Raw genomic sequence first — 42771 nt, forward strand, 5'->3', positions numbered from 1 at the left:
TCTTCGTCTGGATAGACCTGTCCGCATGGCTTGCAGAAAACACCGATGAAGGCCAAAAGACCCTTTGGATGGACATTTATCAATCTACCGGGGTTCTCCTGACGCCAGGTGAAGGCTTTGGGCACCTCCAAAAGGGACATTTCAGATTGGTCATCTCCTCCCACACCAAAGCAGCCCTACAGGTAGCCATCCAACGACTGGAAGACTATCTTCAGCAAAATTAAGTGAGGTCAGGCCGAGCGGACCTGTCTATCCCCCCATAGCCGTCAGGCTAATGAATGTACGTTGTTGAAAACCTATATCCTTTATTGGTGTCTGTATTATTCACAAATGGCCTAGGGGGATTACAAATCCCCATTATCTCGGTTCGAGATTACAAATCTCGAACAGCTAAGTTCGTGTATTTGGGGCAGTTGGTGTGCTGATAGCAGCTTAAACCCGGAATATGCATTAGCCCTATCTGTTGCGACATGAAACTGCTTCAAAATCAGCCGTTTCACTTTAGTTTTCAGCATAACCGTAGCGGTGCTACGCTAATACCTCCAAACTAACTGATTTTCTTGCAATTTCAGCTCTCACTACGATTCCTAACGCATAATCTGGGTTAAACTGGCGGCTATGGTCTATCCTCCAGGTAGAGCCGAGGGTCTCCACTACCCTTCGACTCCGCTCAGGGTGACAAGCGTGTTGTACTTCCCCTAACTTATGAGCATTGCCCCCCTAAGGGGACTTTCTGATTATTCCTCCAGAGGATGGGATAATTTTAGAAAACCGAAATATGAGGTTACTAGGGATTGATCCAAATATCTTCATTGGTGACTGGCTTTATTTCTCCTGAAGCATCGAGAAAAACCTTTCTGGAAAGAGTTAGCTCTTTCACCAAGTCTCCATTTAGCTTTAAGCCCTTCTCATCCGCAGAAGACCATTGACTCAGGTGCCGTTTCAGTCCAGGACTGCCCCATCCTTCCGCAAAATAATGCAGTGTCGGTTCTTTCAGGCCTAGTTGGTCGACCCAGCGATAGAGCGCATTCATGGCGGCATTGTCACGCTTGCTTTTTGCTGCTTGCTTGAACTGATCGAAGAGATATGGCTCAGAGCGCAGGTACCGTTGCTTTTTTTCTTGGTACCGCTTGATCAGACGAGGCACCCATTTCACCAAAAAATAAAGCAATACGGCCACCAAGACAATCATGGCCGCCAGCTTCTCTGGGCTTAGCCCTAGGAAGGTCAACGGGGCTTTTTCTTCTGCCACAGCGGCTTCGGCTTTTTGGACAGTAAGCAATGAATCCTTTAAGGTCTCCAACATCCCCAAGTCGGGATTGGGCTTTACTTCGACTTTTACACTTGGGAGTGTGCGTTTATAGAGTTGCTGTTGATGGGGATTCCACCAAGTAAACACCATCTCGGGGATCTCCACCTCTCCTTCTTTTTCGAAAAGGTAGCGCGTCACCTCTGTCCGTACTGCACCGATGGCCGTTTTGGTACGGATATTCTGAATATCACTCCGACCGGGGTACTGGCTGACACCGGGAAGGCTGTCCCACGCTACAGGAGGGATCAGCTGTGGCACGGTGTTGTCCGCATTCCTGATGATCTTCCGCTGGATGACATCACCGACCTTGACATCTTTTAAGCTGCCGCTCCATTCCTGCCGCACACTCAAGCTACTGGAAACCAACCAACTGTTGATATTGAATCCGGGAGGAATCGGTCGGACCTTGATCACCCGTGCCTTGGTCGTTATGGTATGGGGCTTCCCCTTGTAGTCTCCATCTTTCGGAGATTCCACTTCTATTTCTACGGCGGGAAATTGCACATCCTTATTGGCAAAGGGAAAAACATTATAGATCATTTCTACCCCCGGGTAGGTTTTCCCATTTTTGGAAGTACTGGTGCTGACATTACGAAAGAAAACGGTATAGGCTCCGTTTACTTTTATATTGCCCGGATCCACGCCTTTGGTAAACCAGGTGGACGTGTAGACGCGAACAGTAACCTGTACGGGCTCTCCCACATATGCTGTGCTCTTATTCAGCTGCACTTCACTCCAAAGGGTCTGTCCTGAAACAGGAAGCACCAAACAACAAAATGCCAGCACACACAAGCATCTTGCACGCCAAGAGTTATCGGTCTGCCTCTCGTGTCTCTCCCAGCCAAGGAACTTTGTAAGCCTCCCCAAGCCACTCTTACGGATTGCGTTCATATATAGGCTACCAGCTTTTCTCATTGGGATCAGGTTTCATTTTTTTGCGCTTCACCTCGAATTCAAATTTCTTTTGTAAAAACCGAGCTGGATCATCGTCGATTTTACGGAGCAGGACTTCTTGGTTATCATCGGACTTGCCGGCCATCTTCAGGTCATCAGGCACTTCGTCCAGCTCCTTGGCGGTTCTGGTACCCGTGGTGGCGGTCTCCGACAAGCGTTCTTTCTCCATGTCTTTTTTGGTTGCTTCCTGTCCTCCTCCACTGAGGTCCTCCATGCTTTTGTTTTGTTTGGTTTTGGCAGGGCCATTTTCCGCCTGTTCCTCTGCTTGGGAAGGATCGATTTTGCCACCGCCAGACAGCACCTTGTCCAGTTGCATTTTGCTGTCTTGGGCCACTTTTAACCCAGGATCTTGGGACGCTGCCATCCCGAATGCCATCTGTGCCGCAGCATAATCCCCGTTTTTGAAATAGGCCAATCCCAAGTTATAGGCACCTATGGCACTGGTATCTTGGCTGAAGGCCTGAATCGCTTCCTCATAATCTCCTGCTTTGTAAAAGGCCACGCCTTGGCGGAGGGGATTGTCATATAGTTTTGCCGCTACTTCAAAATCTCCCGCATTGCTTTTTTTCTGAGCCTGGTAATCCCTCGTGTACCATAGATCGGCAAAGTGCTCCACGGGCTGTTTTTGACCACAGGAGCTGAGCATTATCACCAAGCAAAACACTACCCATCCCCTACGAAACCACATCAACAAAATGAGCGCCGCCGGAATGACCAACAATAAGCCTGCATCCCTCCACTCGTCTTTCTTTTCTTCTGGCTGTTCGGTGAATTTCAGGTTTTCACGGACATCTTTGGCGATCAATTCCACGTCACTGTTGTCCAAGGTCAGGGCATGCACAGCACTGTTTTCGAGGGAATTGATCTGTCCAAGTACTGCGGAATTTAATGAAGAATGCACGGGATTGCCGTCGGCCTTTAGCACACCTTTTCCTGAAAATGCGGGCACATCACTTCCCGAAGGAGTATTCACCGGCATGATTTCCAGTTTACGGTTTCCGGCACCTACAAATTCCTGCACCAGGTCAAAATCTCCCCCTACAAAATCATCCGAAAACAACAGCACTGTACCCGGAGCCGAGGTCACACTCATAAGACTATCGGCCAAGACCAATGCGCTAGAGAGATCGGATCCCCTGAAAGGCATCACCTTGGGAGATAATGTTTCGATATGGCTTTTGATGATTTTGTAATCCCGGGTCAGTGGCACTATGGTGTGCGCCGTTCCTGCATAGCCCACCAGTGCCACACGTGCTCCAGGCCCTGCATCCAAGAAATCGGTTATTTTAAATTTTGCCCGCTCTAGACGGCTGGGCTGAATGTCATCGGCCATCATGCTTTGGGACAGGTCGAGCAGGATCACCATGGGCGTTTCGAGCACTTGACCGGGCAGCTCTACTTTTTTCCAAGTCGGCCCGGCCAACCCTAGGACGCCTAAGCCCAGCACCGTCATCAACAACAGGTGCATCAACAGCTTCACCCGACCGCTGCCTTTACTGATCATATAAGGGCGAAGATGAGGGGCAATGTGCTTTTTCCAGCTACTTTGCTCACGCAAATTGGCCAGGCCTAGCAAAAGCAAGGCCACCACTCCGGCAAAACCCCAAAGCAGCTGTGGCCTCAAGAAGTGAAAGGCTCCCCAATCTATCGGAAACAAGTCATCAAACATCCCCATCTTTATTCATTCCATTTTTTATTACACTCACCAGGTTATTCAGCAAACTGCCCATGAATATCAACATCATAGCTACCGCCAAAGGATACATGTACAGCAAGGTCACGGGGCGATGTTCCTCTTCTTCGTACTCGATCGGCTCCAGCGTATCCACTACTTGGTAGATTTTTTGTAACTGCTCCGCGTCTTTGGCGAGAAAATACCTTCCGCCCGTCATTTCCGCTATTTGCTGCAAGGTCTTCTCATCTAGGTCCGATCCGGAATCGCCGGGATTACCGATGCCAATGGTATAGATGATCACCGAGTCCTGTTTGGCCATGTCTGCCCCATCCAGTGGCAGCACATCCGTCCCTGCATCCACACCGTCTGTCAGCAATAACATCACCTTGGTCTTGATCGTATCCTGATCAAACATATCAATGCCTTTCGTGATGGCCTTTCCGATATGGGTCATCTGTCCCGCCATGCCCACATCAGCTTCCTCCAGCATCTGATCCACCGTGCCCAGATCAGGAGTAAAGGGCGCTTGGACATAGGCATTGGTCGCAAAAAAAACCAAGCCCATTCGGTCCCCTTTTCGTTTTTCAATAAAATCATGCATTAGGGACTTTACCGCATCCCATCTTCTTACTTTTTCACCTTTTACCTCCCAGTCCTTTTGGGCCATACTGAATGAAATATCTGCGGTGATCAGAAAATTCCTCGACGTTTTCACTTTCATTTGGGGCTCTCCCACGAGCTGGGGCGAAGAAAGGGTCATCACCACCAGTACCCATCCCAAAATCAATATCAGCCAATTGAAAAAATTACGTCTTTTGACCAATGCCGACCGCCGTGGCTTGTCTCCCGTATAATCCAAGGCCTTTTCAAACCCGGGATATTGCAGCGATGGGCTTTTTATCCGCAGTGGAGGCAGGATAAAAAACAGCAGTATGGGCAATGGCAACAGCCAAAACATCCAAGGATAGCCGATTTCGAAATTAGCGGGTAACATGATCCTTGATCCATTTTTTAGTGTTGGTAATAATGGCCGTCTTTACTTGCTCTTCAGGCAGTTCATCTTGGTAAATCAGCCGATCGATCCGCTCCTGTAGCGCCACGAAGCCGACCCCTCGGGCTTTCTTGTCCAAAAAGGTGTACCAAGACTTTCCGTACATTTGTCCTACCCTGTCTCGTCCGTAAGCATGCATGGCTGTGCGCTTCAGCAACACGAAACTGTACAATAGGGGACGCTTTCCACTGGCCACATTTTCCAGTTCTGCCAGGGCTTCCCGGCGGTACCGGTTTTTATGATAGACCCGCACCTGCAAAACCACCAACACCACACCCCCAACAACACCAACCCACCTAAAATAGGCCAGCCAATGGTCTCAAAAGTAAAGGGCACCGCCTCCGGTTCCTGCAGAGGCCCCAGCTTAAGCCCAGCAGCGATTTGTGCCAATGAATCGGTGGCCAACGTATCTTGTCTTACCATCATCTTCATCGCTTTCCTCTTTTAAAATACGCTTTGATTTGGCTTTCGATTGGTGCTACCGTATCCACACTGAAGACAGGTATCTTATGTTTTTTTAAAGTCGCCTCAAAAGCCGTTAGATCCGTATCAAAACCTTCTTCAAATTGCTTTTGTAAATGCTTTTTACGGCCATCGATGCTCACTTGGTACTGCTGGTCTCCTGCGACAAATTTTGATTTGGGAATCTCCCGCTCCATGGGGTCAAACACCTTGGCCACTACCACATCATTGTGCTGGGCGATTTGTTTGAGGTACTTGATAGTCTGGGGAGAATAGCGGTGAAAATCACCAATAAAGAACACTAAAAAATCGTGGGTAACGATATTCCTGATACGAGCAACGACCTCCTTGAGCGCCATATCAAAATCAATCGCCTGGGAAGTAGCCAACTCATGGTTTCTAGAAACAATTTTCTCCAATAAACGAAGAATATTTTTACGATCTCGCTTAGGAAAAACAATGTCTATTCCCTCATCTGCAAAGACCACTCCGCCCACGCGATCACCTTCCTTGAGTACCCGGAAGGCTAGCATTGCGGCAAGTTCAGCAGCCACCACCGCCTTGGTACGCTTTTGGGAACCAAAAAACATGGATTTTGACTGGTCCACCACTATTAATGCCGGTTTTTCTTTTTCTTCGGTAAAGACCCGCGTGTGCGTTTGCTGTGTTCGAGCAGTGACTTTCCAATCGATATTGCGAATATCATCTCCCTTTACATAATTCCTTACCTCCTCAAAATCCAATCCCCTGCCCCTGAGCTTGGAGGCATGTTTGCCTGCCAAAATGGTGTTTACTTTCTGCTTTCTGGCCTGAAGGCTAAAATGATGCGCCAGGTACTCCATCCTCACCAACTCTTCCAGGGAGGTGAATACATCTTTGGGGTATTTCTGTTGACTACTGGCCATAAGGACGTTTTATGCTACCACGGCGACTTTACCGATCAATTCCTCCAACACCTTGTCCGCTGTCACGCCTTCTGCATTGGCTTCATAGCTTAGGATCAAGCGATGGCGCAAGCAGTCGTACACCACTGCACGGATATCCTCGGGGGTGACATGGTCCCGTCCTTCCATCCAAGCATGGGTCCTAGAAGCCCTGTCTATGGCGATGCTTCCTCTTGGGCTGGCACCAAACTCAATCCAGCTATCCAATTCTTCGCTGTATTTTTTCGGGTACCGACTGGCGGAGATAATATCCACAATGTACTTTTCCATGGCTTCTGAAATCTTCACTGTGGCGATTTCCTGCCTTGCCGTAAAAATCACCTCAGGGCTCAGCCGTTCCTTTTCTTCCCCAGTGGTCTTTTTCTGCTCCTCCCTATTGAGCCGGAGAATGGCCAGCTCGGCAGCATCATCTGGATAGTCAATGATCACGTGCATCAGAAAACGGTCCATCTGGGCTTCGGGAAGTGGGTAAGTTCCTTCCTGCTCCACGGGGTTTTGGGTGGCCATGACCATAAACAGCGGATCCATGGCATAGGTCTTCCCAGCTACCGACACCTGTCGCTCTTCCATGGCTTCGAGCAAGGCCGACTGCACCTTGGCAGGGGCACGGTTGATCTCATCGGCCAAGATCAGGTTATTGAAAATCGGGCCTTGTTGGAAAACAAATTTCTCCTTTAGCTCAGGTTGGTAAATCTCCGTCCCGGTAATATCAGAAGGCAACAAGTCCGGTGTAAACTGTATTCTGCTCAGTCCACAGTCAAGTTCTTTGGAAAGGGTCTTGATCGCCCGTGTTTTGGCCAAGCCCGGCAAGCCTTCCAAAAGCATATTGCCATCGGCCAACAACACCAAAATGATCCTATCGATCAGCGTATCCTGCCCGATAATGGAAGCTGACATCCGTGTCTTAAGTTCCTTTATTGATTCATTTGCTGTCATGTAGTGCGTACTGGTTATTGGTGATTGAGTGATTGGTGATTGGATAGGCGCTCCACGGCCCATAAACTTCCGTGGCCTTACTGCTCCCTCATGTTTCTTGGACAGTAAAGCTATCGGCATTCGCTATTCACCAAAGGTAAAATGGGGCAGCTACATAGGAACTGCCCCATTAAAAAAAGGTTGTATTTGAATCGGCAGCTCCCTAGTTTCTAGGAGGCGTTGCCATTTGCTGTACTACTTTATCTATGGACAGAGAAGACCCTGTCTGAGGAGGAAACTCCTTAAACGTAGATAAAAACTCCGCAGCGTAGCGCTGTGCCGGCACAAAGAGCCACATATTCTCTCCATACCACTTCACATACATTCTAGAATCGGGAGAGACCTCATAAGGATCTGCTCTTAAATTCACAATAAGTGGCCAACTAGGCGATTTTCTATAAGCTTGTGAAATATCACCTTCCATGATGGTAAAATGAACCTTCCACATGCCATAACGAATGGCATTCAAGTTAGCACCTGCGTCAAAATAAAAGATTTCCTTTCTAGGAGACTCTTCTACTTCACCTTTGAAAAACGGCATCATATTGTAGCCATCCAAGTGTTGCTTAAAGGTCTTTCCATTGGCTTGGTAGCCGTTCTTTACTTTTTCTTTGATATCCGGCTCACCGGCAGCTGCCAAAATAGTTGGCATCATGTCCTCATGACTAAAGATATCATTATAAACCGTACCCGGCTCGATCACTCCTGGCCAGCGGATTGCGGTAGGAACACGGAAGCCACCTTCCCAAGTGGTTCCTTTTTCACCTCTAAAAGGAGAGCTGCCACCATCAGGCCACGTAACTTTCTCTGCACCGTTATCCGTAGAATACATCACGATGGTATTATCAGTAATGCCCAACTCGTCCAGTTTGTCGAGAATTCTCCCTACAGCCTTGTCATGCTCTACCATACCGTCAGGGTATATCCCAATTCCAGTCACGCCATCACTTTCCTCTTTCAGGTGCGTCCAAATATGCATACGCGTAGCACTCAACCAAACAAAGAAAGGCTTGCCATCGGCATGGGCTTTTTCGATAAATTCGATCGCAGCGTCTTCAAACTCTTCATCGACCGTTTCCATTCGCTCTTTGGTCAATGGGCCCGTATCTTCGATGCTGCCGTCAGCAGTACTGTGGATCACTCCCCTTGGACCAAACTTCTTCCTGAATTCTGGATCTTTGGGGTAATAATATCCTTCCGGCTCCTCTTCAGCGTTCAGGTGGTACAGGTTACCAAAAAACTCATCAAAACCGTGGTTGGTCGGCAAGTGTTCATCTTGATCGCCTAGGTGATTTTTACCAAATTGGCCCGTAGCATAGCCCTGTGGCTTGAGGAGATCGGCAATAGTAGGCTGGGATTCTTGGATCCCGTGGCTATCTCCAGGCATTCCGATTGTGAGTAACCCTGTTCTGAATGGGTGCTGACCAAGGATAAACGCCGCTCTTCCCGCAGTACAGGATTGCTGGCCGTACCAGTCCGTAAATACAGCTCCTTCATTGGCTATTCGGTCGATGTTAGGTGTCTTGTACCCCATCATGCCATTATTATTAAAGCCCACATTGGACCAACCAATGTCATCACCCCAGATCACCAGGACATTGGGCTTCTCCTGCGCTTCTGCTATTTGCCAGCTACTGGCCGCCAAAAAGCAAGTCACTAAAATTTTCTTAAACATACATCATAGAATTAATTGTAAATAAATAAGGGTTCAGCTTTACATGTTGATTGAGATGAGAAGTTAACCATTATCAATTCTACGATTGCGAGAAATCACCAATCGACTGCCAATATTTACCAATTTTGGCAAAAATCAGCTATATGGAATTATTACCAAAACAATTAAAAAATCAATATCAAAATTGTGCAACAGTACTTTATAACCTGAGTTCGGCTTATTGTAAGTAGTAAAAACGTCATAGCGGACGCAGTAAAAAATGCCGTTATTCCGACAGCTATGCTGCAGAACCACTAGCATTGAGTTTGTAACTCAATAGGGGGCATAGGAAGCCTGTTGAGCTTCATCGAATGCCCTATTTTTATTTGTTGTTCTTTTTTTACGGTTTTGTAACTGGATTGAAGAAACACCCGATCCTATAATACTCCGGGGATCAAACTTCCCAAATGGGAGCCAAATGCCAAGATCAAACAAGAGATCACCGCCCCTATGCTAATGGCAATAAAAGAAGACGCTCGTGGCAACTTAAAAATATAGGCCGCAATGGTCCCCATGTATACCCCCGTAAAAGGCAGCGGTATCATCACAAACATCATCAAACCCCAAAACCCATATTTTTGGATTTTGTCGCCTACACCACTCTTGGCTCGGCGCATCAGTTTTACTGACTGGCTTTTATACATGCGGTACTTCCATAGTCGGTTATTAAAATTATCAATCAAAAACATCATGATCGGAAATACCAGCAAATTCGCAATAAGCCCTACTCCAAGGGCCGTCAGGGGATGGAGGCCATTGAGCACTCCGTATGGTATCCCTACCCTGGATTCCCCAAAAGGAGAAATGCTCAATAAAAAGGTATGTATTATTATATTAATCATTATTGTCGTTTAAATATATAGTAAGAAATCACTTCCTGTCCGTACCCTATCGTTCGCTACCTTATCAATAGGGTATACACTAAAACCAAATTGTAAATTACAGGAAGTCCGTCAAGAAATTAGATGGACATAATATGGTGGAGCCCGTCCAGAAAAATGAGGCACTACGCCTGATCTCAAAGATACTTTTCTTACTGGCTTATAGGCACTAAAAAAAGTCTGGTACCCTATGTTAAAATCTACTGACTGTAGGAAAAATGTTTTGCCGGGATGCTGTTCGTTATCCCCCAAACAACTCGCCGCCCTGGCAGACCTTGCCTGAACATAGCTCCCTGCAATGGCGGTATTATCACCATTGGCCCTTAGTACTGTTTTCTCCACCGCTTTTGCCACAGAAGCCGCTTCCATTTCCCCCATGAAAATGGTAAAGGCCACTAGGCAAAATAAAAAGAAAACAATCTTGGAGCATTTATTCATTGGTGCGAATGTAGATACATTTATTAGATTTTGGTACAAAAACCAAAACTCTTATACGGGAAAGTTGATTTCAAGTTTGGTGCCAAAAGTAAAAATCATGACACCATGGCCATTTTTATAAGCAATAATCCTTTTATGTCAGTCTCTGTAACATCAAAGAAAGAAGCCAAGCCCATCGGTCCAGCTATTTTGGAATGTCGACGGGCTTGGCCTCCTTGGGATGCTATCTCTTTTAGGACAATGCCTCTTTCCGTACTTTTTCTACCTCATCTGGCGCAATCGGCAGCGGAGTACCCAATAGATCAGCACCTGAATCCGTAATGACAAAATCCTCCTCTACCCGGATTCCTCCAAAGTCACGGTAAGTATCCAGCTTATTGTAATCGATAAAATCCTTGAATTTGCCTTCGGCCTTATACATATCGATCAATTCAGGGATAATATAAATCCCCGGCTCCACTGTAATGACATTATTTGACTCCAGTGCTTTGCCCAGCCGAAGTGACTTCAGGCCAAACTCGGAGGATTTTTTTAGCTCGGGCGTATAGCCTACATATTGCTCACCGAGGTTTTCCATATCGTGCACATCCAGCCCCATCATGTGCCCAAGTCCGCACTGAAAAAACATGGTATGCGCTCCTGCTGCCACCGCTTCTTTGGCATCGCCTTTCATCAGTCCTACTCCTTTCAACCCTTCTACCAAAGTCTCTGCCGCCAATAGATGGACATCCAAGAAACGTTTACCCGGGCGAAGGGATTCCACTGCCGCCCGATGAGCATTATAGACGATTTCGTATAGCTCCCTTTGCCGTGCATCAAACTTGCCGCTAACAGGGAAGGTCCTCGTCATATCGCCTGCATAAAACTCCGTGGATTCTGCTCCTGAGTCAAACAACATGATATCTCCCTCCTTCAGCGTATTGCCATAATAATGATTGTGCAAAGTCTGCCCATTGATCGTAGCTATCGGGGGAAAAGACAGGGAGGCATTATACGACCTGGCCACGCTCGTAGCCACGGCTACCAACTCATATTCCTTCATTCCAGCTCTGGCCGCTTTCATCACTGCTAGGTGAACGGCAGAAGTCCTGCTCACTGCTTCATCCATTTCGGCCAGCTCCTCGGACGATTTAATATTACGCTGCTTGGCCACTGCCTGAATCAACTTCACTGAAGGCATGCTTTCCACCTCCTCTATAGATTTGCCCAACAATTCACGAAGCTTCAGCACATGCTCTCCCCTGTAAGGAGGAAGGATATGACAGTCTGCTTTGATAAAATCAGCCAACTTTCTCAGTGGCGCCGTGTTCACCACACCGACTTGCTCACCAAGCTCGGCGATAGTTGGCTGTGGCCCGGTCCATACGATATCGTCTATTTCATAATCGTCTCCGAAAATATAATCCTTGTCCGCATCACAGTCGATCACTCCTACCAATCCTGGCAGAGAAATCCCAAAGTAATATAAAAAGGTACTGTCCTGTCTGAAGGGATACCAGTTATGGTCAAAATTGATGCTTGCTTCATCGTTTCCTAAAAAAAGCAATTGGCCCTTGCCCATTTCAGCTCTGAGTTTGGCCCTTCTTTCTTGATAAATCTCTTTCTTGAACATTATATGTGGGTAGGTTAAATTTGATATCCTACAAATGTCCGAAAGTATTTGGACAAACAAAAAAAGAAGGCTGTTATTGGTTATCGGGTTACTGGTGTGTTGGGTTATAGAGTTACTAGGTTATTGGGAATCTACAGTCTATTTTCATAGATCGGAGTTTAAACCCGGGTTCAATGCCGTTTAGTTAAGGGTATTCCCTTCTTTTCATGTACCTAAAAGTCCTTTTTTTTGATTGACTTTGGCTGGGGAAACCTGATCATCTTGGTGGATTTTATCCTTTTCCTTTTTTCCCCCGAAAGCCTTCGGGGCAGGCTATTGATGAAAAAAGAAAGAAAAAAATCTAGGCCGGTGGTCTGCCTTTTAAAATGGAACATGGATTTACCCTGCGACCGAGATCCGTCACCCATTTTAATTTCCACCCGATGGCTACGACCTAAAAGTGAGTGGGGCTCGCTGTTCCACGACGCGAGCCAACTCCCTTTCTTAACGGCCTCCACCATCGGCTGGAAAACAGGCATACCAAGGGCCGTCATAAGGAAGCGATACCTTTTTTGGCTCAGGCGGGCTTATAGTTCTCGCTCAACTTGGTTTCTTAAGAAAATATACCACTACATGGAATAATGATGATAATTTATCCATAAGAAACTTATTAATCGGATCCGCCTTGCAGGTATTGGGCGTTAAGAAATTAAAAAGCGGGTGGGCAAAAAGGCAGGCTTGTTTGACGAAATATTAGCCAAAAAGAATGTTGGCAGCTAAAGAAGGTACCTGGCTTTAGATAGGCCTGCTTGGCTTTAGACAGGAGGAGTTTGCCTGCATGAGGGAAGGTTTTAATTTTAGGCCAATAGATGCACAGCGGCGGGTTTTTTTGGTTACTTTTTTGACCTGAAGCAAAAAAGTAACAAAGGTAAAGGGATGAAAACCACCTAGGAATTTAGCTAGAAAAAATAACTGACCAAGGAAAAAATATAGAACCCATATTTTCCAGATACACACTAACTAAACGGCATTGAACCCGGGTTAAAAAGAAAAATCGTACTGCACCCTGACGCGCCAGTCATTGGCTTCTAGGTTCAGGGACATATCATCGAAATCAAACAAGGTCACATCAGCAGTAAGTTTATTCAGGTGACCGTTAAAAAAGCAATTCACTGCTAACGTATATTCCTCTTCACTATTATCGGGAAGACTAAGCTCCGGCTGGTAATAAGCATAGCGTCCGGCCACTTCCAAAAGCGGTTTTCTTGTTCCTACTGCGCCGTTATTGACGACATAACCACCCTGCAAATAGAAACCTGCCAAGTGACCGGTATCTTCACTCAACCTGTCATTGATCCGCTTTCGATGGTATTCACTTTGCCAGCTGAAGGCCTTGTATTTGAGGGCTGTTTCCAACACCCATTGGTCTACATTGTACTGTCCAGGCTCACCACCTTCATACCCAAGTAATTCCCCTCCTCCGCTAGATGAAAAACGGGTGTATGGGCTGGTATTGGTCGCACCTGCCAGGGCAATAGACGCTTGTGGTTTTTCGTGATAGCTGAGATCAGTTCCTGAGATCGAAGGACCATCTCCCAAGAAGTTCCAAAACACTTTACCTACATACATGAGTTTTTTATCATCATTCTCTCTTGCTCCACGCCCCATCCCGGTCAAGGCTGCCAAGTGATAGTTGAAATCCACCAGACCACCTTCGTCTATCCTGCCATATATGGAAGCTCCCTGCTGACGGTCGATGGTAAATGGCCTGTTGATCAAAGAGCGCTCCAGCATCTGCTGCTTTCCACTGGAGATGGATCGCTCCCTGGTATATTCCATCTTCCACTGCCCAACCTTAAAGCTCAGCCAAGGCCATTTTTCCACCATCACACGAAAGTCCAACAACCTGCTTGCTCCCAGTTCATATTCAAAATAATATTTTAACCAAGGCTGATAGGCATGCCCTCCCACCTTAAGACGTGCCCGGTTGATCTTGAACACGTGTTGGTTAGGGGCACTGTAATCGTCAAAGGTCAACGGATCCTGATCAGACGAAAAGGCATACCTAAACTGTAACCTTCCGGCTATCTGCAACTGGAATTTATTATCTGGAGTAGTAAATTGGAATCCTTTGGATGTATGTTTGATATCCACCCCAACCGAATCTGATGTCGTCGTCTGTGCAGAAATGGGTACAGCAAACCCTAGCCATACACAGACAGCAACACACAGTTTGCCCATGTCCATAAAGCGATTTTCTTTTTTTCTAAATTTAATCATTCGGAACATTTAATCGACCCGGCTCCTTGCATTTCCAGATCAATTAAATGTTAATTTGTGATAGGCCTATCACAAAATAATTGGCCGCAAAAGTACCTCATTCCTTTCTAACTGGTCATACGTCAAAGTTAACTTTTTGTTAACAATCACAACGCAAGGTAACAATTGGTTAATCTTTATTCAAAAAACCTTTTTCTTAAAAATCTATTCATGGCGCTATTACTGCTGAGTTCCACCTTTTTTTTTATCTTTGTCCAGTGAAAACCAAAACTATTTCCTTAACAAAATCTACACAACATGCCCGAGGTTAAACTCTTTGCCGGAACCAACACAAAAAAACTGGCAGACTCCATTGCAGGAAATTACGGACAAGAATTGGGAGCGATGACGCTTTCTAAGTTTAGCGATGGGGAAATGTCACCCAGCTTTGATGAATCCGTCAGGGGATGTCACGTGTTTTTGATCCAATCTACCAACCCCAATGCGGACAACCTATTGGAGCTTTGCCTAATGATAGATGCCGCTAAACGAGCAAGTGCCTATAAGGTCTGCGCAGTGGTACCTTATTACGGATATGCGCGTCAGGACCGAAAAGACCGTCCACGTGTATCCATCGCGGCCAAGCTAATTGCCAATATGATCATGTCCGCAGGTGCTGACAGGATCATGACCTGTGACCTTCATGCAGGACAAATCCAAGGATTTTTCGACATTCCTTTGGATCATTTGAATGGATCAGCTATTTTTGTGCCCTATTTGAAAAGCTTGGACTTGGGCGACAACCTGATCTTCGCTTCCCCTGATGTGGGAGGAGTGAGCAGGGCAAGGGCTTACGCCAAGCATTTCGAGGTAGACATGGTGGTCTGCGACAAGCACCGTAAACGTGCCAATGAGGTCGCTTCCATGCAAGTCATCGGGGAAGTAGAAGGGAAAGACGTAGTATTGGTAGATGACTTAGTGGACACCGCAGGAACGATGTGTAAGGCAGCCGAAATCCTTCTTGACAAAGGAGCCAATTCTGTCAGGGCGATCGCAACACACGGTGTCTTGTCTGGAAAAGCCTATGAAAATATTGAGAATTCCAAATTGTCCGAACTGGTCATTACCGATACCATTCCGATCAAAAAAGAGTCTTCAAAAATAAAAGTCATGACTGTGGCAGAATTATTTGCCAAAGCCATCCATGCAGTGACCGGAAATGATTCGATCAGTGCGCTATTTGTTTAGCATTTCTTATTTATCACATATTTAATATACAAAAACTATGAAATCGTTAGAGGTTATAGGGTTTAAAAGAGCAAATCTCGACAGTGCTAGCTTGACGGAAATCCGTGAAGAAGGAAATGTACCTTGCGTGGTTTACGGACCTGGGATCAAAGAGCAAATCCATTTCTACGCTCCTGCTATCCTGTTCAGACCATTGCTTTACACTCCAGAAGTACATATGGTAGAGCTTAACATCGAAGGCTTCAAAGTAAAAACCATCCTTCGTGAAACTCAATTTCACCCAGTTAGTGATGTACTTCTTCACGCAGACTTCTTGGCCTATAGTGACAAGAAACCTATCAAAATGGACATCCCTGTGGACATCAAAGGTTCTGCACCTGGTATCCTAAAAGGTGGTAAGCTGGAAATGAAAACCAGAACACTTACTGTTAAAGGCCTTGCTAAAGACCTACCGGATAGCATCCCTGTTTTTATTGACAATCTTGAGCTTGGCAAATCTGTAAAAGTTCACGAAGTAAAAGCAGAAGGTTATGAAATCCTGACCAACCCAAGTGTATCTATTGCCACTATCGGTATCCCAAGAGCACTTAGAGGTAAGAAAACCACAGAGGAAGAGGAAGAAGTATAAGCCAACTCTTCTTTTAAAGAATAGATATTCAATCCTGCCATCGCTTTGTGTTGGCAGGATTTTTATTTTAGCTTTACTGATAGCCAAAACATATCATGAAATACCTCATCGTCGGACTGGGAAATATCGGCCCAGAATATGAACTTACTAGGCATAATATTGGATTTCTGACATTGGACAGGCTTGCAGACCAAGAAAATGCCCAATGGAAAAGCAACCGCCTTGCCTTTACCTCAGAGGTTAAATTCAAGGGAAGAACCCTTCACCTCATCAAACCAACCACTTATATGAACCTTAGTGGCAAAGCGATAAACTACTGGATGAAAGAGCTGAAAGTCCCCAAAGAAAACACACTGGTGATCGTCGATGACGTAGCCCTCCCCTTCGGGAAACTCCGACTAAGGGCAAAAGGATCCTCTGCTGGCCATAATGGGTTAAAAAACATCGAAGCCATGACAGGTGGCCAAAATTACCCCAGGCTACGTTTTGGTATCGGAGATGATTTCCCAAAAGGAAAGCAAATAGACTATGTACTGGGCAACTGGAGCCAACAGGAAATCAACGAGCTCCCCCTATTTATGGACAGATCGATAGAAATCATCAAAGGATTCTGCACCATCGGTATCAACATGACCATGAGCCAGTTCAATGATTAAACCGGGTTCTAAGACGTTGAGAAAGTAACGTTAAGTAAGCTAACTTATCTGACAACCACATTAGGTACAATAGGGAAAGTGTCCAAAATCATTCCCTTCAGGCTGGCTAAAAGCCTAGCTCAACATCTCCCTCTAACCATACAAAAAAAGCCTCCAGAAGTTAGATGGGGTATGCATTGCCTATTTATTTTGCGATACAGGTTCTGGCATGATAAAAAACCACGTGCTGGACACTTTCTAACATTACAACCTAAAACCGGAATATGCATTAGCCTATCTGTTGCGACCTGAAACTGCTTCAAAATCAGCCGTTTCACTTTAGTTTTCGGCATAACCGTAGCGGTGCTACGCTAATGCCGCCAAACTAACTGATTTTCTTGCAATTTCAGCTCTCACTACGATTCCTAATGCATAATCCGGGTTAAAACCTTCTAACTCTCCCCAAACCATGAAAAGCATCAACCTAGGCCTACAAATCGTGCCAAAAAGCAGCTCACTAGACACCTATAGCTTGGTGGACAAGGCCATCGAAGTCATTAGTAACTCAGGCGTGAAATACGAGGTAACTCCATTCGAAACGGTCATGGAAGGACCAGAAGAGCAGCTTATGGAAATTGCTAAAAACGCCCAGCAAGCGGTATTAGACGCAGGAGCTGATGAGGTATTGGTATATTACCGGCTTCAAATACGCAACTCAGGCGATGTCACCATGGGCGAAAAGACAGATAAGCATCGCCAATAACCCACACAGCAACAACCTGAGTTGCATTCACAAAGCATCTTCGTACAGTATTTACAACACGAACAGCGAGGAAATTTGGCAAAACAACCCTGTATCCAAAGAAAACATCACCCCTCTCAATTGTCACTACGTTCGTATGACAGATTGGTAATCGTTTTTATTATCGGGCTCAGGTTAACAGGGTTGGTACCCAAAGGCCCTCATTTCTTCTACCCTTCACTTTTTCTGAATGGGGAATCATACTCTTTCATGGTATATTCTACTTATCACAAGTAGATTTTTCTATTTATTACAAACAATTATTTAAATCAATCAATTTTGCGTACATCTGCGTATGCAAGTGTTGCTCCATGGCACTATACTTGTTTACAAATCACCTAAATAGAACACGAAGAACATTCCATGCACAATTATACCTGGCCAGGTAGTTGGATCACGGAGGCTTAACAGCCCTCACTTCATTATTCTAATCAAAAGACATTAATCGCTTCTAAATCATGAAGAAATTTACTATTATATTTCTACTGGGATTGGTATGCACATATCAATTTGCAGTGGGACAGATAAAGTCAGTCCACTACGATGTGGTGCGTAATCAAATCAATGAAGGGAACCCGCTCCCTTCGGAGGAAATCTTTTATATCAAAGGCATCATACCCGATGGCATATCCTATATAGAAGGCAAGGTATATCCTTCTTCCAAAAACCTAGACAAAGCAGAGACATACACTTGGAAACAACCTTTTAGTTTTGAGGTCAACCAATACGAAATCCTGGTCTCTGACCCTTTGAGAAGCAGTGACAAGTACACCATCGAACTCTATTATTACCAGAAGGCTGACGAAAAGCAAATGGAAGCACTCAAGTCATCCATAAACCATAATATTGAAGCTTATCTCAAAGCCAACATGGAGATTTCGAAAGGGAAAATCCATTCATACAACAGCGACAAAGTCATCATGGCACAGCTCAACAAAATCGTTGAAGATGGCATCCAAAACTACAGTCATTTTATTCATCAGGATTTTAGCGGATTCAGCGACATCATAAAACAAAAACTGGAGCAACGCGATGAAATCAAGCTCAAAAAGGCCCGTTTCAACATTCTCGGGAGAAAAAAGGAAAATGTAGACAATGAGCGGGCAGTATATGCTTTTCAATACATTGATGAACTTATCTCTACTGTGCAAAACGAAGCCGACCAATACTTGGCCGACAATATGTTTGCACTTGTCGACATCAGAAAGCTTCAATCTTACCCTACCATCAAAAAGCCTTCTAGCATCCCTTTAAATTTCGGCTATGGTGGCTTTGCCATGAAACGCTCCTTTGCCAGCACCGAATATTTTAATGGCATGTACGCAGGCATTTCTGTACCGCTGGGAAATAAAGCCTTTACTAAATTCCTTGGAAACGCTTCATTTTCGGCAGGGGTGTTCCTTGAAAACTTTGAATCCAAAAATGGAACCAAGCTATCAGGACCGCTCGTGAACTTACCGATCTATGCTGGATTGGGATACAAGATATTCCGAGTTTTCCGCTTCAACGCTGGACTAGTAGCCATCTCCACCGAAAACGCAGGAGAAACCATTGATAAATTCAACCTACAGCCTTATGCAGGCTTTAGCTTAGAGTTTAACATCTGGTTGGGACTGAACAACAAATAATCTGAAGCCACTATGAAACGAATTATATTAGTACTGTTTATCCTCTTGGCAGGCCATTTCGCTCATGCCCAGCAGGTAAACTATAACTGGCGTATAGGGGTCAGCGGTGGCTTTACCAACTACTACGGCGACCTTAGCCCCTATCCTGTAGAGGGTATTGGTGACTTTTCCAATGCCCTGAAACTCTTCACCTATAACAAGAACTACTCGGAAGATCTTTCGGGCCAGATATCTCTGGAAAGAAGACTTACTCCTACCACTGGAATCAAGGTACATTATGGCCAGTATCACTTTGGTATGAGCGACCGTTTTATGACACCCAGTGGAAAATTACTGGAAGACATGCCTCATTTTGATAGAGCCCTGAATTTCCGTAACTCCATGGAGGATGTGGGGATTTCTTTGGTCCTTAAAGCGGACAATGGCAAATTCCTGTCAGAAAAATCATTTATCGCGCCCTACCTTACCTTGGGTGGTGGATGGATGTGGTACGATGTAAAAGGAGACCTTCTCGATGCTGATGGCAACACATACAATTACAGTGCTTCCCCGGTAATGCTGGACGGAACTTACGAGACTGTTCTCTCTACTGTAGAAACTGAAGCCAAAGGCAAATACGAAACCCAGGGGCTATATGCATCCCTCGGGATAGGGTTCAGAATAAGACTGGGTAATAAACTGGAGCTATTTGCACAAAGCACCTTTAACCACACCTTCACTGATTACCTAGACGATGTCAGTGGCCTCTATAAGCAGGATTATCCTAGTGAATTCGAGGCCTATGCGGCCAAACCGGGAACAAATACCGTAAATACAGAAACTCCCTATCGAGGCAGCAAGCACAAAAACAAGGACTGGTTTATCTATCACGGTGCTGGCATAAAGTTCAGTTTTGGATCTGCCAAAAGTCATTTCAGGGCACCTCAAGTGACTTCATCTTACAATACAACTCCACCGGTAGCCATTGCTAAAACTACACCAAAACAAATCGTAGACGAGGAGGAATCTCCCACCCTCCCAATAGAGGGCAAAAAAGCCAAAGACTATTACGGGCCTTCAGTGGTCAATAATTACTATTTCCTTAATGGAGGAATACCTCCTTACTGGAACCAATTAAAGCGACAAGTAGCCACATTGTCCATAGATCTTGAGATGATGGACCAACAATTGTCACTAGACAGCATACGCAATAAAAAGGCAATTATTGATAAAAACCTCAGAAAATTCAAGTTGGATTCTGCCCAAATCCAATCCGACAGCACCTTGACCGAGGTAGACAAGCTAAAGGCATTAAAGGAATTGGAGTACTTCCAAAACTTAGATATGACAAAAAAGGAAAGTCTTGAAAACCAAGCTACCGCTATCCAGCAAAAAATCAACGATCTGGAACAACAAAGAGAAAGCATTGGAATGGGCGCTGCCAGTGATTCTCTAGCTTACCAGGATCACTTATCATCATTGGCTTACCAAAGAGGCTTAATGACCGAGGGAGGGAACCCCTACTCCATGATGTCGCCGTATGTGCAGTCTGACAGTACCAATTCACCCCCCTCTGCACCAACTGCCCAAGAAGCTTATATTCCTATGGCTTCCACTCGTATAGCAGAACCGGAAGAAATAGAGGAGGAGGAAATAGAGGGAAACGTCGTCACTACCACCGCCTCTGAGCCCCAGTATGTATATATCCAGCCAGGAGAAGAGATACAAGGCACCACCACTATACAAACGTCTGTACCTGTTGCTGATTACCAAGAGGAAAAGCAAAAAAGTAGCTGGATCCCCATTCCCATTATCTTTGGGGGGAATAAAAACAAGAACACAAAAGCAAAAACAAACGAAGAAGATATGGTCAGCACTTCTACAGAATTGACCGACCCTTCAACACCGTGGTATGAAAACATCACAGAAGAGGAATATAAAAAATATTATTTACCGGGAGCGATACTAGGATTGACCACTGCTGGTGTCTTCATTGGCGCTGACAGTCCAGAAGCCACTATTCTTGGAAAATCGGTCAATAACTCTCCCGCTATCACCGCTCTTCCCCAAGAAGCAAGCAGTCGTGTGGACACCGTTTATATCAAAGGAAAGAATACCACCAAACTGCTTTCCTCAAGGACAGAGATATACTTTGAACTAAACAAAAAAACAGTCAGTGACTCTGAAAAAAGAAAACTGAAAAGTTATGTTGACTTTCTTAACACAAAACCAGAAAGCAAAATCAACCTAGAAGGATTTGCCGATAATACGGGCAATATCAGTTATAACCTCCAACTGATCAAAGAACGTACCGAGGCAGTTAAAAATGTTTTGGTCAAGGAGTTTGATATTCCCCCCAGTAGGGTAAAAACCAATATAGGGGGGCAGATTTTACGGAACCCCATCAAAAAAGAACCTAATCAATCTGATAGGAGAGTAGAAGTGTCGCTTATTTTCGAATAAGCAGTTAGTGGTTGACCGGAGCCTTAATTATAGAGGCTCCGGTTTTTTTTTTAGATTGCTCCAAAAGGCTGTACTTCCCTGATTAGTGTTGACCGGATTAATATTAGTTTTCATTGTCAATTATTGTAACCGCTAGTCATTTACTAAAATCCTATTGTGTTTCTCTTTGCTCCAAAATAACCCCACCTAACCTCCCCTAAAAGGGGAGGATTGTCTCAATACAATGTACAGGCTTCTTTTCTCTTTCTTCTTGGCTCTCATATCTCAAGACTCACATCTAGCTAATTGAGACGGACTGCCATCAAACTCCTTATCAATACCCATACTTTTTGCCCCACAACCGTTGAAGGTTTTTACGAAGGTCATTTTCCCTTGCATTTTTACCGGGTTCATAGAGCTTTTTACCCTTCAGCTTATCCGGCATAAACTCCTCCTCCACAAAACTCCCCGGATAATCATGGGCGTATTTATACCCCTTGCCATAGTTCAGGTCTTTCATCAGCTTGGTTGGCGCATTACGTAGGTGAATGGGAACCGGAAGATCTCCTTCTTGACGTACAATGGCTTGAGCTTCATTGATGGCCATATAGCTGGCATTGCTTTTGGCCGAACTGGCCAAGTAAGTCACACACTGTGAAAGTATAATCCTCGCCTCGGGATAGCCGATGATCTTCACCGCATCAAAACACTGCGTCGCCAATAAAAGGGCATTTGGATTGGCATTCCCGATATCTTCCGAAGCCAGTATCACCAGCCTTCTGGCTATAAACTTCACATCTTCGCCTCCCTCAATCATCCGCGCCAACCAGTATACCGCCGCATTGGGATCAGATCCTCTGATGGACTTGATAAAAGCCGAAATAATATCATAGTGCTGCTCGCCAGATTTGTCATACATCGCCACCTTCTGCTGAGCTATCTCCGTTACTTTTTCATTGGTAATGACGATGGGGTCATCTGGAATGGCATTTACTACTATCTCAAATAGGTTCAGTAATTTCCTGCCGTCACCTCCCGACAAGCGCAACAGTGCCTCAGACTCCTTCAAGTCTATATTTTTAGTTTTTATCAGCACATCATTTTCCATGGCCTGACGGACCATGGCCTCCAGCCCTTCTTTTTCCAAATGGTTTAGTGTAAATACCTGACATCGGGAAAGCAATGCGGCATTGACCTCAAAGGAAGGGTTTTCGGTAGTCGCCCCGATCAAGCGAATATGCCCTTTTTCCACAGCCCCCAAAAGTGCATCTTGCTGGCCTTTGTTAAAACGGTGGATCTCGTCGATGAACAAAACTACTCCTTGCTGGAAGCGGGCTTTTTCGATCACTTGACGAATGTCCTTCACGCCTGAGCTGATGGCACTAAGGGTATAAAAAGGAGCCTTCACCTCATTGGCAATGATATTGGCAATGGTGGTCTTCCCTACACCCGGAGGTCCCCAGAGAATCAGCGAGGGCACTGTACCTGACCTGATGGCCCGGTACAAAAATGTCCCTTCTTTGCTCAAATGCTCCTGGCCTATCAATTCTTCCAGCTTTACCGGCCTCATCCGCTCTGCTAATGGCTCTTGACTCATGTATTGATTATTGGATTATTTAGTTATTGGTTGTTTCTATTAATGTCCATCGTCAACCGTCGACAGTCAACGGCATTCAACTTCATGCCTTATAGCTTCGCTTTCATCATTTGTAGATGATCATCGGTAAAGTCCAAGTGCGTCACAAATCGCACCATATCTTCACCAAACGAAACCGCTTTTATGCCCATACCATCAAGCCTGACCAGCATCTCTTTTGGGCTGATCCCCTCTAGCCTGACAATGACAATATTCGTCGGCACTGGAAACACCTCCGCCACATGGGGCTGAGTACTCAAGAGGTTGGCCACTGCTTTGGCACGTCGGTGATCATCCACCAAGCGGCCCAAGTGATGCTCTAAGGCATAAATTCCCGCTGCAGCCATAAATCCAACTTGCCTCATTCCTCCCCCATCGATTTCCGGATCCTTCTGGCATGATGAATCGTTTCCTTATCACCGATCAGCACAGACCCGACAGGGCTGCCCAGCCCCTTGCTCAGGCAAACAGATATCGTATCAAAAACATTTCCCCAATCTTCAGCTTTTTCCCCAGTGGCCACAAGCGCATTAAAAATTCGCGCACCATCCAGGTGCAGCTTTAGCTGATGTGCTTGGCAAACCTGCTGGATCGCTTTTACTTCCTCAAGGGTATATACACTGCCTCCCCCTTGTTCATGGTGTTTTCTAGGGAAACCAATGTCGTCATGGGCGCATGCACATCGTCCGGCTGGACAGCTTTCTCAATCGCCTCTGATGACAACTTACCGTATTCTCCATCCAACAGCCGCACGGAGGCCATGGCATTGGCCATGATGCCACCGCCTTCATAAAGGTAAATATGCGAGTCCTTGTGACAGATGACTTCCTTATGCTGTCCAGCGTGCAGCTTTATCGCAATTTGATTGGACATCGTGCCTGATGGACAAAACATGGCAGCTTCCATTCCAAACATATCCGACATTCTTTTTTCTAAAAGCCGTACTGTGGGATCTTCTCCTAGCACATCATCCCCTACTTCGGCTGCCCACATTGCTTCCAACATTCCTTTGGTGGGCTTGGTCACTGTATCGCTTCTAAGGTCTATGATCATGGCTATTTCCTGATGATTTTAGCGGCTTCGATTGGCCTGTCCGTGGCCAGGATGTCAGCTCCGTTGTTTACAAATTCCGTATAGAGATGGTCTCCTCTTGCAGCGGCCCTTTGGTCCAAATTGCCCAAAGTACCTAAGATGGTGCACACTCCTTGTTGGTGGAGTTGTTCATTAAAATCAGGGCTCCTTTCGGATACTCCTGTAAAAGCAATAATGTTCTCCTTCGGAATACCTGTTTCCAAAAACCTGTCCCACTCTGCTTTATTTCTCAAGGTCACGGACAGCATCAGCTCCGAATCCATGCTATACAGTTTTTTGGCTGCTGCCAAGCTGTACGTAATCAGCACGACATGGGCTTCCGAAGTAGTCGCTTCAATTTCTTCAAGCACCATTTTATAAGGCTCATTGGACTTGATATCCAAGGTGAGCACGGCTTTCCCTTTTGCCCACTCCAAGACCTCCCTAAGTGTAGGCACGTTAAATTCCGTGGCCTTTCCTGATGCATCTTCCAAATGGAAGGTTGCGAGCTTATCATAGGTCAACTCCCCAACCTTCCCCGTACCTGAAGTCGTTCTATCGACCGTATTGTCATGCATCATGACCAGCACAGAGTCCTTGGTCATCGAAATATCACATTCAATAAGTGCAGGGGTATGCTGCAATACATACTCAAAGGTCTCAATGGCATTTTCAGGATAGCCGGGATAACTTCCTCCACGATGGGCACTGACCATGGGAGACCAATTGGTATCTTTGGTAAAAAATGCCTTGGTCGCCGACACGTCTTCAAAAGAAAGATAATGACCCTCGGAATGGCTTTCTGCTGTAGAAGAAGGTGCTCCGCAACCAATGGTAAAGGTCACGAGCAAGAGGTAGGCTACTGCCAATATTATTTTTTGCATGGTTTACTCTTCAGAAGATGGATGTTTTGAATCTTTAAATCTCAGGCCTAGAGCGCCTCCCTTGGCTTTTTTCAGTACCTCCTCCATTCCACTCAGTTCAATACTCAGGGCTTTGGTGGACAGGTTGATCTCCCAAAGGGAAATTCCCAAAGAAATCAGCAGGGCCAGCATGCTCATCATAAAAGTAACATTGGCCGCAGTATCAAATTTTCTATAGATCAAAAACATGCACACCACACATATCAAAAAACTGATCACTCCAAAAATCTGCATGTATTTGATCATGATCATCCGTTTGCGGAGATTATGAAGCTGTCCAAGCAGCTGCATGTCATCAGGATGTTCCCGATAGCGTTCATTAAGCCCCCTGATCAAGTTGGCCATTGCCAAAAAACGGTTGGTATACGCCAACATCAGTAAGGTAATGGCTGAAAATAACAGCGCGGGGGTCGAGAGTTCAAGTTCCATTTACAAGCTGATTCTATTGGACTACCTAAATTCAGCAATTTTGCAGGATAATAAAAACCCCGCCAAAAAAATTGACGGGGTTTGTCACATATTTCACTTTCTCTCTTGAGAATTTTATGTTTTTATAGTGGGAAAAGCCCAAAAAGCAATCGCTTCTTAGACCACTTCTCCAATGACGACAAGGTTTTCCAAAGTAGGTGCTTTGCTACCTCCCTTAGGCTCGATGGTTATAGCAAAGGCTCCGGCACTTGCGGCTGCCTCCATCTGCTGTAAGGTCAGTGTTTCTCCTGGCTTCACGATACCAATCCCTACCGGACCATCGTCACCGATTGCCCAAAGCTGGTAATCTTGGTCCTCATCCAATGAAGCCAATTGGTTCACTGAAACGAACACATTTTGTGATCCTTTATCCCAGAAGACATCCACTCTTGCTTCCTTCTGCAATTCCAATGACTCTCCTAGCATTGGCACGCGCTCATAATCACCTGACAGCAAGGTCTCAAATTGGTGATCCAGCTCATTGTAGCGTGCTTGGTTGACATCCAGTTCCTGTGACAGGACATTTCGTTCTTCCAGCAGGGCAGTGAACCGCTCTTCCACATCATAGTACTGCACAGCAAAGTAAACGGCTGTCAAGATAGCCAAAAAGGCCACAATGGAAGACGCGACGGCAAATTGCTTCCAAGGCTGCAACAACACTTGTTTTGCAGCAGGGCGGTGGGCAGCTACCGGTTCTTCCTTTTCCTCCACATCAGCTAATTCCTCTTCCAGAGTGTCGAAGATTTTCCCCTTCACTTCTTCAGATGGCTTCACTCCTCCTTTATCATCAAAAGCAAACATGGCGTCCTGGATCTCGTCCAGTTCCCTTTTGATCTCAGGATGTTTTTTGGAAAGCGCAATAACCTCCTGACGCTCTCTGTCACTGAGTTCTCCCAGAACAAAAAGCTCCAACTTACCTGACGCTATGTAAGACTGAATATCCACTAAATTTGATTAATATTCTTTTTCAATACTCCTAAGGCCGCACGAATCCTGGATTTCACTGTTCCCAGTGGAATTTCAAATTCTTCAGAAATCTCGGAATGGGTGTAGCCTTTAAAATAAATACATTCAACCACGAATCGTTGCTCCTCATTTAATGCTGTAATGAGTTCCTTTACGCCGATTCCATCAACTGCCTCTGCAGTCCCCGACGCTCCTTCCAATCCATATACGTAGTTGTCTATCGTATTGGTCTTACTACCCTTAGAAAATTCTTTGGAGCGGGTCTTGTCAATGGCTGCATTCCTGCAGACATTGGCCATCCAGGTGTAGAGCCTTCCTTTGGACTCATCATAACTATCGATTCGCCGGATGATTTTGACAAAAGCATCATGAAAGACTTCCTCAGCGATGTCGTGGTCGTTGATTACACGGGATATAACGGCAAATAAGGCCCTGGAATATTTTTCGTACAAATAGTCCACAGTCTGCTTTTCCTTAGCTCGTAATCCTGTTATGAGTTGGTCTTCTTGCAAAAGTTGCCGAGGTTATTAAATGTAATTTGTTTCTTAAAAAAAGAAACACGAGACAGCTAACCGTCTCGTGTCCTAATATTAGGATAAGTTTACCAATTTTACAAATGAATTACCTCATCATATGCGGCTGCCGCTGCTTCCATTACCGCTTCTGACATGGTAGGATGTGGGTGTACTGTCTTGATCAATTCATGACCAGTAGTCTCTAACTTCCTGACTGCTACGATTTCAGCAATTAATTCTGTCACATTTGCACCAATCATATGTGCCCCCAACAACTCTCCATATTTGGCATCAAAAATTAATTTCACAAAACCATCAGATGCCCCCGCAGCTTTGGCTTTTCCGGATGCCGAGAAAGGGAACTTACCCACTTTCAGTTCGTAACCTGCCTCTTTGGCTTTTTCTTCCGTATAACCAACGGAAGCAATCTCTGGCACACAGTAGGTACAGCCAGGGATATTGTTATAGTCCAATGGCTCGGGGTTATGGCCCGCTATCTTCTCCACGCAGATAATCCCTTCAGCAGAAGCCACGTGAGCCAATGCCGGTCCAGGGATCACATCACCTATGGCATAATAGCCCGGCATATTGGTTTTGTAGAATTCATCCACTTTGATGCGGCCCTTGTCTACGACGATCCCTACATCTTCCAGTCCACAGTTTTCTACATTGGCTACTACACCTGCTGCGGAAAGCACCACGTCACAATCGATCGTCTCTTCCCCTTTTTTGGTCTTAACGGTCACCTTACAGCCAGAGCCTTTGGTATCCACGTCAGTCACCTCAGTGCTGGTCATGATATTCATGCCGGCTTTTTTGTACATTCTTTCCAGTGCTTTGGAAACTTCCGCATCCTCATTGGGGACGATACGATCCATAAACTCCACGACGGTCACTTCTGTACCAATGGCAGCATAGAAATACGCAAACTCCACTCCTATGGCTCCTGAACCTACCACAACCATCTTCTTTGGCTGCTTCTCCAAGGTCATCGCCTTGCGGTAGCCTATGACCTTCTTGTCATCGATCTTGATGGCAGGAAGTTCCCTGGATCTTGCACCAGTGGCTATAATGATATTATCGGCGCTATACGTGGTTTTCTTACCGTCCTTATCTTCCACCTCGACCTTCTTGCCCGGCTTTACTTTGCCCCAGCCAAGGAGCTGCTCTATCTTATTTTTCTTGAGAAGAAACTGAATACCCTTGCTCATTCCGTCGGCCACTCCCCTGCTTCGCTCCACCATTCCGCCAAAATCAGCTTTTGGGTCTTTTACGGTGATACCGTAATCCTTCGCATGGTTGATATATTCAAAAACCTGCGCACTTTTCAACAAGGCTTTGGTAGGGATACATCCCCAGTTCAAACAAATACCACCCAATTCGGCGGCTTCTACAACAGCAGTTTTCAGGCCAAGCTGGGATGCGCGGATTGCCGCTACATATCCTCCCGGTCCACTACCTACTACAATAACATCAAATTTTGTTGAAGACATATGTGTATGTGTTTTTAAAATAGCTATTTTAACCTTCGCAAATTTAAACTATTTAAGCACAGAAAAAAATTTGGTTTCCATTATCCTGACCACCACGGGCGGAATTTCGGCACAGCACGGGACAGTGGAGCCTGCTTATCAAAAACCGAATAGAATCACCTGTCAACGGAGCCAATTGGCCCAATGTGCTTTATTTGGTCTGAGCCTGTCAAATCTTTCAAATATAAAATCAGCGTAAATCTTATTGATCTGCGTCATCGGCCTGCTATCAGCACCAGCCTCCCCCCAATTTTTCCGTTTGCTTCGTAGTCTATCCAATCCTAGAAGCTCGAACATTTAGACCAGCTATTCATAATGCCATGACATTTCCATCACTTGCTTTATGGCTTCCTATTCGCTGATCAGTAAGTCCTGGATTTGTTTTTGGGAAATTATCCCTATTTTTGATCCTTCTAATCGAACTAACTATACAATTTCAATATGGGATTATTAACTGGAAAAACCGCCCTCATAACCGGGGCATCCAAAGGTATCGGAAGGGCTATTGCGCTGAAGTATGCCCAAGAAGGTGCCAATGTAGCATTCACTTTTTTGTCCAGCGTGGATAAAGGACAGGCTTTGGAGAGAGAACTGGCTGCTTTTGGCATTCAGGCCAAAGGGTTTCGATCTGATGCGTCCGACTTCAAAGCTGCCGAAGAGCTGGTCAGTGAGGTGGTCAAGGAATTTGGCGCACTGGACATCCTGATCAATAACGCCGGAGTCACCCGAGACAACCTGTTGATGCGTATGAACGAAGAAGCTTGGGACGATGTCATCAACATCAACCTCAAATCCTGCTTCAACACCGTGAAAGCTGCCACCAGAACCTTGATGAAGCAAAAAGCAGGCTCCATCATCAACATCACCTCTGTGGTCGGCATCAAAGGAAACGCAGGACAAGCCAATTATGCCGCTTCCAAGGCAGGCATCATCGGCTTCACTAAATCAGTAGCCCTAGAACTTGGCTCCAGAGGCATCCGCAGCAATGCAGTAGCTCCGGGCTTTATCGAAACGGAAATGACCGAAGTACTGGACGAAAAAACCGTTCAGGGCTGGAGAGATGCCATCCCCATGAAGCGTGGCGGCCAACCAGAAGAAGTGGCCAATACCTGCGTCTTCTTGGGATCCGACATGAGCTCGTATATCTCCGGACAGGTCCTGCAGGTGGACGGTGCCATGCTGACGTAAATAATTGAAAGATTAAAATATTGGAAAATCAAAAGCCTCTTTAATCTGCTTAGGGCAGATCAGGGAGGCTTTTTTTTTGAGCCATGGACGTTTCCCCATACTAAACACCATATGCCATGTACTTGGTAATTTTGTCTCATGTCTCACATCTCCCATCTATTTGTTCTCGCAAGATAATATGAAAGTGCCAACAGACCGAGGTTATCGAGGTTGTGCAGGGTCTCTGCCCCTGCACTAACCAAACTTTGAGTCTCTGACTCAATTCTTTAACCCCTTGGATCGCCCCAAGTCAATACGATAAAACTCATATACATCTTCAACCAACCCGGTTTATGTATCTAAGCCTCCCTTTTTTTGATTGACTTTGGCTGCGGAAACCTGATCATCTTGGTGGATTTCATCCTTTTCCTTTTTTCCCCCGAAAGCCTTCGGGGCAGGCTATTGATGAAAAAAGAAAGAAAAAATATAGAACCCATATTCCCAGATTCAAACTAACTAAACGGCATTGAAACCGGGTTTAACTGCTCCGGCTTGTCGATATACAAACTGCCTTTAGATACATACCAATTTTCAATCTCTTTCTCCTCTTTAACCAGAAAATCAATACCGATTAGTTAGTCCATAGTTGGTCTCAGTGGTTCTGTATGATTTTCAGTGGGGATACCAAAACCCAAGCAGCCAGCGACTTGCCCCCCTTCCCAGCTTGTGAACTTTGTAACCTTTAAACAGCTGGTAACGTATATCAAAATGATATCACTTTAAAATCAAAATAAAATGGAAAAAACAATTAAACCCATTTCCGGCTATCTGATGGTATTGGTAGGGCTGCTGCTTATAATTGTCATCGCCACATCCATAGGTATTGGCAATGCCATCCTCGCAGTATTCATCAGTTTACTGTTCATGTTTGTGATACCCGGTTTTTTTATCGTCGAGCCCAACAAAGCCGTAGTCCTACTTCTTTTTGGTGCCTACAAAGGATCTGTTAAGTCCAATGGCTTCTTCTGGGTCAATCCTTTCATGAGCCAGCGAAAGATTTCCTTGCGTGTCCGGAACTTCGAAAACAAGCCCATGAAAGTCAATGATAAAATCGGCAACCCTGTCATGATCGGTACTATTGTGGTATGGAAAGTAGAGGATTCTTACAAAGCCTTTTTCGATGTGGACAACTATGAAAACTTCGTCCACCTCCAAGCGGATGCTGCAGTAAGAAAAATGGCCGGATTATACCCGTATGACAATTTTGAAGACGAGAATGCCGAAATCACCCTGCGCTCGGGCGTGGAAGATGTCAATCAATCACTCGAGGAAGAAATCAGCGAGCGACTGGAGCACGCTGGCATCAAGGTGATCGAGGCCCGTATCAGTCACTTGGCCTATGCCTCGGAAATCGCCAGTGCCATGCTCCAAAGACAGCAGGCCACGGCCATTGTCGCAGCCAGAAGGCGGATCGTGGACGGTGCCGTGGGCATGGTAGAAATGGCCTTGGAAGATTTAAAGATCAAGGAAATCATTGAATTTGACGACGAGAAGAAGGCCGCCATGGTCAGTAACCTGATGGTGGTGCTCTGCTCCGACAAAAGTGCCAGCCCTGTCCTCAATGTAGGAACCTTGCACCAATAATAGAACAGTAACATGCCAAACAAAAAAGCTTTTGCCCTAAGGATAGACGAGAAAATGATGAAGGCGGTAGAAAAATGGGCGGCCGATGAATTTAGGAGCACCAATGGTCAGCTGGAGTACCTGATCCATGATGCCTTAAAAAAAGCAGGCAGGCTTCCCAAAGCCGATAAAAATAAAAAAGAGGCCGAATAACCCGGCCTCTTTTTCTATTCTTTCTTCTCTTCCAGTTGAGGATCAAATAACAATTCATCGTTTTGGAAATCATACAGCGTCAACTGCCTCAGCTCGTAATACGCCTGCCAGTATTCCTGCAGGGACTGGATATAACTTCTTCTATTGGAGTCTTTCTCTTGCTGGGCGATATTAAGGTTGGTGATGTCCACCTTTCCACTAAGGTACCGCTGTCGCGATATCTCGTAACGCTTGGCAGCTACTTCATCAGCCTTATCACTGATCAAGATCCTGCTCCTCAATTGCTGAAAATTCTTGACCCTAGTGAAAACCTCTTGCTCAAAATTGATCACTTCCTGATCAATCGTGTAGTTCACCAACTCCTGATTGGCCCTAGCACGTCCCATTCTGGCTTTATTTCGTCCCCAGTCCAGTACTGGCACACTTACCCCCAAACTTACGACCGCCTGCTGGTCGGGATTCTCATACACTCCTCCCCATGTCTGAGCAGCATTATTATAGCCATATCGGGCATTGAGATTCATATTAAACCGCTGTCCTTTTGCCCTGGCCACTTCAGCTTCAGCCTCCAATCGCTGGATCTGAAAGCTTACTGCATCCGAACTGTTTTCAAAAGCCAAATTAATCGCCTTGTCCACATCTACTGCGAAATCAGGGATTTCATCCGGCAGTACTAGATCAAACTGGGTGTTTTCATTTAAACCAATATAAGACCTCAACGCAAGGGCCGAAGACTCTAGAGACAACTGCGCAGAGGTCAAATCCTGATCAGCTTGGAGTACCTGTAGTTCCACTTGGAGCAATTGGTCCTCTGTCGTCGTACCAATATTGTAACGACCTTTCTCTATCTTATAGATCGCTTCGGTATTGGTTTTATTCTGCATCGCAATATCATGGCCTACTTGGGCGACCAGATAATTAAAGAACAACTGTGTAGCCCTTTGGCTGATCTGTTCCATTTCTTCCACGTAGCTTTTCTTACTTTCTTCATACCTCAATGGTTCGATTTTCTTGTCCCATTTCAGCTGGTTAAAGGCGAATATTGGCTGATAAAGTTGGATATTGACCGGCACCCCTTGCCATTGGGTCCTTTGGTCCGGATTATCGGTGAGATAATTATCAAAACGGGTAGCGGAAGTATTGATAGAAACTTCACCCCCTGTCAAGGCGATGGATTGCTCCAGTCCTAGCCCAACATCCACCGTGCTTTGTTCGAGCGGTAAGTATTCAATGGAACCGTCATTTTGCTCCACCCCTCTTACCTCCTGCGAATAACTAGGCAATTCACCATTTAACCTCAACTGCGGATTATAATTAGACCTGTAAAACCGGTATTGCCAGTAACTATTCTGTCGCTGGGTCTCCGCCCTTAATGCGGCAGGTGATACTGACTTTGCCCTGGCAATAATATCCTGTAAGGTATATTTGATTCGCTCTTGCCCATTCACTTGTAACGGGACATTTAACAATAAACTGAAAATAAAAACGAAGAATGTGATTTGCTTATTCATGTCTTAAAGAAGTTATCGGGTCTTGGCTCGCGGCTCTTTTGGCCGGAGCTATTCCAAAAATTAATCCTACGGTAGCGGCCACACTAAAGGAAACCAAAATAGAAGGTATGGTAATAATGGTCGGGAAATCTCCAAACTGGGAAACCAAACTCGCCAAAACAATCCCTAATATCACCCCAATGATCCCTCCGGAGACACTGATCATCATGGCTTCAAAAAGGAACTGATGAATGATATCCGTTTTTTGTGCCCCCAGCGCCAATCTAAGGCCTATTTCCTTGATCCGTTCCATTACCGAGGCCAGCATAATATTCATAATGCCTATCCCTCCGACAAGCAATGAAATCCCCGCAATGGCCCCCAATACTATATTAAAGATGTTTTGGGTACGTTGCTGCTGTTTCAGGAGCAATTCTGGAATGGTAATCTCAAAATCAATGACATTATAGTGTTTTCGCTCCAACAACCTGGAAAGCACTTCTGCAGTGGGATTCAGCCTACTGCTTTCTTTCACCTGCACGACCAATTTATCTATTTGATGGTAATTGGTCTTTTTATTGGAGGTATTTTGCTGCACCTCTCCATTGATAATAACGATGCCCTGTCTGCCCGAAACCAAACTCCCAGAGGTGATCATATCGCGGTTTTTATACCTCACCAACATTGTCTGCATTGGCACGTACACATCCATATTGAAATCCCTGATCCCCAACTTGGCGATACTTTGATCAGATACAATTCGTTCCTCCAAAATACCGATTACCCGCATCCACTGGTTGCCGCATTTGATGCGTTTTCCGATGGCATTTTCCTTACTGAAAAACTTAGTTTGTACTCCCCTACCAATGATGCATACGGGGTCACCATTGGTAAGATTGTTTTCCGTAAACATACTGCCTTCACGCAGTTTAAAATTGGTCACTTTAAAATATTCAGGAGTGACCCCTACCAACTTAGCTGATCGTCTTATGCCACTTTTCACAATATGGGTATCCATAATCACCTCTGGACTTATCCGCTGGATACCGGGGATTACTTCTTGGATCGCTTCCACGTCCAACATACGAAGCCCTGGACTAAACTTGTTTTTTTCCGCCCCAGGGCCGGAACCAGCTCCATCCTGCACGTCCTCTTCTACCTGCTCGACCACAGGTTCTACAATGATATTATTCACCCCTACTAGCTTTATCTGCTCCAGAATTTCCTGCTGGGCACCGTTTCCGATTGCCATCATGGCAATAACGGCGGCCACCCCAAAAATAATCCCTAGAGCCGTCAACAGTGACCTGAGCCTATTGGCCATCACTGCTTCTAGTGCGCTATAAAAATTAGACAAAAGTCTTGGTCCAAACATAGGTGGAAAATTAAGATTTAGAAGCTTTCTTTTCTGACTTTGCCTCTCTAGGTGCAGGTTTGGAACCTTTCGGTGCTCCAGCCCCAGGGCGTTTGGCTGCAGGTTTCTCTGCTGCTTGCTCTTCCTCTTTTAGGTTTCGCTTGCCTTCCAGCTCCTCTAACAGCTTTACAGATTGTCCTCCTCCCCAATCAGGAATGGACAAATAGACTTTATCACCTTCTTCCAAGCCTAGTTCAACAATTGCTTCATCGTAATTGGCCAAACCAAGTTTCACCTCTTGTTTGGATCCATTATTAAGGTAGACATAGTTTATACTGTCATTTTGGACATGTATGGCTTCTAGCGGAACGTAAATCGCATCGTCTAGCTCTTCGGCAACGATCGTGTTGCTGGTGGTCATGGCAGGACGCATCACCGGATCACTTTCATTCACCAATATCTCCACTTCAAATACCTTGGCATCGGAGTTGGGACGCTGCTGGCCAACATTGGCTACACGGGTGACTTTACCTGTAAACTGCTTCTCAGGAAAGGCATCCAGGCCAATCTCTACTTCTTGGCCTACTTTCACTTTCCTGATTTCCACTTCGTTTACATACGTGATACTCTGCATTTCAGTCAAATCCGGCAACGTCGCTACTACTGGATTCCAAGCACTTATTTGAGAGCCTTCGGCAATTTTGTTACCGTCCCAGTTGGTTCGGTAAATCACCATACCATCCTGCGGGGCAGTAATGGTAAATTCATCCAACAAGTCATTCATCGCCTGAAATTCCCGTTCTTCTTTTCGTAGTCTCGCAGTACGCTCAGCCATTTTGGCCAAAGCTTGATTGTATTTTATCTTATAGTTTTGTCGTGCTTGATCCAGGTCTCTTTCGGCCTTTTCCAAGTCGTATTCATTCTGTTTGATCGTGGCAGGCGGTTCATACTGCGATTGCTCCAGTACCAATTTCTTCTGTTCTACATTGTACTCCAAATTAAGGATATTGTCACGTTCCTGGCGAAGGGTCAGCGCAGTGTCCAATTTGGCCTGTTCATATTGGGCCACCTCTGAATCCAAGTTATTTTGCCCATCACTTAGTTTTCCAAAAAGTTCTGATTTATCCAATGAGGCAATAAAATCTCCTTTGTTCACCACTGTCCCCTCTTCCACCATTCGTTCTATCGTCAGCTGGTTGACACGAAACTCCCTAGCACGTGTGGGTCCGTTGATCATCACCGAACGTAATGCCTTGAGTTCACCTGTAGTAGCTATTTCTACTGTGAATTTTCCTTTTTCTACCGGAACGATGATATCTGCACCGTCACCGGAGGCAGTAGGAGAAAAAATGAAGTACAGCACCAAGATGGCCACCACACTTCCTGCCGCAACAAATAATAAATTCTTTTTCATAACACTTTCACTGTTAGGTGTATTTTTAGATTATTGTTTACAAAATTAAATTTTTTAAAACTAAGCACCGTCCCAACTAAATTCAAATATAGCCATTGACATAATAATTCAAACTAAAACCTTAATTAATAAATGTTAAATTTAAAACATATGTTTTGTTAAATTGCGGCCAAATTCTCAAAAAACAGCGTTCATGAAGGCTATCATCAGTTTTATCATCAGGTATATCCCAAGAAGTTTTTTACAACATATCAGCCACATTTTTCTTAGGATATTAGCAGTTTTCTATCGAGGCCAAAAAGTCTGCTGCCCTGTATGCCAAAAGAAATTCAGTAAATTCCTACCCTATGGTAGAAAAGCCAGAGAAAATGCTCTTTGCCCCAACTGCCTCGCCTTGGAGCGGCACCGTCTCATGTGGCTGTTCTTGCAACAAAAGACCAATTTTTTCGAAGCAAACCTTAAAGTACTTCACATCGCTCCAGAACTTTGCTTCATTGACCGCTTCGAAAAGCTTCCCAATATTAACTACGTCACAGGAGATATAGAATCTCCCTTGGCAAAGGTCAAGATGGATGTCCACCAAATTCCCTTTGACGACCATTCCTTTGATGTCGTTTTTTGCAACCATGTCATGGAACATGTCGATGATGACCTTTTGGCCTGTAAAGAAATCAACCGTGTCTTAAAAAAAGATGGTTGGGGCATCATTCAATCTCCTGTTTATGATATTCCCAAAACCCTTGAGGACAAAACCATCACTTCTCCTGCGGAGCGTGAAAAGATGTTTGGGCAAAGAGATCACGTCAGGAAATATGGGAACGACTATGCCCAAAGGCTCAGTAAGTCAGGACTACAGGTTCAAGAAGACCATTTTGTCAAAAACCTCTCCGAAGAAACGATCAAACAACACGCCCTTCCTCCCGAGGAAATCATCTTTTATTGCACCAAAGGCGGTGCTACTTCTTAAGAAGGCCATTTATCAATCCAGCACCATACGCAAATAGCTGCCCATACGAGGTAAGAACAGATAAGAGGCCTACCTTTAGTGAGCGGCTGCCGATGGCGGACGACCACAAAACGCCCAAGGTCCACAAGCCATAAACAAAGGCTCCTGTAAAGAACAAAGGGGCAAATACGAAACTACTAAAAACCACTGTCAAAAAGCCCAACAGAAACATCACCGGCATCAAATGGACCGCCTTAATAGCCCCAGGATGGAACCGGTTGACATTTACCCTGTTTTGGCCAAAAGAATAGCTCTGACGCAGAAATGAAGTAAAATCATTTCTTCGCTTATGGTACACATAGGCCCCTTTCACCAATTCGAGGTTAAACCCTGCCTTCTTTATCCGAATACTAAGCTCAATATCTTCCCCTTGGTTAGCGTCTACAAAACCACCCACCACTTCATATACTTTTCTGGAAAACCCCATATTGTAGCCTCTGGCTTGGTATTTTTTGGGATCAGCTACCTTGCCACGGATTCCTCCTGTTGTCCAAAAAGATGTCATACTGAAATTGATGGCTTTTTGAAAAGGAGAAAAACCATCGGCGGCTTTATCCGGCCCACCATGGGCGTCAAGTTGCCGGTCAATGGTCGCCTTCTTTAATCCTAGCAGGTATTGGTCCGGAATCACACAATCGGAATCAAAGAACACAAAATAATCCCCTTTGGCATGTGCCATCCCAAAATTACGAGCAAATCCTTGACCTGTATTTTCTTGATAAAAATACCTAACGGCTATTTCATTCTCAAATCGCCTAACCTCTTCTTCACATTTTTCGGTAGATCCATCTTCGACAATGATCACCTCAAAGTCACCGTAGGCCTGATGGCAAAGACTTTGGAGTAATTCTGAAACTTCTGATGGCCTATTATAAACCGGGATGATGATCGAAAAAAACATCACTTACCGAAATTTAACTTCGCATCTATATTGTAGTCTCCTTTTCTAGAGGAGGTAGAAATCATCATTTCGGCCAAAAACCCCGTAAGAAAGAGCTGCACTCCCACTATTAACGCCACTAATGATAAAAAGAACAAAGGCTGGTCCGTCACTTCTCTCACTTCAAGCCCAAGCCGTATTCCCCTGATTTTTTCAAACACTAGCCAGCAGGTAATCAAGAATCCACCAAAAAAGGATATGGTACCCAAAGCGCCAAAGAAGTGCATGGGCTTCTTCCTGTACCTATTGACAAAAGACACAGAGATCAGGTCCAAAAACCCGTGAACAAACCTTTCTATCCCGAACTTTGTCGTCCCGTACTTTCTCGCTCGGTGCTCCACTTCCTTCTCCCCGATTTTACTAAAACCGTTCCATTTTGCGATCAGTGGAATATAGCGGTGCATTTCTCCATAAAGGTGAATTTGTTTGACCACCTTGTTTCTGTAGGCCTTTAACCCACAATTGAAGTCATGGAGTTTGATCCCTGAGAGCAAGCGTGTCACTCCATTGAAAAATTTGGAGGGGACAGTCTTGGTAAAGGGATCATGGCGCTTTTTCTTCCAGCCAGAAACTATATCATACCCCTCTTCCTTGATCATGCGATATAATGTCGGTATTTCATCAGGGCTGTCCTGAAGGTCTGCATCCATGGTGATCACCACGTCTCCGGAAGCCTTGATAAAACCAATATCCAGTGCAGCTGATTTGCCGTAATTCCGGCTAAAACCAATTGCTTTGATATGGCCATTTTGCTTGGCAAGACATTCGATTACTTCCCAGGATCCATCAGAACTGCCGTCATTGATAAAAATCAATTCGTAACTAAAACGATGATGATTCATCACACGTCCTATCCACGCAGTCAATTCAGGTAAAGACTCTTCCTCATTGTAAACGGGAACGATAATCGAAACTTGCGTCATTTAATTCTTAATAACTTGGTGTTGGTTCTTTTCTTTTGATGATAGCTCCAAGAATCAATGCGATGATTGCATAGAAGATCAATACAAAACCAAACGCCTTGATTTGTCCTGCAAAACTATATCTGTCTAACAAGCCTTGTTTCATTTCATCGATTTGCTCGGTACTCATGGCATCCGCTGCTCCGAAGTTCTCCATGACTTCCATGGTATTCTGAATCTGCTGGTCTACTAATACTTCAGGAAGTGAAGGATCAATGACTTCAAATAGTAATATTTGTCCAAACATCCCAATTATTCCTGCAACGATCAACGTAAAAAAGGAGAATTGAAAAGCAGCTCCAAAGGGGATATATCCTCCCAGCTCCTTCCTATATTTAAACCCAAATACAAGAACCAATACAAATGACAAAGCCACCAATAAGAGCATCCAGCTTGAGGCCATACTGGTAGCATTTATAAAGTAAACCAGATAGCTAATTACTAACGAAATCAGCCCAACGATCATGCCTGACCTCAGTGCAGCTTTAAAAGGTGTTTCTTGAGTTTCCATAATTAACAAAATTTAGTTTTTTATTCTTTTTAAAATTATCGAAATAATTATCGTAAAGAACAATTCCAAGATAAAAATTTTCAAAAACACATCCCAGGCTACATCGCTAACGGACATGTTTTCCAGCTCTACCATTGCACGATCAAAAGCCTCTTTATTGACATTTTCCGTAAAAATAGTTTCCCTTCCCTGAAGGGAAACTATTTTATCTGCTTTATAGTCGCTAAATAAATCAGGCATCATTTGTAGAAACAGTGCTATTCCCAATGCCGTGACCAAGGCGATCAACCCGTAAACGACAAACCCAACCGTCATTCCTTGTGCGAACAACATTTCACCATTCCCTGTCGTATCCCGATAATTCTTCACCCCAATAAAAACAAACACAGGCGTGATCATGCAAGCAAAAAACAAAGAGTAGTACACAGGCTCCAGTCCCGCCCACCTAAGCACCCAAAAAGCCAATAGGCAGAAAACACCTCCTACCACACCAAATAAATAACTGCCTTTAAAGTACTTAGTCATCCAATCGAGCGATTTTGTCCTTATTGATCACCAATTTCACCTTGCCTTTTAGCTGCTTGTTAAAGAATGGTGAATTAGCTGATAACGATTTATTGGACTGCTTATTGAAGATCCATTCTTCCGATGGATCAAATACGGTGAGGGAAGTCATTTCCTTTTCTTCTTGAGCCCTAATGATACGTGCTGGCCCAGAAGTGATCTTTTCTATTAACAATGGCCACCCCAATTTGGCCTCTAATGACACCATTCCGGGTAAAAAGGATTGTAATCCGCTCATCCCAAATTCAGCAAGATCAAATTCCATGTGCTTAGCATCATAATCCCTGGGCTGGTGGTTTGACACAATCGCATCGATGGTTCCATCCTTGAGCCCTTCTAGTAAAGCTTCCTGATCTATTTCCTCCCGAAATGGAGGCATCACTTTTAGGGTACTGTCATAATTACCAAGGTCTTCATCTACAAAAAGCAGTTGGTACAGTGAAACATCAGCGGTAACATTAAGCCCTTCCGCCTTTGCTTTTCGAATAGCCGAAACACCGCTTCTTGTGCTTACCGTTTGGAAATGAATATTTCCTCCGGTGTATTTAAGAATCTCTATATTTTTTTGAATAGCGACTTCTTCAGCCAGTGATGGAATCCCTTTCATCCCTAAAGAAGTCGAAGTATAGCCCTCATGCATCTGACCAAATATAGCCAATAAAGGATCGTATGACTGGTCAAACAAAACACCATCAAACTTCTGGAGGTACTGGAGCACTTTCATCATCCTGTCAGAATTAGAAAGTGGTACATTGCCATCTCCAAAAACAGTTACGCCATGATGATGAATGTCCAGTATTTCGGTTAGGTCTTCTCCTAGTGTATCTTTGGTCACTGCTGCATGGACGTGCAGATTAGTTAAAAAATTCCTGGCCTTATCCTTTATAAAGGACACTTCATTTTTACTCTGTATCACAGGAGAAGTATTAGGCAAGAGTACTGCCTGAGTAAAACCAGCATATTGAAGGGTTTGATCCAAGCTTTCCAATGTTTCTTGGTATTCGTGCCCCGGCTCTCCTACTCCGCACCTAAGATCTATCCATCCGGCACTTCCAAACCAACCGCTACAATCGACTACTTCTGAAAACCCACTTTCATCTCCATCATAAGGACTAATCTTCTTTCCATCATAGGAATAATTGGATGGGTTTCCGACTGTATCTTTTTGGATTAATTTTAGTGATTTTAGTAGAACTGCCATGCTTAAAATATTTGTGCAAAACTGGCACTTTTTTCTTTAAAAATAAACCTTATAATCCGAAAGATTAAAAAAAGGCTGGCCAATCTTCAAAATCCACCTGCTAATGATGGCGACGTTTTTTTTAGGAGCAAAGTTGATTCTGATAGAACATTGATTTACCTCCATGGAACAGGTGCCGCAGATGGTAAAAGTTTGTGCAGATTTTTTTTTGGATCAAGTAGAAAAATTGGGGGACTGATGGAACGCTGATGACGCAGATGATTATGATTTGCGCTGATTTTTTTCTTGAATTAGAAAAGCCAATTTGTATAACAAAAGCCCTGAAAGGGCATGACAACCATAGCCATGGGCAACGCCCATGGTGAAAACCAAAACCAATCCTATTGTTTTAGCAGCAATCACCTTCCTACCGCTTATAAATTCACGCTAAAACCCAATACACACCAATAGCGCTTTACTCCACTACAGAGACATGGTTTGATCCCCGTCCCGTTTGGCCTGTTACTTCCGGGAGCCGTGTTGGGACATAAAAAAGAAAAGGCCCTCCGCATGTGCGGAGGGCCTTGGTTATAAAAGCGGGCGGCGACCTACTCTCCCGGGTGTAACCCCAGTACCATCGGCGCGACAGGGCTTAACTTCTCTGTTCGGGATGGGAAGAGGTGGATCCCCCGTGCCGTACCACCCTAAGATCTTCGTGCTCCCCTAAGGAAACGCACAATATCATCTGATTATTCGCTCTTGTTATTTTTTGGTCTTTCGACATTACCAAAGATAATACAACCATACAGGCAAGTTTTCGGGCTATTAGTACTGCTCAGCTATGCCGTCTCCGACTTTACACCTGCAGCCTATCAACGTCATCGTCTCTGACAACCCTATACGGAAACCTCATCTCGAGGTGGGTTTCGCACTTAGATGCTTTCAGCGCTTATCCCTTCCGGACGTAGCTACCCGGCAGTGCAGTTGGCACCACAACCGGTACACCAGCGGTCCGTCCAACCCGGTCCTCTCGTACTAAGGTCAGATCCTCTCAAGTTTCCCACGCCCGCAACAGATAGGGACCGAACTGTCTCACGACGTTCTGAACCCAGCTCGCGTGCCACTTTAATGGGCGAACAGCCCAACCCTTGGGACCTTCTCCAGCCCCAGGATGTGACGAGCCGACATCGAGGTGCCAAACCTCCCCGTCGATATGAGCTCTTGGGGGAGATCAGCCTGTTATCCCCAGAGTACCTTTTATCCTTTGAGCGACGGCCCTTCCATACGGTACCGCCGGATCACTATACCCGTGTTTCCACCCTGCTCGGCTTGTCGGCCTCGCAGTCAAGCTCCCTTATGCTATTGCACTCCACGCACGGTTACCAAGCGTGCTGAGGGAACCTTTGGAAGCCTCCGTTATCCTTTTGGAGGCGACCACCCCAGTCAAACTACCCACCAAGCAATGTCCCCGACTCTAGCGGGTTAGACATCCGACAAACAAAGGGCCGTATTTCAACAGTGGCTCCTCAACGCCTGGCGACGCCGATTCACAGCCTCCGGCCTATCCTACACATTGTTTGCCCAATGCCAATGCTAAGCTGCAGTAAAGGTTCATGGG

General features: G+C 45.1%; 37 protein-coding genes, 2 rRNA genes and 1 pseudogene (2 of these 40 only partly in view). 11 read left to right on the top strand and 29 right to left on the bottom strand.

Annotation, left to right across the window (positions count from 1 at the left end):
- Window positions 1-224: the 3' portion of an aminotransferase class I/II-fold pyridoxal phosphate-dependent enzyme gene (locus DN752_RS06065; RefSeq protein WP_112783121.1), read on the top strand. The gene continues 1090 nt to the left of window position 1, outside the view; only the last 224 of its 1314 coding nucleotides appear in the window; the start codon falls outside the window, past its left edge; its stop codon occupies window positions 222-224.
- A 563-nt stretch (window positions 225-787) separates the two neighbouring features.
- Here the strand turns inward: DN752_RS06065 and DN752_RS06070 are convergent.
- From DN752_RS06070 to DN752_RS06130, 12 genes are all read right to left on the bottom strand, one after another.
- Window positions 788-2203: a BatD family protein gene (locus DN752_RS06070; protein WP_112786444.1), complete on the bottom strand. Its 1416-nt coding sequence runs from the start codon at window positions 2201-2203 to the stop codon at window positions 788-790.
- Between the two features lie 7 nt (window positions 2204-2210).
- Entirely contained in the window at window positions 2211-3941 is a 1731-nt protein-coding gene (locus tag DN752_RS06075) for a VWA domain-containing protein (protein WP_245949475.1), read from the bottom strand.
- A complete protein-coding gene (locus DN752_RS06080) occupies window positions 3928-4935 on the bottom strand; it encodes a VWA domain-containing protein (RefSeq protein ID WP_112783122.1) in 1008 nt (335 codons plus the stop codon). The genes DN752_RS06075 and DN752_RS06080 overlap by 14 nt, the downstream gene beginning before the upstream one ends.
- Window positions 4922-5266, bottom strand: a complete 345-nt coding sequence (locus DN752_RS06085; protein ID WP_211324174.1) for a DUF4381 domain-containing protein — start codon at window positions 5264-5266, stop codon at window positions 4922-4924. Before DN752_RS06085 ends, DN752_RS06080 begins: the two co-directional genes overlap by 14 nt.
- Before the next feature lie 154 nt (window positions 5267-5420).
- Window positions 5421-6359, bottom strand: a complete 939-nt coding sequence (locus tag DN752_RS06090) for a DUF58 domain-containing protein (protein WP_112783123.1) — start codon at window positions 6357-6359, stop codon at window positions 5421-5423.
- A 9-nt stretch (window positions 6360-6368) separates the two neighbouring features.
- Complete coding sequence (locus tag DN752_RS06095; RefSeq protein ID WP_112786446.1) at window positions 6369-7334, bottom strand: AAA family ATPase; 966 nt, start codon at window positions 7332-7334, stop codon at window positions 6369-6371.
- Between the two features lie 202 nt (window positions 7335-7536).
- Complete coding sequence (locus tag DN752_RS06100) at window positions 7537-9048, bottom strand: arylsulfatase (RefSeq protein WP_112783124.1); 1512 nt, start codon at window positions 9046-9048, stop codon at window positions 7537-7539.
- A 416-nt stretch (window positions 9049-9464) separates the two neighbouring features.
- On the bottom strand, window positions 9465-9929 hold the full coding sequence (locus tag DN752_RS06105) for a COG2426 family protein (RefSeq protein ID WP_112783125.1): 465 nt from the start codon (window positions 9927-9929) through the stop codon (window positions 9465-9467).
- Window positions 9930-10040: 111 nt separating this feature from the next.
- Window positions 10041-10406, bottom strand: coding sequence for a hypothetical protein (locus DN752_RS06110; RefSeq protein WP_162633138.1), 366 nt, complete (start codon window positions 10404-10406; stop codon window positions 10041-10043).
- A gap of 232 nt (window positions 10407-10638) precedes the next feature.
- Window positions 10639-12018, bottom strand: a complete 1380-nt coding sequence (locus DN752_RS06120) for an aminopeptidase P family protein (protein ID WP_112783128.1) — start codon at window positions 12016-12018, stop codon at window positions 10639-10641.
- 212 nt (window positions 12019-12230) lie between these two features.
- On the bottom strand, window positions 12231-12536 hold the full coding sequence (locus DN752_RS24405; protein WP_162633139.1) for a hypothetical protein: 306 nt from the start codon (window positions 12534-12536) through the stop codon (window positions 12231-12233).
- Between the two features lie 502 nt (window positions 12537-13038).
- Window positions 13039-14277: an OprO/OprP family phosphate-selective porin gene (locus tag DN752_RS06130; protein WP_245949476.1), complete on the bottom strand. Its 1239-nt coding sequence runs from the start codon at window positions 14275-14277 to the stop codon at window positions 13039-13041.
- Between the two features lie 297 nt (window positions 14278-14574).
- Between DN752_RS06130 and DN752_RS06135 the strand changes: the two genes are divergently transcribed.
- From DN752_RS06135 to DN752_RS06160, 6 genes are all read left to right on the top strand, one after another.
- Window positions 14575-15504, top strand: a complete 930-nt coding sequence (locus tag DN752_RS06135; RefSeq protein ID WP_112783130.1) for a ribose-phosphate pyrophosphokinase — start codon at window positions 14575-14577, stop codon at window positions 15502-15504.
- A 37-nt stretch (window positions 15505-15541) separates the two neighbouring features.
- Complete coding sequence (locus tag DN752_RS06140; RefSeq protein WP_112783131.1) at window positions 15542-16132, top strand: 50S ribosomal protein L25/general stress protein Ctc; 591 nt, start codon at window positions 15542-15544, stop codon at window positions 16130-16132.
- 95 nt (window positions 16133-16227) lie between these two features.
- Window positions 16228-16788, top strand: coding sequence for an aminoacyl-tRNA hydrolase (pth, locus tag DN752_RS06145; RefSeq protein WP_112783132.1), 561 nt, complete (start codon window positions 16228-16230; stop codon window positions 16786-16788).
- Between the two features lie 448 nt (window positions 16789-17236).
- Window positions 17237-17530 (top strand): thiamine-binding protein, encoded by a 294-nt coding sequence (locus DN752_RS06150; RefSeq protein ID WP_112783133.1) that lies wholly within the window; start codon window positions 17237-17239, stop codon window positions 17528-17530.
- A 497-nt stretch (window positions 17531-18027) separates the two neighbouring features.
- Complete coding sequence (locus tag DN752_RS06155; protein WP_112783134.1) at window positions 18028-19197, top strand: hypothetical protein; 1170 nt, start codon at window positions 18028-18030, stop codon at window positions 19195-19197.
- Between the two features lie 12 nt (window positions 19198-19209).
- The gene (locus DN752_RS06160) at window positions 19210-21639 is read left to right on the top strand and encodes an OmpA family protein (protein WP_112783135.1); all 2430 of its coding nucleotides are present in this window, start codon (window positions 19210-19212) and stop codon (window positions 21637-21639) included.
- Between the two features lie 313 nt (window positions 21640-21952).
- Here the strand turns inward: DN752_RS06160 and DN752_RS06165 are convergent, their stop codons facing one another.
- The 7 genes and pseudogenes from DN752_RS06165 to lpdA all read right to left on the bottom strand — a co-directional run bounded on the left by DN752_RS06165 (window position 21953) and on the right by lpdA (window position 28690).
- Complete coding sequence (locus DN752_RS06165) at window positions 21953-23215, bottom strand: replication-associated recombination protein A (RefSeq protein ID WP_112783136.1); 1263 nt, start codon at window positions 23213-23215, stop codon at window positions 21953-21955.
- Window positions 23216-23304: 89 nt separating this feature from the next.
- Window positions 23305-24307, bottom strand: a pseudogene (locus tag DN752_RS06170) (threonine aldolase family protein).
- Between the two features lie 2 nt (window positions 24308-24309).
- Complete coding sequence (locus DN752_RS06175; protein WP_112783137.1) at window positions 24310-25209, bottom strand: glycerophosphodiester phosphodiesterase family protein; 900 nt, start codon at window positions 25207-25209, stop codon at window positions 24310-24312.
- Window positions 25210-25212: 3 nt separating this feature from the next.
- Window positions 25213-25677, bottom strand: coding sequence for a DUF2721 domain-containing protein (locus tag DN752_RS06180; RefSeq protein ID WP_112783138.1), 465 nt, complete (start codon window positions 25675-25677; stop codon window positions 25213-25215).
- Window positions 25678-25833: 156 nt separating this feature from the next.
- On the bottom strand, window positions 25834-26661 hold the full coding sequence (locus tag DN752_RS06185; RefSeq protein ID WP_112783139.1) for an anti-sigma factor: 828 nt from the start codon (window positions 26659-26661) through the stop codon (window positions 25834-25836).
- Window positions 26661-27194 (bottom strand): RNA polymerase sigma factor, encoded by a 534-nt coding sequence (locus DN752_RS06190; protein ID WP_112783140.1) that lies wholly within the window; start codon window positions 27192-27194, stop codon window positions 26661-26663. The genes DN752_RS06185 and DN752_RS06190 overlap by 1 nt, the downstream gene beginning before the upstream one ends.
- A 98-nt stretch (window positions 27195-27292) precedes the next feature.
- Entirely contained in the window at window positions 27293-28690 is a 1398-nt protein-coding gene (gene lpdA / locus DN752_RS06195; protein ID WP_112783141.1) for a dihydrolipoyl dehydrogenase, read from the bottom strand.
- Window positions 28691-29170: 480 nt separating this feature from the next.
- Here lpdA and fabG point away from each other — a divergent pair, with 480 nt between their 5' ends.
- The 3 genes from fabG to DN752_RS06210 all read left to right on the top strand — a co-directional run bounded on the left by fabG (window position 29171) and on the right by DN752_RS06210 (window position 31732).
- Entirely contained in the window at window positions 29171-29917 is a 747-nt protein-coding gene (gene fabG / locus DN752_RS06200) for a 3-oxoacyl-[acyl-carrier-protein] reductase (RefSeq protein ID WP_112783142.1), read from the top strand.
- 774 nt (window positions 29918-30691) lie between these two features.
- The gene (locus tag DN752_RS06205) at window positions 30692-31540 is read left to right on the top strand and encodes an SPFH domain-containing protein (RefSeq protein WP_112783143.1); all 849 of its coding nucleotides are present in this window, start codon (window positions 30692-30694) and stop codon (window positions 31538-31540) included.
- Between the two features lie 12 nt (window positions 31541-31552).
- The gene (locus tag DN752_RS06210; protein ID WP_112783144.1) at window positions 31553-31732 is read left to right on the top strand and encodes an Arc family DNA binding domain-containing protein; all 180 of its coding nucleotides are present in this window, start codon (window positions 31553-31555) and stop codon (window positions 31730-31732) included.
- Between the two features lie 14 nt (window positions 31733-31746).
- On the opposite strand, the gene DN752_RS06215 is transcribed toward DN752_RS06210, so the two are convergent.
- From DN752_RS06215 to DN752_RS06225, 3 genes are read right to left on the bottom strand one after another with little or no spacing between them, the layout of a single operon-like run.
- Window positions 31747-33243 (bottom strand): TolC family protein, encoded by a 1497-nt coding sequence (locus DN752_RS06215; RefSeq protein ID WP_112783145.1) that lies wholly within the window; start codon window positions 33241-33243, stop codon window positions 31747-31749.
- Window positions 33236-34597, bottom strand: a complete 1362-nt coding sequence (locus tag DN752_RS06220) for an ABC transporter permease (RefSeq protein ID WP_112783146.1) — start codon at window positions 34595-34597, stop codon at window positions 33236-33238. The genes DN752_RS06215 and DN752_RS06220 overlap by 8 nt, the downstream gene beginning before the upstream one ends.
- 10 nt (window positions 34598-34607) lie before the next feature.
- A complete protein-coding gene (locus DN752_RS06225) occupies window positions 34608-35990 on the bottom strand; it encodes an efflux RND transporter periplasmic adaptor subunit (RefSeq protein ID WP_112783147.1) in 1383 nt (460 codons plus the stop codon).
- A 193-nt stretch (window positions 35991-36183) separates the two neighbouring features.
- On the opposite strand from DN752_RS06225, the gene DN752_RS06230 reads away from it, so the two are divergent.
- Complete coding sequence (locus DN752_RS06230) at window positions 36184-36957, top strand: class I SAM-dependent methyltransferase (protein WP_112783148.1); 774 nt, start codon at window positions 36184-36186, stop codon at window positions 36955-36957.
- On the opposite strand, the gene DN752_RS06235 is transcribed toward DN752_RS06230, so the two are convergent.
- From DN752_RS06235 to DN752_RS06265, 7 genes are all read right to left on the bottom strand, one after another.
- Window positions 36947-37897, bottom strand: a complete 951-nt coding sequence (locus DN752_RS06235; protein WP_112783149.1) for a glycosyltransferase — start codon at window positions 37895-37897, stop codon at window positions 36947-36949. The two genes, DN752_RS06230 and DN752_RS06235, sit on opposite strands and share 11 nt — an antisense overlap.
- Window positions 37897-38859: a glycosyltransferase family 2 protein gene (locus DN752_RS06240; RefSeq protein WP_112783150.1), complete on the bottom strand. Its 963-nt coding sequence runs from the start codon at window positions 38857-38859 to the stop codon at window positions 37897-37899. Before DN752_RS06240 ends, DN752_RS06235 begins: the two co-directional genes overlap by 1 nt.
- 7 nt (window positions 38860-38866) lie before the next feature.
- Complete coding sequence (locus DN752_RS06245; protein WP_112783151.1) at window positions 38867-39409, bottom strand: DUF4199 domain-containing protein; 543 nt, start codon at window positions 39407-39409, stop codon at window positions 38867-38869.
- Between the two features lie 12 nt (window positions 39410-39421).
- Window positions 39422-39934, bottom strand: coding sequence for a DUF4199 domain-containing protein (locus DN752_RS06250; RefSeq protein ID WP_112783152.1), 513 nt, complete (start codon window positions 39932-39934; stop codon window positions 39422-39424).
- Window positions 39927-41174, bottom strand: coding sequence for a dihydroorotase (locus DN752_RS06255; protein WP_112783153.1), 1248 nt, complete (start codon window positions 41172-41174; stop codon window positions 39927-39929). The genes DN752_RS06250 and DN752_RS06255 overlap by 8 nt, the downstream gene beginning before the upstream one ends.
- 574 nt (window positions 41175-41748) lie before the next feature.
- Window positions 41749-41860, bottom strand: a 5S ribosomal RNA gene (rrf, locus tag DN752_RS06260).
- A 98-nt stretch (window positions 41861-41958) separates the two neighbouring features.
- Window positions 41959-42771 (bottom strand): 23S ribosomal RNA (locus DN752_RS06265); it runs 2077 nt beyond the window's last position.

It is taken from the genome of Echinicola strongylocentroti (genome assembly GCF_003260975.1).
Lineage (GTDB): Bacteria > Bacteroidota > Bacteroidia > Cytophagales > Cyclobacteriaceae > Echinicola > Echinicola strongylocentroti.

Coding starts and splice junctions, on each gene's coding strand:
- DN752_RS06070 (WP_112786444.1), bottom strand. CDS start 2,203: ATGAACGCAATCCGTAAGAGTGGCTTGGGGAGGCTTACAAAGTTCCTT.
- DN752_RS06075 (WP_245949475.1), bottom strand. CDS start 3,941: ATGGGGATGTTTGATGACTTGTTTCCGATAGATTGGGGAGCCTTTCAC.
- DN752_RS06080 (WP_112783122.1), bottom strand. CDS start 4,935: ATGTTACCCGCTAATTTCGAAATCGGCTATCCTTGGATGTTTTGGCTG.
- DN752_RS06090 (WP_112783123.1), bottom strand. CDS start 6,359: ATGGCCAGTAGTCAACAGAAATACCCCAAAGATGTATTCACCTCCCTG.
- DN752_RS06095 (WP_112786446.1), bottom strand. CDS start 7,334: ATGACAGCAAATGAATCAATAAAGGAACTTAAGACACGGATGTCAGCT.
- DN752_RS06100 (WP_112783124.1), bottom strand. CDS start 9,048: ATGTTTAAGAAAATTTTAGTGACTTGCTTTTTGGCGGCCAGTAGCTGG.
- DN752_RS06105 (WP_112783125.1), bottom strand. CDS start 9,929: ATGATTAATATAATAATACATACCTTTTTATTGAGCATTTCTCCTTTT.
- DN752_RS06110 (WP_162633138.1), bottom strand. CDS start 10,406: ATGAATAAATGCTCCAAGATTGTTTTCTTTTTATTTTGCCTAGTGGCC.
- DN752_RS06120 (WP_112783128.1), bottom strand. CDS start 12,018: ATGTTCAAGAAAGAGATTTATCAAGAAAGAAGGGCCAAACTCAGAGCT.
- DN752_RS24405 (WP_162633139.1), bottom strand. CDS start 12,536: ATGCCTGTTTTCCAGCCGATGGTGGAGGCCGTTAAGAAAGGGAGTTGG.
- DN752_RS06130 (WP_245949476.1), bottom strand. CDS start 14,277: ATGATTAAATTTAGAAAAAAAGAAAATCGCTTTATGGACATGGGCAAA.
- DN752_RS06135 (WP_112783130.1), top strand. CDS start 14,575: ATGCCCGAGGTTAAACTCTTTGCCGGAACCAACACAAAAAAACTGGCA.
- DN752_RS06140 (WP_112783131.1), top strand. CDS start 15,542: ATGAAATCGTTAGAGGTTATAGGGTTTAAAAGAGCAAATCTCGACAGT.
- pth (WP_112783132.1), top strand. CDS start 16,228: ATGAAATACCTCATCGTCGGACTGGGAAATATCGGCCCAGAATATGAA.
- DN752_RS06150 (WP_112783133.1), top strand. CDS start 17,237: ATGAAAAGCATCAACCTAGGCCTACAAATCGTGCCAAAAAGCAGCTCA.
- DN752_RS06155 (WP_112783134.1), top strand. CDS start 18,028: ATGAAGAAATTTACTATTATATTTCTACTGGGATTGGTATGCACATAT.
- DN752_RS06160 (WP_112783135.1), top strand. CDS start 19,210: ATGAAACGAATTATATTAGTACTGTTTATCCTCTTGGCAGGCCATTTC.
- DN752_RS06165 (WP_112783136.1), bottom strand. CDS start 23,215: ATGAGTCAAGAGCCATTAGCAGAGCGGATGAGGCCGGTAAAGCTGGAA.
- DN752_RS06175 (WP_112783137.1), bottom strand. CDS start 25,209: ATGCAAAAAATAATATTGGCAGTAGCCTACCTCTTGCTCGTGACCTTT.
- DN752_RS06180 (WP_112783138.1), bottom strand. CDS start 25,677: ATGGAACTTGAACTCTCGACCCCCGCGCTGTTATTTTCAGCCATTACC.
- lpdA (WP_112783141.1), bottom strand. CDS start 28,690: ATGTCTTCAACAAAATTTGATGTTATTGTAGTAGGTAGTGGACCGGGA.
- fabG (WP_112783142.1), top strand. CDS start 29,171: ATGGGATTATTAACTGGAAAAACCGCCCTCATAACCGGGGCATCCAAA.
- DN752_RS06205 (WP_112783143.1), top strand. CDS start 30,692: ATGGAAAAAACAATTAAACCCATTTCCGGCTATCTGATGGTATTGGTA.
- DN752_RS06210 (WP_112783144.1), top strand. CDS start 31,553: ATGCCAAACAAAAAAGCTTTTGCCCTAAGGATAGACGAGAAAATGATG.
- DN752_RS06215 (WP_112783145.1), bottom strand. CDS start 33,243: ATGAATAAGCAAATCACATTCTTCGTTTTTATTTTCAGTTTATTGTTA.
- DN752_RS06220 (WP_112783146.1), bottom strand. CDS start 34,597: ATGTTTGGACCAAGACTTTTGTCTAATTTTTATAGCGCACTAGAAGCA.
- DN752_RS06225 (WP_112783147.1), bottom strand. CDS start 35,990: ATGAAAAAGAATTTATTATTTGTTGCGGCAGGAAGTGTGGTGGCCATC.
- DN752_RS06230 (WP_112783148.1), top strand. CDS start 36,184: ATGAAGGCTATCATCAGTTTTATCATCAGGTATATCCCAAGAAGTTTT.
- DN752_RS06235 (WP_112783149.1), bottom strand. CDS start 37,897: ATGTTTTTTTCGATCATCATCCCGGTTTATAATAGGCCATCAGAAGTT.
- DN752_RS06240 (WP_112783150.1), bottom strand. CDS start 38,859: ATGACGCAAGTTTCGATTATCGTTCCCGTTTACAATGAGGAAGAGTCT.
- DN752_RS06245 (WP_112783151.1), bottom strand. CDS start 39,409: ATGGAAACTCAAGAAACACCTTTTAAAGCTGCACTGAGGTCAGGCATG.
- DN752_RS06250 (WP_112783152.1), bottom strand. CDS start 39,934: ATGACTAAGTACTTTAAAGGCAGTTATTTATTTGGTGTGGTAGGAGGT.
- DN752_RS06255 (WP_112783153.1), bottom strand. CDS start 41,174: ATGGCAGTTCTACTAAAATCACTAAAATTAATCCAAAAAGATACAGTC.